Below are 55376 nucleotides of genomic sequence, written 5' to 3'. Positions count from 1 at the left end.
TGTCTTACGAACGATCAAGTAAACGTTGGAAAGGGTATTTAAATCGTTCGTTAGCGTTATTCGAATAATCTGATAGAATAAACTTAAGTAAGAGTCGAAGGAAGGTGAAGCGTTGGAAGATAATCTAGAGATACTTTATTTAAAATGTCCTCATTGCGGAGAGGTTAGCAAGACAGATCAGTGGATTACAATAGCATTGACTACTACCCCAACCTCTGCAACCTTTAGCTTTGGAAGCAAGCCCAAGAAATCCGAAAGTCTAATATGTCCAAAATGCAAAAAGGACTGTCATTACTTAGATATTGTCAGTGCCATGGTAAAAGAATCCTCTAAAATAAAATCATGATATAAGTTTCAAAGGCTCCGGCATATGCCCGGGCCTTTTCTATTATCCATATTAATTTTGTCGCAATACCATTAAGAATGTCGCACGAAAGGAAATAGCCTATGCGACACGAATTTTCTACATGATCTTCCTTAAACAAGAAATTATATTTAAAGGAAAAGGAGTTGGGATTATTTGAAAGCTTCATGGAACATGAAAATCGCAGGTATATTTATTGCACTATTATTGGCCGTTAGTGGATGCTCTAGCAATGCCGTACCAACAACAGCCGCCCCCACGAAAGTAGAGGATTCAAAACAAAGCCAGACTTCGGAACAACAAGCCACAACACCTGTAAAAGATGCTGCACCTACCTCAAACGTTTCGGCTACGCCAGCCTCAGCACCTGTCGTTTCCGCTGCGCCTGCCCAAACTCCTGCCACGCCAGCTGTTGTAACGCCTTCTCCGGCGCCCAAACAAACTGGCCAGACGTTAACTGTATACATCACTAAAACTGGAAAGAAATATCATCGGGATGGATGTCGGTATTTATCGAAGAGTAGAATTCCAATTAGCTTATCAGATGCAGAAAGCGAAGGCTATGAGCCATGCAGCGTCTGCAATCCCCCTCAGTAGGAATGAAAGGATGATCCTATGAATGACATGGTCGTCCCAGATTACACCCTCATTTCCGCGATTATATTACCGATCCTGGGTCTAGTTATCATCTATTTTGTAATCAAATTAGCCGTCAAAAACGGAGTCCGAGAGGCCAATAGAAAAATGTACGATACAACTGAGCGGATTGAAGATTTACTTAGGGCCTTAAACTTGCAGTTAACAAAAAAGGAGAGCGATTAGGCTCTCCTTTCTCAATTTTCGGCGACGCAAAGGTGAATCCCAATATTTACTTCTTTATCTAGAATGCTTGTTTTGATAAAATAGAACATACATTCTAGATTTTGCTTTTGGAGGGAAATTTAAATGAAAATACTTATGGCTCCCATCGAAATGATAGCTTGGTTCGATATCCCGGGCACCCCGCGGCCCATCCGATTTCGCCATGATGGGAATATTGTTAAGGTTGAGATGATTACCAAGATATCAGAGGAAGGACCCGTCATAAAACAAACGAAGATTTATGATTGTCAGAGCGAGATCCACGGGCAGATGCGGCAGTTTCAGCTTAAATATGAACTGAGCACATGCCGGTGGTTTCTATGGAAGATGTAAGGATTCGGCAACGCAAAAAGCCCTCTCTTAAGTGGAGAGGACTTTGACTTTTTTACTTACTTGCTTGGCGGTTGCACAAGTTCGAAATCATCTAAATTAATTTTTTTTATTTTTGAAATTAGGTTGTTGGCAATTTATTTTTGTTCTCCCGTAAGTAGGGCTCTACTGAAACCAATCTCGATACAATACTTTATCAAGTCTTTTTCCTCATTACTTAAGTCCATGCTATTTCCTCCTTTTTATTTTACTTTTAATCACAATACCAGAACCTGAGCTATTTAGCTAGTCCTCTGATCTTTGGCAAGTAAAAAATCCCCAATCGCATTGACGAGGGATTCAGAAAATACCCATGGCTCACTAGCAACATACATATTATGTCCAAGCTGGTGAATGTGTTACCTGTTTGGCCTATGGCTAGGGCCAGGCGAGGACGTCAATGGAAGTCAAAAATTAATCACCTCATGGTGAGAGTAAGAATTTTAGAATAAAATCAATGGGAATTGAGAGTGATTTAATCAGATTCATGGTTAGATTTATTTTGCTGCGCGGGATGATCAGAAATATGTTTTAAAAAATCAGTATCAGTTCTTAGTCCGCTTATTTTTGCCTGTATTATATTGATAAATGATTTCCCTTGGGCGACTAGCCTAAAATCTAAAATATTAAAGTCGATAATGTAAATCCTATGTGAGAAATCTTCCTTAGAAATATGTAGTTTTTTAACAAGCCCAGAACTGGCATTCCAGCCTTTACCAGAAAGCCCGTAAAAGGAAAAAATCACTCCAAGCCTGCATGTTGGTTGCAATAAGGAGTAAAATTTTCCAACCCAAGTAACACCTATCTTTTTGTTATAATTTTTACACTCACCTAAGAAGGTATCACCCAAGATATCGATATGTTCTTTGAACTCTTTGCCCCTAAAGTTAAGTTCAATAATTTGATCAATTTCATTTGTGCTTGTACGCAAATTCCTTTGGACTTTAAAAACATTTGATTTCTCAAGTAAAAATGAAACAATATCCTCTAATGATTTACCTTTAACCTCTTGTTTTACTTTTTTATTATTATTTACTAATATTAGATTATCGAGCAGTAAGTTATAACGCTCTTTTTCTTCCTGATTGAGACGAGTAATTTCATTAAAAAATTCCTCTTTATTATCGAGAAATTTAATCAAATACTGCTTTGTAGTCATTTCTCCAGCCATTATATTCACCTATTAATCAGATATCATTTTATAAATTACGATGGAATTATCCAAAGGATCTAATCTTTCCCCGCAATATTCACAGTCTAATTCATCAGGGATTCCCCCAAAAGTTTCAAATATTGGCCCTTTGAACTGACCACATTCATGGCAATATAACTCATAATTTACTTCCAGGAGTCCCAACCTTTTTAGTGCATCAAGAACTTTGTATGCTTGAGATTGAGATATTCCTAATTTTCTTATAAGTACCCCTGGATACACCCATTCCCCCTTGTTATAGCTTTGAATAAGCTCTATAAACTTGGCCAAATTATTCTCAGATAGCATCTGGCTGTTTATCAAGTTTATCTTTAAGTTCAATAAGGTGTTTTGTAACATTATCCATCCTCTCCAATTCCTTAAGAACTCCTGTATATTGAAGCAAGGTGTACTCTTCTTTATAATAATTATGTTGGAATTTCACTATAACATCCTTGGTTTTGACTTTGTTTTTCCAACATAATGACATCCAAGGCAAATCGGAAGTTTCTTCTGTATTTGTAATAAAATCAATTAGTAGCTGGTTGATTACTGGGCTTTTTATGAATTCGTCTTCATGCTCTTTCATGAGTTCTTTCAGCTCTCCAAGTAATGGCAAAACATAATCTTTATTACTTTCCAGTGTTACCTTTCCACCTTTTTTTAAATCCATTCTTTTTGCACTTACTGTTAAATCAGGTAATTCGGATCTATCTACATAATCTAATATTGGCTGTAAATTAAAATTTTCAAGGTTTAATGCTAGATTAACTTCAGCCCAAGTTGTAGCCAATTTGATCTTATCCCTATAAAACGTTTCTCCGTCTTTGTAATATGTGTTGATTCTATCAAACCGAACCTCTAGAACGGGCATATCTTTATGTATTACTATCAGGATAGGATATTTTAGTTTAGTCTGCGTATTAGTGCCAGGTAGATATCCCTTATATTTCAAGTTAAACTTAAAATAAAGCTTCGAGTCATCTTCAAAAAATGTGGGGGTTTGAAATCTTGGAGCTGCTACACTGTCTGGATCGATAGCCAAAAGAACATCGAAAACCTCAGGGTCCGCTACGAAGGGAATTATTTCCCCGACTGTTTTTAGTCTTTCTAAGGCTCCCTGGTTAAACCCCGAATAAATAAATAGAACAGCGTGTTTATAAGGTCGAATAAATTCCCATTCTTCTATGAATTTTATTGCCTCCTGGTGCTCCTCCAAGCTTTTAGAAAGACTTGCTTCTATTGTTAGATCTTCATCCTTTTGTTCTAACTCATCAACAATTATTCCTTTATCTTTCAGGATTTTAACAATTATCTCTCTGATATATTTTGGATAGGAATTAGTCACTGTTTGTGAAACATAATCTTTATACAATTCATACTCCACCTAAAAGACCCTCCAAACTATATGAACTTTTTAAAAATTAACCAATTTACTTCTATAAGAACAATACAAAACCCTGCATAATACTAAAATTTCTTCTATTTCTTAAATCACTTTGAATTTGTACCATGCATAAAATCCCTCCCCTGCCTAAGCGAGAGAGGGATTCGTATAATTTTTTAGTTAATTAACTCTTACATAAATATAATAAGTCTTGCCGTTTAACTCTCCCTGAACGATGCACAAACCATTCGCCACTGCGGTGACTTTTCCGGTGTTGTCTATAGTAGCGACACTAGGGTCCATCGTCGTCCATGAAACAGTTGAGCTGTTATCGGATATCCACAAGCGCTTAGACTCCCCTGCTTTAAGATTCAGGGCAAGCCTAAAATTTTCGGCACCTTTCATCACCTTAACCGGGATATAGTCCGTAAATGTCCCATCGCTATTAGTAGCCGTAATTTTGCATTCACCCTCTTTTATCGCTGTCACTTCTCCGTTAGCATCAACCGTTGCTACTGTCGGATCGGAAGACATCCAAGTCAGGGTCGCATTATCACTAAGATTATCGCTGACGCTGAGTTGTGCTTGCTCATTTATGTCCAGAAGTACATAAAGGCGGTCATCGGCTGGAGCCGGAACGGTAGCCGAAGCTTCGTTTGAATTAGCGCTCTCGCCTCCGCTGGTAATCGCCGTCACGACATAATAATAAGCTGTTCCGGCAGTTACCGAAGTATCACTATAACTTGTCCCCGAAACGTTTTGGGCTATAGAAGTATAAGGTCCGCCGGCCGTTGTCGATCTCTTCATATTATAGCTTGTAGCGCCAGTGACCCCATCCCACGCTAGACTTATTTGTCCATTACCCACAGTAGCCGACAAGTTCGTTGGGCTACTCTGTAAAAGAGATGAATCGTATGGTTGATATCCTGAAGGTATAGTATACTTGAATGAAGTCGCGCCAAAATTAGTTGTTGCTGTTGCGTTTATACAGTAAAAACTAATCATTGGGTACCACGTTGTCCCTGATATGCTTCCCGAAAACTGCAATGTGCCATTTTTCTGAAATGCAATGGTGTGCGCGTCTAAGTCTAACAAAACACCAATAACATCACCTGTCGTAAAGGTAGAATAAACACCTGTAGGTCCATCAGCACCGAATCCTCTTTTCATTCCTGCATTACCATATGCAGCCACATTAATACTACCTGCACTTTGTCCATTTATGTTAAAATTTTTGTTAGCAATACCGATATCAAAAAAATCTCCACCTGCAGTTGTGCCAACATTATTAACTGTAACTTCCCAATAATACTTTCCAGATTCCCTTCCCACTGTTGCACGAATACCGCACCAACTGTTTGCGCTCTTTGAAACATCTAATAAGCTACCATCAGACAAGACAATGCTACTGCCTTTGTCATCTGGGTTCCATGTTACATTTCCCTCAGCAAATGATACAGTTGGCAAGCTAAGTAGCATTACAATTAAAATAAATAAACATATTAGTTTCTTTTTAAACACATTAAGCCTCCATATAAAATAAAGTATTCCTTTTTTATCTTGAATGATAATTGCAAACATTTCTTCATGGCTGTCGATTTCTAATTTTAAATAAATCACTTTAACAATATTGAGGGTTCACCACACGTTGTTGATTTTTTTAATTATTGTTTTGCCATTATAGCCTTTTATCCCCAATTCCTCCTTCCTCCTACTTCATAAAAATCCATAAATATTTCTTAATTGTCTTTCTGTTCTTGGTGATTTAATTTTATCACAACTCTCTCGCGAAATAAGGTGAAACTTGTCACAGTAACGCAAAAAAGCCCACTCCCTTGATTGGAGGTGGGCTTTCATTTTAGCGTCCGGCAACGCTGTTTATTTATTGTGCAGGAATAACGTTTTCGGCAGGGGCTGGCGCAGGGATTACCTCGGGCTGTGATGCAGCTGCAACCGGCGCAACATTCACCGTCAAAGCCATCTTGCCAAGTTGCTCTTTAACCGTATCGGTAATCAAATCAACCGGTACGCTTGGAGCTGTTTTCTGGACTTCTTCCTTAAACTTTTGCACTTCTCCCTGGATCATGGCCGTGATTTCATCTTGCGTATACGGCGTGGCGGTTCCAACTAATTGCGCTAATTCATCCTTGGCTTTTTTGTACTCACTCTCGATTAGACCCTCCCACTCAGAGTCCGTCATTTTAATTCCAGCTTTAGCAGCCAGTTCTTTTGCCTTACCAAGCGCAGCATTGTATTTACCCAAATCGGCAGTAATGCCATGCTTTTTGGCAGCTTGCACCGCGAAGTTTACGGCATACTGAGCGATACCGGCAGCAGTAGCAAGCTGTTTCGCTGTAAAGTGTTTCTTAAGATAGACTCCGGCCAGCGCAATAAGAGCGCTTACAAGTGCCATTGCAATGTCAGTGAGTGAACCGGAAATAATTGATTGAACATCCATATAAATGTACCTCCTTAAATTTCGGCATAGAAAAGCAACCTGTAAGAATTACTTACAAGTTGCCCTGGTGAATCCTCGTCTGCCGGGGCGAGGAAGAATTACTTATTAAAAATTATTAAGCTAATTTCCCTGCTACATAAGCCTGGGCAACAGCGTTAACAGTATCCAAAGCTTTATCCCCCGACAAGTAAACCTCATTAGGCCAGCCCAATGCGGGACCACCCACCGTATAGATTTTACCTGCCTTCTTCGCGTCCGGATGAACTGCTGCACTCCCATTTCGGCAGAACATTGCACAGCCACCATGTAGGTCTGCAATAGCTTTTGCGATTGAATAATCATTAGCCGTGAAATAAACGACTGCGAAATCCATCTCAAATTCGCTCTCCTTTACATCATCTATTTGATACAGTTCATTAGGTCCCCATAGCCCAGCGTCATCATTGACATAATCCCGATCCACCGCGATCCCGGCTAAGCTGGTATCATTTTGATACTGATAAATATGATTTGGCTCCGTCTGTCCTCCTGACCATGCATAAGTCTGGAAGTATCGATCCGCCACAACAGACTTCATGACTAAGTAAGGTCCATAAACCCCCATGAGATATTTACCGCCCAGGCCATCCTTTACACCCTGGAAATAATCCTTGATAGCCAACATGTCGGCAGCCGGAGCGTCATAATCAACCGTGAAGTAGATTGCCACACCATCAGGAGCCCCAAGGTATTCGGCTTCAGATATCGCGGCCGCGGCGTCGGAAATACCTTTAGCATAAGTAAAATAACTCTTGTTCGTTGGAGCTGACTCCCAAATCAAAAAAATAGATAGCCCGGCAGCATGGATCGCCTTGGCTTCGTCCGGAGTAAGTGATTTCGCCCAACCGCGCTGATAGCCAAGATAACGACCTACCGCTAATATTCCTGCTTGCCTTAAGGCCTGGACGCTAGTTGTAGTCAGTCTAGTCGCGCAATCAATACCGTTCATTTCGAATCTCCTTTCTTATTAAAAATCCAAAAATAAAAGAGCCGCCCGTTTAGGTGACTCTTTATAGATCACATTGCCGTATTACGTCAGGTATCTTTACATGTAAATGTGCCAAAAGCATCTTAAGTTCCTCGCGCTCATTTCTGGCGAGGGCCAACTCTTCTTTTACAAATGCTAATTCTTGCATAACTGCATCATGCGTCTCTTGATCTCTCTTTTCTCCTGCGCGGCCAAGAACATTTTGGCCAACCATAAGCAGAGGCAGCGCCCAGAGTTGTACCCAACCTGACCAATAAAAAATTTGACTTTGATAGCGAGCTAATATGGGAATCAGAGGTAATAGGCCGTAGATAAAGAAGGCGTAAAACATCCACATCGTCCCGAATACAAGCGTTGCCTTCTCGGCAAGAAAATCATTGAGTTTCCTCATTACAATTCATCATCTCCTATTGCCTATTATAGTAGCATAATGTGGACCTCACTCAAAATTTGTCCACCTTCTCCTCAACAGCATTAATTCGAAGATGGGCAGATTTGGTGCTTTCTTCTACCCTCGTTACCCGTTCGGACAAAGCATTTAAGCTCTTATTGGTATCTTTTTGTTCCAATAAAACATCATCGGTTCGATGCTTGATATAGGCTATGTCTGATTCTAGGGTGCCTCTTACTGTTCCGGCTGAATAGGAGTCCTTCTTAATCCCCCTTGAGTATCCTATATAACTAAAGATGATCGCGCTCACAGAGCCTACTGCCACTATCAGCGAAATTGCTGTTGTTTGATCCAAGAATGTCCCCTCCTCGGTAGCCTACCTTAATTAGCTCGTCCTATCTTTCTGTATAAGATATGTAGTCAGGCTTCTCGTGGTTCCTTAGTTTACAACTCCCACAAATTATGATTCTCGATAATCCTAATTCTCGGCGAATAACTCAGGCCTGCCGGTGTAACGTCCCCCGGCTTCCGGTCTGGCCGAGCAATGATTCCTTGGCTCCGGGCGCAAAGGTCAACGAACGCAGAGCAAACAATTTTCTTTTTCTCTGCCAAGAGTCCTGGTATACGCTCTAAGCCCATTTCCTCTAAAATACCGTTAATCACAAAACCTGCGTCCTGGCGGAAGCTATATCCTTCGCCTAAGCGACTCCGGCCAAAATCGACCATTCCTTTGAGCTGTTCGTCAGTGACATCAATGAATTCGAATACTGCATATCGTTCATATTCAATAGGATTCTCCTGTATTCCGTTGGGAGTCGCCTCAAGTATTATGTTTTCTCCAGAGACAAGCGCAGCGTGGGTAAATCCGCTGCGCTCGAAGAATGCTATTCCGTCCGATATGGGGCCTGAGCCTTGGACGAGTATGAAATTTCCGGGTTTCATGGGCAGACCTCCTTTTGGGGCATAAAAATAGCCGTCAAATGACAGTTAAAGATAACGATGACCCCGAGTATAAAATCAATAAATTTTGCAATAATAGAAACAAACTACGGATAAGGAGGACTTTCTAAAATGAATTGGTTGGCAAAAACCGCTTTAATACTTGTAATTATCGGTGCTATTAATTGGTTATTAGTCGGTGTGTTTCAATGGGACCTTGTGGCTGCTATTTTTGGCGGAAACGCGTTGAGGTCCTCATCTTCATTAAGCCGGATAATTTATGCAATAGTTGGGCTTGCAGGTCTTTACTCTATCTCCTTTCTTTTTACTGATAATGGAATTAAGTCTAATCAATAATTTCAAAAAATGTTAATCGCGTCAAGATGGTAAAGCCCTGATGACTTTATCTCCTATTTATATACTTAACCTCCTCTATGAGCAAAGACACCAGTTAATGTGCCTTTGCTCTTTTTTGGCAATAAAATAACGCCCTCTCGGCGCTTAGATTAAAACTGAACTGTTATTGCGTTAACTTGGTCAACCGTTGTGCAGGCGTTAACCTGAGTAATATAACTATGCTGCTGAGCATCTAGGGGTTTTGCAAATGCGGCTATATCAGCTACCAACTGATTATACTGCGTTTGATCCAAGGTAACGCTCGAGCCGTTTTTTGGATGCACCGTAACCGGGAAAGCCGTCGTAGGACTCAAAAGGACCTCAAGTGCTACTTGCATAAATTTCATTTGATCGGTTGCAGCATAGCCATAAGTCAGGGCTGTCCCGCTTGCCGAAGAAGTAAAACCTACTGCAAGCTTTTGATTATAAAGATCATTAATTTGAGCTAACTTAGACGTCTGAACATCTGATAATACATCGCCATTTATTTTTTGGTCAGAAAATACTAAATAGTTACCATCAATGAGATTTCTAATTTCAATTAAAATTTTATCTGTATTTTCAGTAATGATAGCCTGTTTATTAGCATCATCTGTATATTGAATTGTTGTAAGCATCAATAAACCTCCAATTAAGTAATTGTCATTACTGTTGGCAATGTTCCGCATAGGTAATAATTTTTAATTTGTGGCCCATACATTGTACTCGTAGTACTAGCATATATCTGAATATAATCACCAGAACTAAATGATATATCTTCAGTATATGTTACAAAAGTAGTTGAACTCGTTGTACGCAACGTTCCTACAGCGACGCCGTTTTTATATACCTGAGCAGAAGTAGTAGTCCCTGCATTCCCTGATCCGAAATCAAACTTAACTCTAATAATACCGCGAGGGCCAGTTACCCGGAATTGTTTTACCTGTGCCATTGACGTACTAGACGTACTCACGGTCGTCGTACTTGATGCTAAAGTTGCATCACTTGCTGTCATCAACTGATAATCAGGATACGACCCTGACACTCCAAATATAGATTTGCCTGACAAAATATTAGCCGCTATTAAATTGGCATCGCCCGATATTGTTTGTGCTCCCGAAAGATACTGTCCTGCTGAAATTGTCTGGGCAGATGTTCCGGGTGTATAAGTTTGTGCTGTTTTAGACGGTATGGTCCCAGTTAATTTAACCCCGTTTACATATGCATATAATCCGCTGAGAATTTGGCTTGCAACAGCATTGGCATCTGAGGTATCCACCACACTACTTTTGCCGGCCACACCAAATATGCTGGCCCCGGCCTTGATGTTGCCAGTGACAAGATTAGCGTCACCTTTTACATAGCCGCTTCCATTGTGGTACCCTGTAGCAATTGCTTGATTAGCTGTTCCCGGAGTCATTACGACAGCTCCGTTGTTGGCCATAGCCCCGGACGTACCTGCTATAGTTGTCCCACTTAACACATTTCCTGCCGGTACTGAAACGGCCGAAACAATTCCAGACCCATTATGATATCCCGCTGGTATGGCCACGTTTGAAGGCCCCGGGGTAAGCGTAACAGCTCCGTTGTTGGCCATTGTGCCCGTAGATCCATTTGGATAAGTTGCACTACTAAATGTAGTTCCACTCAGAACCTGAGTGGGCGTTGCATTACCTGTGGGGTTAATAGTACCTGCGGAATAACTCCCTGCTACCCCAAATATGCTGATTCCGCTTCTAATATTGTTAGCTACTAGATTACTGTCTGTTGTTGCCGTTACTGTTCCACCCGTTGTGTATCCGGATGGAATGGTCTTTGTGCCGCCGTTTGATGCTACTGCGCCACTTACCGCCCCATTGTTTGGCATGGTACCTTGTCCATTATAGACGGTCCCCGCGCAAAACTTTTTACCCGCGAGAACATCACCAGGACCTGCATCACCCGGTAAAATTAATTGAGACATCCCTTACACCCCCAGAATCGACGAGGATATATAAACTTGATTTGCTATTCCTGCAGTCACATTCACACTTATCGCAGCTGCATTAGCATTGATAATTAAAGGCACCAAATTATAGCTTCCGACTGGAACCATCTGGCTTATCATTGTATTCGTCTGTGCTCCAGTAGCGTCCGTGTATGTTACGGTAATTGTAACCATTGTAGGAGCTGTAACAACTCTAAAATAACAATCTATTTGATAATTGCCGCGCGCAGGAGGGGTATATGTGGCAATAGTTTGCTGAGAAGTACCAGTTATAGATACCTCGCTTACACTTGCCTTAAGAAGGTTTGATCCACTTACATCAAACGTATTAGTTATAGCTGTAACTAAAGCGTTAACGTTATCATCGCTTACCGTCTGACCTTGATTCGCCATAAACTGAGCTAACGCCGCGACCATAACTGATGTCTGACGGTAAAACTTGTTATGCATTCTAGTTTTTGCGATACCATTTTGAAGACCGCTAGTTCTCTGAGTCTCGGCCAAATATTCAATATCAGTGTCTGTATTGGATGTATCAGTCGGATTAAAAACAAGGAAATTCGTACTTCCAGCCAATCAAGACAACTCCTTTCCTTTAGAAAATTGAACTCCATGTGCCTTCATCAAATCCTTTTAGATCTGTGCTTTCAACTCCAAAGGCGAACAGAGCAGTATCAGAATATGAACAATAAATTTGAACTCCTTGGGGTTTGGGGATCAGATAACCGTTTGTTGTAAGATCTTTCTGAAGCTGAGAGGACAAGCCTATGATGAAAGCATCCATCGTCATGTTCTGATTGTCTCTCACAATTAAATAGGCATCGGTAAAAAGAATATCCCACATTGTATATAGGCTAGGAAGAGTTCCGTCCCACATATTCCGTAGGATTTTGGCATGTAAAACTAATCTATAGGTCGTATCGTCAAGAACCGGACTAGACCCATCAGTAGGCTGAAAGTTTACAGTCCTTTTGATGCCCACGATGTCGCCTAACATATCGAGTTGAACACCGACCGCCGTGTCAATATCAAAGTACGTACTGAGATTATTTGCTAAACTCGTTCCGTCATCAAGGATACTCAGAGGAGCTGCCAGCCAAGCCGCAAGCTTAGGCTTATTCTGGTGCTCTGAAGTAATAAGATTGAGGTATCTTTGAATATCCGGGAACTTATCCTGTGCGAACTCAACCTCTGTGCCATATTTGAAAGCTCCATATTTCGCTTGCCCATACTTCATTTCATCACCCGATTATCCATAAGTTGGCTCATAGGTGGCGGCCGTTGAACCGGTATTTAACTGGATATCTGCTAATACCACATCAACACCGGACCCCGAATCCCTTAATAAATATACTCCGACACTTGTGCATCCGGCCGGAGTGGTAAAAGGAACAGAAACCCTAGTAAAATCAGAGGTGTTAAGTTGACTTAGGTAGGATGTTGAAGGAATAATATCCACACTGTTTGTATTGTCATAAACGCTATAGCTCGCCGCAGTACCGCCCGTTTTGTTTTTAGCGTAAAAGCTAAAACAGTATTGAGTATTGGGTGAAACAGCGACGCTCTGCTTAAGCATATGACTACTTGATGTAACGGTGACTTCGTCTGCAGTTTGTTGGCCATCAGGCGCCGTATCAACGTTTGGGGTAATTGTGGCTCCTGAGGCTAGCCATACCGTATTGTCTAGCTGACTACTATATTTAAGCAAATTCACTTGTGCTGCATATTCTTTTATTTCATTGTTTCCGCAATTACCCATTACTTCATAGTTAGTAACAGTGGACACATCTATTCCAATAGGGTTATCGGCGTTGTAGCCTTCAAAATGATTACCCATGATAGTTACTTCATTTACTTGTTTCAAATATACACAGTGCCTTACGTTTACATTTTCTGCTTTAAACTGATTGTTTGATATGATAATACCTTTGCTAAGATCTGTTCCGTTCACTAGGCCTTCGACATGGATAAAATCATGCCCAGCTTCACTCCAGCCCGGGTTACTAAACATACTACCTTTAATAGTTAAATGAAGCGCTCCAGAACTAATATAAATGCAGCCTTGCTGCCCCATTTCATAAATGTTATCACTAAGCAAAATATTTTGAGCGCTATCAGCCATGAGTACATTATACTGAGGGGACCCGCCATCAAAATGATTTCCGATAAAACGAGCGACAGATCCCTGTACCTTAAGATTAGCTTCAACTGACCCTACATTATTAAAGCAAAACCAAGAATTTGTCATTCTCCATCCCCAACAAATTCCTTCTTGATCGCTATCTTCAAAATTACAAAATAATACTTTATTCAAGAATCCGGTGTCCTCTGTAACAAAATTATCAAAATTTAATGCTAAACTATTTTTTGCTACATTTCTTGTTCGAACTTTCATTATGGTGCCTTGATCTAACCATAAGTGAAGAGCCGTTCCTCCATTAACAAACGAATTATTTTGCTTATTCACGTCAACCGCAAATTCTTTTAAGGTAAGACCTGTGACTTTAGTTAGATTTTCAAAAGCATTTATATCTGTACTGGGATTAATCTTGAAAATAGTCGCCAAATCTCCTGATCCTGCCAAAGTTATAGGTATTGATGGACGAATAGGCATTTCAAGGTTAACCGTACCGTCCAATATCTTGACTTCATCGCCACTTGCTAAAGACCCTATAATTTCATTAATCGTAGCCGCATCGTTTGTCCCATCTAATACATATCGGGCATTTAACTTCTGCTGAGAATCGGAAGGTGCTATGGTAATTACTCCACCCTTACCAAAACCATTACTAACCGCAGTTTCGATAGCAACTATCTCCGCATATGCCTGGTTGATATCAGCAGCCAGCACATCATTGATATTATCTTGCTTGTCTGTCCAAGGAACAATTGAACTAGGAAATTTAGGGATCATAGTACATCCTCCTACGAAACATTGATTGTAATATAGTCCACATTACCGCGTACCGCCTCATTAAAGGCTGTGGTAATATCTGCGGTCCCTGGAGTCTCCCCATGCCTACATGCGGTTATGGAAGTCACTGAGTAGGTTGGGTTTAAAATATCTTGAGCTGATAAGGCAGACCCGAAAAAGTTATTAACCGGGATATCAGTAGCTCCCATTGCCATCCCATTTAAAAAAGCAGCTATTGCCGCTTGAATCGCTGTCGTCATTGCCGACGTATATCCAGTTAATTGTTTAACGTTTATAACTACGTCTACATCTACATACGTTGGTCGATAAAAACCAATTGGCATGACTTGCCCATATTGGTCTGTGATATTTACTACAGTAGTTCCATTAGCCAGGCAACCCGGGCCTTTTTTGTTATAGATAGTTTTTGCTATGTCGGCATCGCTCCCACCTTCAACCAAAACCGTTATGCTGTGTGCCGGCAGGCCGTTTGAATCTGGTGCTGAGGTATCGTTTTCGTAAACCTTAAACCTTGTTACACCCGGCAGCGCCGCGATTGCCCCTTTAGTTCCTTCGAGTACTGTCAGGCTGGGTTGTGCTGTACTGATAGCTTGACGAGCCTTGAGCTGGGAGTCGGTTTCTATAGCTGTTCCAAGGGTAGCAGCGGCATTGTTTACAACTGTAGTCCAGCCATAAGTAGGCGTTGCGATAATGTTAATTTCTCCCGCACTAGCTACTATTGGCCCAACAGTTTGACAGGTTACTGTAGAATCAACCGTTCCGTTTGTTCCAATTATAACTGTGGCAGGTAAACTCCATTTATAACCACTTTGGTCTTGGATTACACCGTTGTATATGACAGTGTTAGATATTCCTGTTAACGTAACTGGACAAGTTGAATAGGTAGGAACGCTACGTTTAATGCCGTTAAGTTTAATTAATCCATCAAGGGACGGACCAATTGCTGTTCCTGGTCCTCTACTGTTGTAGGCAAGTTGAATTGCTTGCATGGTATCATTCATCTTATAGGCAAACGTCGAAATAAATTGATAGTCTTGCGAATCTATTCCTAAATAAATACCCTGTCCAAAGATATTTTTAGCTTGCTGAATTAGGTCATTAAGTATGTCTTGATAAGATGGCAGATGCAATCCTGCAGCATCAATATATGGGGCTACGTATGCCATTTATAAACTCACCCCCGATACTGTAACAGTTCCATAAATTGTATTAACTGAGCAACTTACCACTGTATATTTCCTATTCTCATAAGAACTTTGGAAATTGATAATGTCCAAAACTCCTTGTGTTGCTAAGATACGTTCTTTAATCAGTAAGTCTGCAGCGGATATTTTCTCAGATGTTCCTGGTTGACCTAAAATATTCTGGAATAACGGTAATCCTTCACTTGTATCCTCCCACCACTCTCCTTTGAGGAGTAAGAGGTTTGTTTTTATCGCTTGCACTACGGCATCGATATCGCTAAGAAAGGCTTGCATATTGCCCATTGTGTAGTCTCCGTTCGAATCTAAAGATCGATATTTCATAGATCCTCCTAACTCGGGCCGCTGGTCGTCCCGCCATCAGCAGGAGCAGTGTGAGTGTGAGTGGTCATATTTATTCCGCTTGCTGTTAAAGTTCCTTCAATTGATACATTTCCTTTAATCGCTATACCGTTTGGCGATAAGTCAATGTATTGATTTCCGTCGTCTGATCGAATTTGCGTTGAAATTGTGCTGTAATTCGAAAGTCTTCTTGGTTGACTTCTTAAGCCGACAACCGCAAATGCATCAGATAAATCATGCCTGCGTTGTTCAATGGGGGCCTGCACGCCGCCATTAGACCACCATGAATCAATACATTGGTCGCCAAAAATCACCAAACATTCATCACCCTTTTGGATCGGGAAAGTCATTGTATATCCACCGCCGCCGATAAAGCAGACTGGTACATCTAAGAGCAAAGGCAAGTTGACCATATTCACATTACCAGAATCGTCAATTATTCGCTCTTGTATTGCTGGTTGAACCGTTACTGTCTGCTCAACGGGATCAAAGCTTTGCACAATACCTGGCATAGCTGACCTAAGATCTACTCCCCATTTATCGCCCATGCGATTATACATTTCGAATTGACTATTCGATCTCTCTGCGTACGTAAGCAAGTTTTATCATCCCCCTACTGCGCTGATTGCGTAGAATTAGTAATCATTGCAGGAATAGCTCCAGCTTGCGTCACGGTCTCAAGTTCTGTATACCAATCATTCCCTCTTGTATCACCCATATAAGTTATTTGGATAACCCTATAAATACCATCTTGATCTAGAGTATATATTTGTTGCCCTTGGTCAAATTGCTGAGCATGGACCAAAGTATTATCCACATGAACTAAAGAGTTCAATTTAATTTGCGGGTTCATAAGACAACTGATTGTTACTCCATAATCTTGTTGCTCGGGAACGCCGATTAATCCTGAATCTGGAGATAGATCCAAAATCTCTCCATCCGGAATGTCACTGGCCTTTACAAAATTGATTTTTCCACCCTCAATATATGCCGCTGCATTTTCAGACTTGGCGATCTGCCGAATGTAATCGCGGGTAAGCCCAAAGATAACTTTGCCTCTCGTTAACTGAGAGGTCGACAAAGAGTCTGATATACTGCCAAGTTGCGTGGGTATTGTCGCTTTACTGGCTAATCCTTCGATTACGCTTCGATTGTTTTGCCCTCTGACCAGAGAGAAATTAGATTGACTGTAACTCATCCATCGGTCTGAGTCAGCTGCAACCAGAGTTAGAGTATATGTCGTTCCATCTTCTTTGTTCCTTATGGCCTGTACTACGTCACCGTCAAAGATAAGTCCATATTGACTTCCTTCGTAGCCAGCTTCTAAAGTAACGCGGTTCCCCTCCTGAATAATTGTATTTTCGGATTCAGGGCTCAAATTATAGATTACAATCGTTGAGAATTGAGGCTGTAATTGTGCCGCTGTTTTAACGCAGCTAAATACAACTCGAAGATCAGATACGTCAAGGGCTGTTTGCCCATCAGAGCTACTAACAATAACCCTGCACCGGCGCCCATAAAGTATGTCAGGAGAGGTCCACGTACTATCTGAGACTATACTGTATTGAGTCGTCGGAACATCAGAACCTGGATTTGTGGAATCTATTGATCTGCCAGTATAACTTCCAATATCATATTGAGTCAGATTATTGGCTTTAATTGTACTAATTAGCGAGCTAGCATAGGTTGCCGAATCCCCGGCATACCCATCAGATTGCAGGTTATTAGCTACTGATCTGTAGTCGGTATTTCCAATTACATTCGCATACCGAGAATTATTTGCAAGGAAAAAGCCGTGGTCGATCATTGAATCTCCCCACGACTGATATCTTCGATAATATCCACCATCATCCGTGGCGTAAGATCCTTGTACAATATTCATTCCCGGAGACTTTGCGCCAGCCATTTTAATTCCAAAAAGGTTTTTGTCATAGTTTGCTGAATATGATGTTCCCCAATTGCTCTCAATAATAGCCTGAGCAATCGTTATAGAGGGTAAAACACCATACAAGGAATACCCTTGTTGAGCACCAGGGACTAGGTTTGCTATAAAATCAGCGTTAGACAACTGCATCATCACCCTTTTACGGCATATTTAATCCGCCGATCCCCACGCAAGCAGGAAATCACTGCCCAAGGTCGTCGCATCAGGACTATCCATAGAGCTATTACCTACATTAACAATACATGCACTGCCAAGCCCTAGGTAAGAGTATTGCTCCAGGAGATCAGCTGCCGGGTACCCACCGGCCAACAGAGGAATGTTATCAAGAATTAGCGCGTTGGTATTCGGATCTGAAATTGACATGACCCAATAACCAGCCACATTATTATATCGGATTCGGAGTCTTAGCTTTAGGTTCTTGCCATCAACAGGTATGGTTGTTACAAACGATTGATCCGGATCTGATGTGGTTGGAATTATCATCATGCTCATAGCGAATCCTCCTTTTTGGAGCATAAAAATAACCGTCGATTGGACGGCTTAATAATATTTCACTTTAAAGAAAATTCTTCTTAAGAAAAGGATAATCCCTCCTTTTGTCAAAATTAGTATTTGTCACAGCTAATTTGCAGAGAGGAGGGATTAATATGACAGATAAGAATAAACCAATAACTAAAGCAACAAGAGATTCATGTGATAAACCGCTAAAGGTTGCTACTCAACCCCCACCGCCGCCTCCGAAGAAGAAAGACCAGTAATCTCTACAAAGGGCATTGCCCCATCAACTGAATTCTTATCTAAAATTTTAATGTATAAACCTGTCTTTGTATCAATGAATATATTAGTTATAGGAATTTCATATTCATCAATTATCTTTCTTACATTTGCCGTCTTATCTAGAAATAGATTGCGTTCTGGCTCAAAAGGCCGGGACGCTTTTGTTATTCTACCTACTATTGCTTTTTCTGGGATATCCAATCTGCCAAATTCAATGTATTGATCGTCATTATTTAAAAATACGGTCTCCCAAACTGAGGTTCCTTTCGAAAAAGCAGCTACACCCCTCCACTTTCTGATGGTATTAATTAATACCAAGAGTATTCTATATCCCCATTTAGCCCAGATCGCGCTAATAAAAAAGCTAACAACAAGACTTAACATAAAAAAGGCAGTCAGGAATACCAAGCTCCCAGATGCATTTAGCAAATCCTTGATGATCCAAATTGGTTTTACTCCACTAAAATAATGGACATTAACAACTGCCCAATTATATAAGAGCAATGTCCCAAAGGATACTGGGAGCCATAATAAAGCTGCTACCGCTGTAAATTCACCGGGTGTATGTTTTACGACTGGATTAATTCCAAAAGCCTGTAGCCAGAAGTAGGCTAAAACACCTGGAAGTAGGAATACTAGGGTTCCGAGAAAATTATCCACTTTTCCCTCACCTCTCCTTGTACTCTTTCGGCGATAAGTTCCTTTTCCCTTCTTTTTATCAATTAATTAGGGTTAATCATTAAACGATCTTTTGGGCAAAAGAAAAACACCCGAAGGGTGTTAGGGACTATACACGCTCCTCTTTGGGAGGCGACATCATCTGTTTATCGGAATAAGAGTTCTCATGACTGGTATTACACTTTCAAAGTATCTAAAGGTTTCGACTTCCTTATTGCTATGTCTTGATTTATCGTGGAAGAGCTTTCCATACTCTTCAGTCTTAAGATTGTGCCTGTTCGCAAGTATTCCTACCATATTTGAAGATATGCCTAACTCTTTGCCTATTTCTGTTGCGGAATATGTCTTAGGTCCTGCCTCAGGAAGAGGAAGTAGGAATTCCCCGGTGATAATTCTTGTAGCATGACTTTCGAGAACTTGTCGATATGTCCCATTGTATCCACCGGCGATTTTCAGGAGTATTCCCGCCTCGCGTGCTCGGGCATTCGCCTCCTTTGCTTTGATTACGCTTTTTTGATATTCGGTCATGTCGACCGCTTTAGATTGCTTAGTTATAAAAGCTTCCGCTAAGACATCTTTAGCTTTGAGTTGATATTCGACTAAGCGTTCTTGGATTTCTGGATTATCAATGATATTTGCGTTAATTTTGGCTAACCAGAGGGGGAGAAAGTCGATTTTTAAGCAAGTTACTTCTTGATTTCCGCCTTCGGTAGGGAGTCCGATTTTTCGGATACCTTTTTGCAGGACTATATCTGCGTTCATTCGCTCAACCTCATACCGTTGTTTACGTTCGTCCATGCCTAAACCTTTACAAAACCATTTAACACCGGCGTAAATTTCGCCGTCGTTGCACTTGGCGGCCATAATCTCCGTGCCATTAAAATCAACTAACTTTTGCTCAACGGGTACTAAATTCATGTCTCTTTCACTCCTTATACTTAAAAAATTCAAAAAGAAAAACACCCGAAGGTGTTAGAGACTATCCACGCTTCCTTACGGGAAGCGACTCGTCGGTGACAAATTCAACATCGATGTGGAATTTATTTCAATCCACGCTTCCAATAAGGAAGCGACATCGACCCTCTTGCTAGATATAATACCATATATTTCATTTTTAAACTTATCTTTTCGACAATATTCTGTGGAATCTCTTTCGTCATAAAACGTATAATTATTTCAATAAATAATGCAAGGAGCGATTAAAATGTATTTCTTAGCAATTATCTGTCCACCATTGGCTGTACTACTTTGCGGAAAACCTATCCAGGCAATTTTGAATTTAGTTTTGTCGTTGCTCTTTTATTTTCCTGGATTAATACATGCACTAATGGTAGTTAGCGAAAAGAAGTCCAATGAAAGAATGCAGATACAAACTCAGGCTATAATTAGATCATCAACAAGTAATGATTAACAAAAAAGGCTGACTCAAGAGAGTTGGCCTTTTTGCTAGTCATTATCCCAAAACACCCAAAGGTGTTAGACTAGCGTTTCTTATCAAATTTTATAAATACTACTTCAGTTATATGGCTTAGGCCATGCGAGATTTGGACTAATTGCGTTTATCGCAAAATCAATACTCTTGGTATCTAGACCAGTTTCCACCTGTAATACAAATTGCTGTTCGGTAGTGGGAACTGCAAAAGCTATTTCTCCGCGCCTCATATTATCTGAACCATTAAGTATTTCACCGGATATATCGCCTACTGTCCCTTCTATTGAAACGGGGCGAAAGGTATATCCGTTAGAATCCTTTAAAACAAAATTGCTTAAACTACTTAAGTATGACTTATTTTGAAGGTTTAGTATTGAAAAATCAATAACAGCATAATATCTACCTGGTGGCAACATCATATCAGGATTAGCGGTGCGATTACCTTCTACGCAAAAAAGAACACTTTTATCTGCAACAATCGCTTTCCTAATAGGATACACTTCTCCCTCTTTTGCTTCAATAATTTCCCCACTTGCAATTAGTTTATTAAGATTATCTTCTTGTTGGTTTTTGCCATTTGATGCCGCGTCATCCGACTGGGTCAATTGTACTTTTTTGCCCTTAGTATCTGGTGCAGGAGTTGACACGGTGATTTTGTCATCGGGAGTTATTGAACTTTGAGTATCAGGAACAGATACGGAGGTATTTTGTTTTTGAGTTGCGGATTTTAATACATTTGCCGCTATTCCTGTTCTATAAATCCCAAAAGTCAATCCACCAATAAAACACAATCCTACTAGAGATAATAATATCTTTTTATTCATCACGTTAAGTCACCTTCCCTTGATAAAATAATAACATATATTAACAAAGGAAAGATGTATTCATAAAATAAAAAATTTTTAAGCATTTTGTAGGGTTCCTAGCGGAGCATTTTCTAATTTATCCTTTATTGACTTTACAACACTTTTATTTGGTGTCTGCGGCACCACTACGCCCCTGTTCGTTGAATCTGTCACATGCGGATTGGCACTAACCTTAACCGTCTTAACACTAGCCACAAATACCTCTCTCAATGTTACAGTAGCTTTTAACCCGTACAAGGTCGTATAATCGTCGGGAACAGCTATTTCGGAAATGAGCATGTTCTTAAATAATCCCAAGTGTGTCATGACGTTCATCGGAATTCTTTGTTCCTGCAATTTAGTTAATACCTGAAAAGCAGTTAAGGACCTCGATGAACCCTGTGAAAATTGCCCTGGTACTATACTTGTCGCAACGTCCGACATACCGATTTGCATGACCAATTCAACGGGATTTACATAAGCATGGTCAGTAATCGCCGCCCCGGTTTCAACCGGATGGTCGGTAATAGTTAAGCTGCGAGTATAATTAGTCTGCAATACGGCATCAAAAAAATAGCCAGCAATGTTCGTTTTAACATATACGAGCTGTTGCGCGATAGGACTTACATTCGGATCACCTGTCGTATCTGCTAAGGTTGTAAATTGAGGAGATTTAGAGAGTGCGCTTTCCCCGGTACCTTGTTGATCGAGTTTAGTGTGTATAAAAGCAACATACGTTTTACTTGGCTTTAACCCGGTAATTTGTGAGCTATAATATTGCGTATTTGGAGTGTAGATATTTTGGTTGGAAAATACCGGCGTACTAAGGTTATCCGTTGCATAGCAAAGTATATCAGCATAATTAGTATCAGCGCCGGTCGAAAACCACTGGAGAAACGCCGAGTTTTCTGTGATACCGTAAATTGATAAGTCCTGGGGTACTGTTGACATTATCTATTCACCCCTTGAAAATGCCTTGTTAGCGACGTTGTTGTTACTCCGCTTACTGTTTTAGCTACGGATTGAGGATCGTTTGCGCCGTAGATATAATAGTTTTGCTTCATGGACACCTGGGAAATACTTGATGAAGTTGTTTGCGGGTAAAGATAGCTGATAGGAGTCCCGCCCACGCTAAACTGGTTATTCCCGTATCCTTTTGCCATTTGGAATAATCCTTTTGTAATATCACCAAATTCTTGTGGAATAGAATTTATGAACGCCGTAAATCCTTTTTTAAGCGCTGCCCAATCAACACTTGCTGGAGCCATTTCTGAGCCAGGAATATTTTCTTTAAAAGAGTTCCATGAAGGAGCATTGTCCTTTTGAGCTTGATTTATGTTCGTGGTCTGGTTCGAAGTATTATTGTAGTTATGGTTTGTTTCATATTTAATGGTCGAGTTGTTAGCTGTTGCGTCATTACCATTAGATCCCGATATCCCGTTTTTGCTTGGATTCCAGATCGTTTGCTTGATTCCCGATTGACTTTCTTGGTCTTCCTCGAATGACGATTTCTTTTCCGGCTTGGGATTAGATTTCTTTTCTCCGCTAAAAGATCCTTTCACAGCATCGGCAATTCCTTTGGGGATTCCATCCATAAATAACTTGAATCCCTTCTCAAGGCCGCTATAATCCCCGGTAAATAAACCCTTTAATTCGCCAGCAACAATTGTAATTAATCCGGCTATAGACGTTAACGTGTCTCTTACAATGCCTAAAGCTGATACGAGAGCCGTTGATAATAAATCACCTGCTCCAGCATCTCCCATAAAGTTAAACATATCGCCAAAGGCGCTTACTAAATCAACAACGCTTCCATACAGATCTCCTAGGGCTTGAGCTAAGCCGCCAAAAGTATCATTTTCAGATAACTTATTCCATAGTTTTACAATCCAATTCCATAGAGTTTCTATTCCATGCCAAAGAATAGTAACATATCTCTCATTATTACTCAGGAAAGTTTTGAACGTCTGCGATCTTCCAACACTTTCAATCCATGTCCATATTTTTTCAAGTCCTTTTATTAGGAAATTAAGTTTATCTTGAAATTCTTTTGAGTTAAGGAATTCTTCGAGTTTTTGCCCAAAATATTTAATATCTTCAGCAATTGTTTTAATATCTTTGATGAAAGCTTTTACGGTCTCATTATTTTTTAAGCTATCTTTGAATTTAATCACCCATGCCCAAAGTTTAGGGAACGCCGATTCTCCACCGTTGACGTAAGTATTGAAATCGTCAACTAAGAGCAGTAAAGCCGTTAAACCTGCTACAAATAGTCCTAGTGGAGTTGCTAACATGGTTAGTATCTTAAACCCTGTAAATATGCTTATTATCGTTCCTATGGCTCCTCTAATACTCCAAGCAGCCTCCGCTAACCTAACGAACCAACTAGCTACCTCGGCAATCTTAGCCGTCCATTCTGGCATATGCTGTTGTATTTTAGTATTAAGATCTGAAAGACCCTTTTTGAAATCTCCCATTGGACTGGCTAAATATTTTGTAAGATAGTATCCAATCCATTGCAGGGCATACATACCTTCCAATTTAAGCTTTTGAAATTCGAAGGTAATATCGCGAACACCCCTCATAGCGTCTTCATAATCCGCCGTTGGTACAGCTAACTGATGGGCAAGATTATTAAGCTCTTGGAATCTCTCCATGAGTTCGGGGCTTAAGTACAAGTCGTTTATGCTTGCTCCAAGCGCCTTAAGAGAGGATTGATAGGCTCTAGCTGCGTCCGTGCTCATCCACATTCTGCGGGCAAACATATTTGTTTGCAAATCAGATTGTGCCAGACCTGAAACGAATTTACCCAAGGCAAGTGTAGCTGTGGCAACAAAACTTACTACTCCAGTTGTAGCTTTGGCAAAATCTTTAACGGCGGAATTCGAAAAGCTATCGACTGAGTCCCCGGCTTTTTTCATGGCGTTTTGAGCTGCGCTCAGGGAGGAATCGTCAGTTTTAAATCCTATTGAGACTAAGTATTCTTTGATGACATCCAACATTTATTTTTCCTCCCTTGCAGCTTCTTGCGCTCTGAGCTCATTTTCACGCTTTACGTTTAAAATTTCGTGAGCATCGCATAAATCATCAAACGTATAGGTCCCGTCCCATACTTCGTGCTGCTGCCACATCCCAGCGATAACAGGTCCGTACAAAAACTCTTCGACGTTCTCGCAATGAACTACTTCGTACCTAGGAGTCCCCCTAGGATTCCAGCTAAGGGGCTTTCGGAGAAAAAACTCATCACATTAAAGATTAAGGCATGGGCGACAAGTGGGAATGTTGTTGCCGAATCATTTTCCAAGCCAACAACTCCGAAATTACCATCTGAATTCATGACTCTTGCGGGGCCTGCTGGCAGAACCTCAAAGCAAACTTGCAAACATTTATCATGAATATAATTAAAATCTTGCTCAGACAAAGAAGTTAATCCAGATACAACCTTAATAACGTCGATATCATTAAGATTAACTTCTTCCTTATTTTTTTCTGTTATTTTATTTAAGTCCAATCCTTTAAGCATCGGGGCAACAATGCCCATTACTTTGATCAACATAAAAGAGCCGGTTCGTGCATCAAATTTCTTCACCACGAATTTCCGGCCCTTAATCTCGACTATTTTTTCTTCCATATAAAATTACTCCTTAAGCTGGCCCTTAAGCCGGATTTCTCTGAATATCTGCAGCTATTAACGACCATGTTAAATTTTGACCTTGTTGCTGGCGTGGACTGCTTGGTAATTTAGTAAATGATACCCCAGTACAAGTCTCTAATTCTGCCATTGCCGGAGTCCTAATAGAGACTATAATTCCTGCCCATTGATCGGTGCTGGCTGACTCTAAATAATTATATAATTTCGTTAACCATTGATGGAGTGAGGATGTTTGTTGGATAGCAATTGAGATTGTCCCATTCCGAGCCCTTACTTTTGTGACCATCACATTGCCGTCAGCAGCAATATCATGGATCGTCCTGTCGGTCGTCATATCTGTCGTTATTGATCCCAGTCCTGCCCCAGTTGCAATGTATTGGCCAAAGCTCGGATGAATAATTACCGCAGATACATCCGAAAAGCTATAAGTGTTATACATTTAGCCTCCTCCTTTCTTATCGATTAACATTAATTTGGATAGCCACAAATTCGATAGCCCCTGCGAGCTTGAGACATACGTAAATAGGCGGAGCAATACGGTTAGCTCTATCCTCTTCGCTTTGATTTGCAATCGACTCTGACAATATTATATAACCCTTAGAGAGACTATCTCCCGTACTTAAGCTCATAATTGGTGGAGCATTCCAAACTCCAGGAGCAAGAAATCCTCTCGTTAACGCTGACTCACAAGGACCGGTAATACTTGTGATTAAAAGCGTTACGCCTCCTTCTGTTTGAGGAACTTTTGAAATGCCTACAAGAAGATCCATAACTGCAGTACGAATGTCATTAACAAGCATGTCGAGGTTAAGTACTTCATCGAAGTGCATTCCATTAGCCATAATACCTTGCTCGAATAGGTTATAGTTGTTGCCCCTATTGATATAGACATTCCCGTTCTGCCCCTTTATAAGCATGACTTGATTTTCCGTCAAGACTTCCGGAATTACGCCAACTTCCTGCTTGTAGGCCAAAGTATATGCCGTGTTAGCCAATCCAGTATTGGCTCCCATTGCATATCCCATGATCGATGCAGCTGCATCGGGGTAGGTCGAATATTGTCCGATAGAACGCTTGAAACCTAATGCTTGTAGACTTTTCATTACATTACCATCTGTCCCCGCCAGAACATCGGCATCTGAAGTTGTATAAAACTGGGTTGATGCTGGTTCAACAGCTTCAAAATAAGGGGACAGGGCTTCAATATCATCTTTAACTGCTCCACACAAGTAACAAGCATACCAATCCGAGTTCTTTTCTCTGCATGAGGTAATTGCCTCCAATGCCGTTTCTTCTCCTGTATTATCCCATCGGCCTATTGCTAGCTTAGATGGCTTTGGATTTTGAGAAAAATACAGCGTCGCGGCCTTATATTCTGGCATGGATGTGGTAAAACCACCATCGGTCATATCATTTATGCTGGTAAAGATTTTTAGGCGGTCACTGACCGGAATAACCGCGCTCGTACCAACGATTAGCCCAAGATTGAAACCTTTACGCATTGTTGCTACTGGCGAAATAACCACGCTTATGTTGACAATATCACTAAGAGGTAATGTTGACATTCTCTGTTACCCCCTCCTCTGTTTTGATTTGAATATTGACACCTTGGATAACCGGCACGGTTCCTTGAAGAATCGCTTTCTCGTTAAATCTAACTGAAAAGTCGCTTCTTTCCCACCATCTACCATTAAACAATTCTGGAGAACGAATGGGTACTGGAACATCTAAAACAAGAAAAAGATTGTTTAGGCTTAGATCTGATTTAAATAGTCCATTTCTCAAAAGATTAGCATTTTCATAACTATTAGGACCATAGATAATCCATTGTATTGAATGAACTCTCGTATACGATGTAATTACGTTCGATTCCCCTGAATTTCCGCCAGTGTAAACAGTGTCTCTTTGTTGTGTGTAGGGATCATTCAAAGTTGATATCCGAAGAAAGGCAATATCGTCAGTAATAGCCCAACCCGGGGTGCCGTCTTTTTGCCATGATACGCGGACTTTACCAAAGTTGTTTGGGTCCTCAGGGTTAAGGCCGAGGAGCTGGCATGTGAGGTTATAGAAGATACTTTCAAGTTGATCTAAGGTTAGGATAGTATCAGCCATCATTCACCCTCCATCAGTACACCATAGGCCTTGTAAAAGCCAAAATCACCGAATTGGTTTACATTAAGAATCTTGTAATTATTACCATTCCAATAGATTTCATCGGATGTCCCAGGATTGCCTTGTCCATCATTGATATGAGTCACCAATATTTCCTTCTCTGAGTAGAAAACCATCATTGAAGTAGAACGATCACCTTCAGGGAATTGAAGAATTTCCTTAGCTGAAGCAGGCAGTACAACTCCCGTAAGAATTGGTGCAGGGATTAAGCAGGATGCCACGAATTTACCATGATCCCACGACCCTACTTTCCTGCAAACAAGAAAGGACTGACTAAATCTTTTGTTGTAGAGCAATCTCGACATGTTCAGCATTTAATCAGTCCTTCTCTCTTACTACGTAGGTAACGGCCTTTCGAAGTTGCTCGGTATCAATTAAGGGATGCGTCATGCCTTCTATGCCCGAAATATCCGACAAGCTTCCGCCTTCGTCAACATATCGAACTATCCCCTTAGCTATTGAGCTCTTATCTTTTCTGAGTTTATTTAAGACGGTCAATGGAGAATCGGGCGGCCAACCATTTTTCGGATTTTTAAACCAATCGCGCACGACGTTTTGGGCAACCATGCCAGCACTCTCAAGCGCTTTGCTTAAGGCCTCAATATCTCCACTCATAACAGCTTCGACTGCCTTACTCAATTCCGCCATAATTTGTTCTTTGTTTTCCTTGTCTTCAATGGCTGGCTCAACAAACGGTCTAGCGGGAATGTTTTGTAAAGGAGATCCCTTCGAATGAATAAATGCAAGCTCGGCGTTTGTGATTGTTTCACCTTCGCGCGAGCTCGTTTCTTCCGGAATGCCTACAAGGACATCAACCTTTGAAAGACTTTTTAAACTCTCTAAAAATTGTTTTGTCCTATCGTCGACGCCAACTGAAACATTTCCATTCATCTTATATACATCCCGGCTTTACCTACCAATTTCCCGATAGAGGCTAGCTGTTGCCCGTATAACGTGAGTTTAAATTGCGCCCATCCATTAAGATCATTGGCAATTGCGCTATAATCAGTGCCGGCAGATACATCCCCCACAGACTCAGAGGTAACAAGTCCCTGGGCTTTACCTGCTTCTAGGACTGCTCCCGCTGGACTTCCCGGGTTTGCGGCACCTTGAAGCCACAGCGTTGCGAAATGTGCAATGAAGAATCCCATGCAAGCCTTCCAATAACTACGGTAACGCGTTGCGTTGACACAGACCGAGGCGAGATCGATATACATCTGCAGGATGGGTTCTGGCACAATGTAATTATTGTTAGCATCTGGTCCAAATTGCGGATACATCGAGATAAAATCACTTAATGCATAATCGGGATTCGCACTTTGAATCACGTTTGATGCAGCTGCTATGGTTTGATTAACTATCGCATCGACATCTCGACCGTAGGCGTTGTTTGAGTTATCCCATGGCATGAGGGATCACCTACTTATCTTTGGATTTTTTATCTGTGGCGAGATCTGGATCAGAAGGAGGCGCATCAATAGTCGTTCCAGCTGTATTTTCCTTCGCCAGTAAATCTCTCTTCTCTTCCATGGCCTTTACTTCAGCCTTGAGTGCTTCGAGCCTCTCCATCTCTTTCAGCACACTTTCGCTTTCGCTGGAAGCCCCTACGGACAAGATCGATTTATCGGTAATAGCTGCCTGAAAGTATGGATCTTTTTCAACCCAATCAGGTAGCTCGCAAAAACCAACTTTAGTACAGTGACGAATTATATTTCCTTTAGCGTCTTTCTCACCGCAATTAAAGGCAAGAACTTTGTTTGCTAAAACCTTAATCATGGTTTTCCCTCCAAAATTAAAGGTAATCGCCTGTTATGGTGATTACCTTTGCATATTTATTCCGAGCTGGATTGGATTTAAATGCCGTCCACGTATTCTGCGCAACTATAGTATAGGAACTTAACTTGCGAGAACTGAGAGGCGAATACTGTCTCAAAACTAACGGTCCCTGTGTTCGGCGCGGTTAATACGCGGCTAAGTGGTACAGGATGGTCAATGTTTACTTTTTCTTCTTCTTTGCGATAAACTACCATGCGCTGAGTACTGCCAACGCCTGCACCCGTACACCATGACAGCGGGAATATCTTTAGCTCTTGGCCCTGGTTTTTAGCAATATTGTTTTCAAGCAGGTAGTTCAAGATAGACTGAGTACCTGCGGAAGTTACCGGAGTATTGGAAATGTAAGCGTAGTTAGCCCAGTCGATCAAGACACGGTTTGCTATACCCTCTAATGACCAGCCAGAGTTGATAACGGTTTGGGTAAGTGCTTGGTTAATGTCATTCATGATCTCAACAGGAGTTTTCTTGGACCATAATGTTGACCCAGCTGCCCCAGTTGCGGCACTTGACGCAGTAATAAGTGGAGAGTTAACCAAACCATAGGTTCCTGTTTTGCTTATACCGACATACACGTTTCGATCGATCATTTTGGCATGGTGCAAACGAATGCCGCTATCAAGTATACTTGACAAACTCTTGCCGATTTGTTGCAGTTTTTGCTCATCGAACAGTGGGGCACGGAGAATCTCACTAAAAGTATGCACTTTGAACACGTCTTTGGATAGGTTTGCCTGACTGACCGGTATGTTCGTTGTCTCACTGCCCATAATACTATCTTCATCTGAACCAGAAGTACCATAATCAACAAACACGTTACTGGTAATTGATGTCCAACCGCCGCCGGGTTTCATATCGATATCGCGAGGTGCAGTGATTGTTGTTAATGGTTCAAGCAAGCGAGGATCTTGTTTCTCAAGTTCGCCCGCGAGGAACACTAATCCTGTTGATGTTCCACCGGAGTCCATTCCGGGTCCATATACAGCTCCTGGCGCATGAGGAAATACTGCCCCAGCTTGCCCGGAGGCCATAATTGCATCCATAGTTTGCTTATACACCGAAGGCGTGGCAAAAGTCATTTTATCCAATCTTAATCCCTCCTTAAGCATTAGCCTGGCCGAGTAATACAATTTCAGTGATGCCAGACGGATCTTTTTTACCATTAGTAAACCGTGCATTTGTAACTTGAACTGCAGTGCCGCCAGCAGGAGTTGCCGTTGCGACGAATGAGCCAACAGGTGAGGTTGTGCCTGCAACTGTGACGATGTATACAAGGCCGTTCGCGGTTGGCGTGCCCTCAGTGCAGATGACGGTTGTTGTTCCCACCTGCAGAACATCGCATGGAGTTTTTGGCTCAAATTGACCATTACCACCTACATTTGAGCCATAGCCGTATGTCATGGATTGTTTAACCTCAGATACGGCAATACCGCCGAAGTTCGCCATTGTTGCAGCGGATACGTCTGTTCCGGTTGCTCCAAACAAAGAGTAAGTATTGTCTGTATTTGTTACAACAGCAGCGCCAAAAGGAATTGCAGGTTGGGTCTCATTACCATTACCATCGAGGATTGATTTGACCTGACGAGCGTTAATCTTTGTAAATGGATTACGTGATACTTTGCCAGCATAACCAAGGCTGAGGTTCCATCCTATTACTGATCCCGGCATAATTACTTACCACCTTTCATTGTTTCGCCTTGAGAATTCCAAGCTTTAGCGGCTAATTCTGCACGCTCGGCAAAGGTTTGAGTTTGTCCCCTCGCCGCATCCATAGCTAATTTACGGTTTGTATTGACGACACCTAAGATATCAGCATAGCCGTTAGCTCGATAAACTGCCCTTGTGTCCTGAACGATTGCCCGGAACTTCTTGGCCGCCGCAAGGCGCACTTTTTCATCCGGAATGGCCATAATAATTGGTTTCATATCCTGTACGAATTTCTTAAGGGGTGCCGCATCTGCCACACCACTCTTCTCGGGGAGCGTGGGATCAACATCCTTAGCCTCGTCCTTCTTATCGTCGCTCTTCTCAGACTCTTCATCTTTAACCGGTTTTTCTAACTCTTCTTCTGTGGCATCCATGATAGACTCGGCGGTTTCCTTGTCCTCGCCAGATTTAGCGTCTTTGACCTCAGCGCGAAGTGCCTGGACCTCAGTTACCAAGGCTTGAGCCCAGGTTGGAATTGCATCTTGTGCATCTTTCTTCTCACCAACATCATTCTTCTTATCCTCAGGCTCCACATCCTTGACAGACTCTTTCTTTTCTTCATCTTCTTCGTTCATGGCATCCATTGCCTTAGCAATATCCTCGGGGTCAGCGTCTTGAGCAAACGCCTTAAATCCAAGGGCTGTTAAAAAATTCTTAGTGATTTTTCCCATCTTTTTCTTACCTCCCGTTGGTGTTTTTTCGTCCAATTTTACTTGGTCAGCATCATGAATAGCCACTTTTGGGCCAGCTCTTCCATTCGGAACTATTGCAACGTGGTTGCCAATAATCTCACGCTGCTCATATCTTCGCTTTCCGATTTTATGCCAAGAACAATCATATCCCGAGGATACTTCGCGCTTTAAATCGTTTTGTATCTCCGAGATTAACCCAGCATCTTTAACAAAAAGGTCGGCAACTAAAAAATCGCCTTCACGGCGAACATTTTGAGCATGACCTCTTTCGGTCATAGGGGTTGTCCCGAGATCAAGATTTGCACTTGGATGAGTATTGGTTACTGACTTACCTTCAAAGCTCGAAATTGTCGCTCCACTGAATAATTCGTCTGGGCTTCTATAAACCTTAACGATTGTTCCCAATTCTTCCCCGAACACTTCCGGTATTTCTCGTCCAAAGTATTCCATCCAGCCGGTGCGTCCAATAGGAACGTTTTTGCAAATCAGATATCCCTCGGGTGTTATTTCCATATTTGCGGATATTTTATCGCCGTAATAGTTCATCAATCCACCTCCCCTACGGCAATTCATTTATAATCAACCCTCATTTGCGGGGGTGATCTCGTCGGTTTTGTTATTACTTCCAACTCCTTTCGAGGTTACGCAATCTTTTCAAACTCAGCCCGTGTCATCATGCTTATGGTTCCATTCCAATAAACTTTATGGGGCCATTTAACATAGTTTAGGTTAATCAACGGCTGCGGATAACACCGGCAATTATAAATGTTTCCGGCGTGGTACGGTTCTGGGGGATTCTTCCCACCAATCAATCTTTCAGGGGAAGGCGGATATCTCCAAAAAACAATAACACCGTCCATATGACGGTGACTGCTTCTTACTCTTGAATCCTCTGAAGTTCTCCAGATATACGCCGGAATATCTATGTTCTCACACCTTGCCTGTGTTAATGCTGTGGAGGTTTTACTAACCTCTGTTCTGGCGATCAAGGCCGCTTTACTCTTTGAGATATCAGGAAACCTTGAAAGGATATCCTTGGCTATATCCTCCGATCTACGCCCTTTCATTGACTCCTCGCTGATAATCTTTGTTATCTGCTTGGATATGTCCAAAGGCAGGGATCTGATGATTTCAGCATTTCGGTCTATCTGAATTGCAACCGAGTTTCCAACTGGCCCCTGAAGCTCTTTTCTTAAAGCCTCGTAGATTAACCTTCCATTTGAGCTTTCCCTCGCCGCCTCTCGCCATGATCTAGCATTCGCATTCAATACCCCTTCAACCACTTTTTCGGCAAGTCCATTGGAATATCGATAAAACACCATATTTTCGAATAATGACTTTACTGAGGATAAAATCTCAAAGGGATCAGTTAGCCCTTCTATAGATCCCTGCATGCTTAGTCCTAGTTTATTGAGCTCTCTCTGAAATTGAAGTTCAAGACGACGCTTTGGGGACCAGTCGTTAAAATTCAATAAGGTTCACCGCCAAATAAAAAAGCACCCCAGAGCGAGATGCTTCGATTTAGTATTTATTAATTTTGCAAGTTCGAAAATAGATCACAGATTGTAATGGCGATTTTTCCTCGATTAGCTATTTCTTTACCTGTTTCATCAGCCTCTTGTATCTCTTCCACTTCTGTGTCCAAACAGTAATCAAAAATCTTATCAGCCTTGTCCTTATCAAGCTCATATTGTCGGTTTGGAAGTATACTTAAGTTCATCTCATTATTCAAAAATTCAGCTTGCTGTTCATTGAATATCAACATTATAAGCCATCACCCCTTTTAGCCACTGTGCAAATCTTACCGGTTTTAGGATTAAGTGCTACGACTATATCCTCTCGTATAAATCTGATAGACGGTCTGCCGTTTTTATCTATCCTTTCCGGATAAACTACTTGCGGATTTTCAAGGACTTTCTTTATGCTTTCGGCGCTAATTCCTCTTTGTGCTGCCCTATCAAACATGTGTCCCTCGACTATTTTAACAGTATGGCCAGTTGATGTTTTTATGCCTTTTAGAATTTTATTATATCTCTGTCTTTCCTTGGGATCAAGGGTAGTTTTTCCTTCGCCGCCCCCATCACTTCCGCCAATTTCTCCAGGTCTGCCTTCATGTCCAAAGTTACCACTCCCGGGCCCGCCGTCATGAACCGCTGATTTATTATCAAATCTCTCGCCCATCTCCGCTAGACTTTCTCCGGTATAAAACGAATCATCAGCCTTGGCTATATCCTCATCCGTAATGGACGTAAACATGCCCGTTGTATATGACAACTCATGTAACTCTGAAAGATACATCTTATGATTAATACCACCGTCATTAAAGGTTTTCGACAGCGAGTCAACTTTTTTACCAACAATATCTGCAATCTTATCCTCGCTCGGAGTTTGAACAGGGTTAAATTTAACACCTAAGTCATCCGGGATATATCCAAGCTCCGACATAAACATAACCGGCATAAGCTTATTAATTTTGGGCTTAAGGTCCTTCTCTTGCTGCTGACTGATCATGTCATAATAGTTCTGTAAATCTGCCTCTCCGGTCGCATTCATCCCTGCCGGAGAACGTCCAAAAAGTCTTGTAACCGGAATATCTGCAGCCCCGGCAACATCCATCATTTGAGTTTCGGAGATATCATTTAAGCCAGAGAATTGATAAGTAAGGGCTGATAATTCTTCATCCTTGCCAATGATCATCATGCCATTATTGCTACGCATTTGATTCTGCGCTGATTTAATATTGTAGAAATCAGCCTGAACCTGTGGATCGGTAGCCGCAAGCATTTGATCCATACCATCGATTTTGTCAACAAGGAGATTGGCCTGAAATACCAAGGAAGCTATATTCCAGCTTGTTGAATCTCGCTTTACCATCTCTTCGTAGACATGTTCCATAACGGAAGATCCCCAGTTTACCTCTGCGACTTCTTCCCAAAACGGAAGTTTTTTGCCGGTAAATCGAAGCACCCGAGAATGATGGACTTTGGAAATAAGCCTATCTGATGCAGTATCCCGTACTTCGTAATACATTGGCATTCCTAATTCAGGGTCCCTATGGTCTGTTATTAATTCCAAGCTTGGGTAAATCCCGGACCATCTATCAACAACCATGAGGCCACAAAATGAACCTGGCATTATGTCGTCATAATCAAGGGGTTCGTCCAACTTATCCTCATGACCATCAATGATCATAATTGCCCCAGCTCCACCATAGAGCCTTCCCCAATACAGACCTTCAAGAATCTTTTCCCTAACCAAGGTTCGTTGTTCTAACTTGCTTATGCGGTCTGTTTCTTCCGGTTTTAATTCTGCAGTAATGGACCAGCCATTCTTCATCATATCCTCAGGAATAATGTTAACGATCTTATTGCAGATCCACGAGTTACGGTAAAGGGAGTTTAAGAGCATATAATTTCGGCTTAAGCGAGTTAAGGGATAGCTTGCGGCGGAAATGATATTGGAGGATGCGCTACCCAATCTTGCCAGTTGATTTTCAAAGGTATCGAACGCTGATTTTCTAAGTGGCCGCTGTATATTACTTACCTGCTGTTTATTCTTTCTGCCGCGCTTACTCAAGTTATCACCATCCCCCTAAACCCTTTTAACGATTGTGAAGACAAAATAGCGTAAAGCATCCAAAGCATGGTCAAAGGCCTTAATTGGCTCCTCACTTCCACGCTCGGATGCTTTATCATTCCAGATATAACTAGAAAACTCAATAATCAAGTTAGGGCATTTATCCTTGTTGACCTTAAGCCTTTTCACACGTAACAAAGAGGATACAAGTCGTATCCCCTGTACTACTTCATGCTTAGCGTTTATCACATCATCAGTCATACGAGACTTAAGGCTTCTCTTTCTTAGTGCAACCTTAAATGATGCTGCCGAAGGGTCAATCACAATGGCTGTGTATCTTTTCGCAACCCCGTTTTCATCAAGTGTGAACTTCTCAACATCTTCGACATACTCGCTATCATCTTTCTGCCGGGGTGGGTTGCTTTTCTTCGAGTCGTAATAGTATTCGTTTTCCACGAAATATTCTTTCAGACCTGTTTGTGGGTTTGTTTGCTCTATGATTTCCAGCAAGGCAAAGGGATTTGTCGTCCCATAGTCGATGGTGTAATACCGAGTATAGTACAGGTCATAATTCGGTCCTTGGCCGTCTTTATACTGGTTGTCTGGACCAAACATATCGTAGATAATGCCTTCAGCATTGGTACGTTTCCCAAGTATATCTCGGATGTACCAAACTGTATTTTTGGCATAGGTTTTAATAATCTCTTTTATCTTTTCAGTGGTAAAGCTGAAGTTGTCGTGTAATGTGAAATGTTCGTAGTTAAATCCATAATCTTTGAATTTACTTTGATTGGCCTGATGCATATCTAAGATTTCTTTATAAAACCAATGGTTAGGTGATTTAGGGTTCAAGTCCAAAAACATTTTTCTATCTGTACTTGATAATGTTCTGTCAAATGTCTCCTTAACAAATGTTTGAGAGCATTCATTTACTTCAGTGATATAAACACTTCCGTACGTGTTCCCTTTGATATATCGTTCGTCGCCCTCTTTGCCTCCGCCGCTAATTAGGACTACCTTTTCACCTGTTGCCGTGGAAATATATAAAGCGTCCCGTTCCTGGTATTTACCAGATCGGCAACGCCCTTCAAACCAATTCCTTACCCCATATCCATTACTATCGATGATATTTAACTTTGCTGATGCCACTGATACGCCAGCTGCTAGGTGGAGTTTATCTTTGTGAGTCTCCAATGCTTCGCACCATGCCATGATGTTAAGCACGTTTTTCCCGGCACGCTTTCCGCCTTCGGCAACGTTTAGCCAGTTAGTATAGCAACGCTTTAGGTAATCTACTTGTTTAACGCAGAACGGAGAGTAATTAATCATCTTCCTCAAAATCCTCTACGTTACGATTAGGTACCGGATTATTGATTAACTTGGCAAGAGTTAATATTCGTTCGTTATTTGCTTCGATACCGCTACCGCCGTTTGCCTTAGCCTTATCTATGTCAAATTTGGCTTGTTCAATCTTGATACTAGGATGAAGCTCTTTCATCTCAAAAAAAAGTTTAATCGCTTGGATATTCCCACGCTTACATTGCATAATTAGAGATTTCCATATATCAGTCAATTCGCTGTTGGTGTATTGATCTAACTGGGAATTGACATAATCAACATATCTTTTATCCTTCATCCATTTCCATAGTGTTGTAAAAGCAATGCCAACTTCATTACATTTCTCTTGTTTTGTGCGTCTATCCTCAGGATTTAAAAGGAGTTCAGCCATTTTTATTTGTTTTGCGTGAGGTCGCCATTCCTTGCTTTTTCTTACCTTTTTGCTTGGTGTTTTCTTTTTCATTATCACCACCCGCCAATATGTCTGGCACCTCTTGGTCAAATCCATTCCATTCAATGCCAAATCTTTCTATGATGTCTTTGAAATCCTCAATATCATGAGGCTCAAGCCTTAAGCCCCTTTCGCCAATGCCAATATGTCTTAATTCATGAAGCATTAGGATCTTCTTCTGGTTCTCAGTCATGTAATACGTATTTGGCTCATAAAAAGTTACGATAAAGTCAAAAGGAAGATACGCAGTGTATATACTGTTAACCTTCCTGCAATCTGCATTTACTTGCCGGCCCTTGTCGCGTTTAGCTTCATAACTGCGGATAAAGCCAATTTTTATATCATAATCTCTTATGATGTAAAGTTCTGGCATGGAACTTATTATCTTTTCCCCAAGCTCCCTTAAATCATCTGCAACTTCATAATCAATAAGACTTAATTCTTTCCGAAGGCTTTTTATTATTTCTAACTTAGATTCAGTTTTAAGGTCTGAGTAAACTTTTGATAAGGTATCCAGGGCGGCACAAGGGAAATCGCATTCTCTGATGCATTTTTCACATATTAACCTCATGCGTTTATCCTCTTCTTGTCTGCCTAATCCCGCCGCGCCCACGTATAAAAGAATCGTGGCGCATCAATCTCTCAGCTTCACGATCATTAATCCTTACCTTATGTATTACGCTTTTCGTAGCTTCTTTTATCTCCATCAACTTACGGTATACATCCGGTTGCTTGTGCCGGATTATTTCCCCGATCTTCATACCGGATCACCTCTATTTTCTTTGTAAAACGGCAATAAAAAAGAGCCCAGAAAGGCCCAATAATTCAAAAATATTCAAAAAAGCCTATTGACTTACCACGTATTTACGTGGTATAATTAATACATAGAGAGGAGGTGAACAGTAGTGGGGACAATAAAAGACTTACTTGAGATCATAGTTTTGCTACTGACGATAGTAAAACTGATTAAAGACCCCAAGTAAGCCGCCTACAGGATGGAGGGTAAAACCTCCATCCACCCTTAAGTATATTATACCACATCCCCACGAAAATTATGAGTAACAAGTTTATAACAATCATTCTTATTGCCCTAGTCGTTTTGAACATTACCGACGGCAGCTTTTCCAATCTAAGCGCATTAAACATCATTAAGCTTATTCTGCTGGTAATAGCCATAGCTCTAAACCTGAAAAGAGGTAAACCGTTATGCAACTCAAAAAAATAAGATCTGAAAAAGGTCTTAGTATCGCTAAGGTATCTGAAATCTCCGGAGTACCCATACGAACTTTGGAGGACATAGAAAGGCGTGGAGACTGTCGAGTCTCCACCGCCCTAAAATTAGCGACCGCATTGAACGTTAGTATGGATGAACTATGTAAGCCAGGAGATTAATTAGCTCCTGGCTTCTTTGTGCTTAAAAAATGCCCCACTTGCATCAACATGCCTGATTCCAGACACTCCGCAAGTAGAGCAAAGAGGACGCTCCCATGGCAAAGGGAACGCCCTGATTAGGAGGAAATATGCCAATGAGCACAGGCTCAACTGGTTGGCCTTGCATACAAAAAAGGCCGGAACTCTATTTGTCCTAGAGTCCAGCCTCCAACTCTAATGATACAATCAATCATTTTACTTGTCAACACATTATGTTATGCTTAAAGTTTATATTCCTTCCCATACATCCGTATACACTTTGTTTCCTGTCTTGCTTTTCTTTGACTTATTCTTACTTCCTCCACCAGGAATTCCATTTCCTGCAGGCATTGGTTCCTTGAAGTGTAAATCAGGTGTCTTACGTTTGTAGAATTCACTTAGTGCATCTTCAGGGCTTAGGTTCATGAAATGTTCCGGCCATTCTCCATTCCATGCTCCTTTTATCTTTTCCGCGCTTTTCTTGACACCAACATCCACGACTTTCTCTGAGATTTCGGCGGCTTGCCTTAATATCTCTGGATCGGTCTGTTCTTCAGGCTCGTAGAGTTCTGCATAACACTGTTTGTTTTTGAAATAGGCACATAGTTCACAATCTGTCCAACCATTGGGACATTCTCTTATATCTTTGGGACATTTCATAGCTTAAACCTTCCGTAATCTTCCTTCCCACGATAAGCGCACCTTCGAAAAAATCCGCATCCTTTGCAATTCTTGTGAGTAAATACCACTGGATTAAGGCAAGATCGTTCATTATTAAGGCTTAAATTCACTTTGTCAAAGAACTCTTGCTGAAGATTAGCTATTTGGGATTTAAGCAATTGAGCTTTATTCAATGCTTCCTTGAGTTCCATTTCCTTATTGGAGATAATGCTCAGGATTTCATTTTCTGTTAAACTCTTATTTTGTTCTCGTTCCAGACTCTCCACTTTTCTACCAACTCCTCATATCTGGCTAGTGCCTTTTCATCCACAAATCTTCTAAGAGCCAAACGTTCCATTTCGTTCTGTTCAGCTTTGGTCATGTAGTAAGGGTAGGTTTTCTTCTGCCACTGCAGCCAATACTCCCGCCATTTAGCTGATTCGTGAGGACCTTCGTTTCCCTGGTGATTTTTATAACAGAGGGTTATGATGTTCTCTACGCAATCAACCCTATCCCGGGCTTGAGAACGAGCTTCGATATGATGATGACTTATTCTTTGAGTGCTTCCGCAACCAGGATGTTGACATATCCCATGGTCACGCTCATCTACCTTTTTATAGGCCCTGGAGAGGGAGGGGCTTGACATTTAGCCTTGCCCTTGACCTCTAAGATAAAGTTCCATGTCTTACTCCTTCATCTTATCCACAATTAATTCACAGCTTGTCCACTGTTTTATTCACAGGTTTTTATTCGGCATTTCATCCCATGTCCGGCCATCAAGAGTACGGCCTGCTTCCTTTTTGCCAACCCTAACCATCCAAGCCTTAAATGGTTCACCATCCACAAATGTTGCAGGAAGTTTAATGCTACTATGGCCTCCTTGGAACCATCCCCACTCGCCCCATTGCTTAAAAAAGAATTTTATTCCTGCCTCCAAGCATTGATCCCTCAGGCTCCGCACCCAATCCGGATGCATTGGCCTTGCTCCTGGACCGGACTCTCCGCCGACGATTACCCAGTTAAGTTTGTTTGTATCTTCCCACAGTCTCCCCATATCCGTTTGCTCACCGGTTAAGAAGTTGGTTTGCCAGTCATGGTTTATTTGAGTTAAATCTATTGAGCCTAACAATGGCTCTACACTAATAAACCTTATCGCTGCAGGAGTTTGCAAAAGCAATGGTATTCGTTCATCTGCCGTAGCTTGATTCTCAACAGAAACGCCCAGCCAAACGTTGGAAAGAGGCCAATGTAAATCACAATCAAAACTTCCAGCTCTGCTCTTGGTTAAATCAAAAACCTTTCTTGCTGTATACCTTTGGTTATCTGGAGAAAGGTATTCCAGCATTCTGCTAGGTCGTTTTGTTAGGATCATAAAAGTATGTTTACCTGCATCAAACATAGTGGCAAAAACTTTATCTATAAACTCAAATGGTACATCCGCATGAAACAAATCACTCATGGAGTTTACGAATATCCTTCATGGTTTTTTCCACTTCAGCGGTTGCTCCAATCGTTCGGGATGGCAGGCCACGTCATTAAAATTACGGTCCCAATAAGCAGGATTACCCATTGCTCTAACTCGTGGCCATAATCGTTCTGCATAGCAATTAGCGCAGCCAGCAGATACTTTTGAACAGCCAGTAACAGGATTCCAAACGGAGTCGCACCATTCAATCTTTGTTTCAGCCATTTTTTATCACTCCGATCTCAACTAGTCGGCAATCTCCCAAACGAACATATCCGCATTTATCCTTTTTGGGGCAATCTTTACAGACACAGGCTTGTCCCTGACACTTACGGCATTGGCACATCTTCAGAAACCTCCCAATTCCATAGCCTTTGCATCCCTTTCGCTGGCTTAGGCTCAGGCAACATAGTCATGTTAGCAAATTCCCACGCATAGCGCCCTGGTGTCCAGTCTCCAAACATCATTTCCTCGGCAGTCGGCACGATGTAGCGATGGAAGTCAGGATGATGTTTAGGAACGTCAAGCTCAGCTCCTATGGGAATAGTTTTAGCTTTGTCTATGTCGGTTCCAGGGTTATATACGATACGCCAACAGTTAACCAATTCTGCCGTGGCAATAATGCATCCAACGGGCATTTTATTCAATGCGCCCGACTGAATTCCGAATTGTGTATATATGCAGTCATAAATGCTTTTCGATATGTCATGCGGTAATGACACCATAATTGAATGCGGATCTTTTTTTGCTGCATGAATTGCTATCGGTCCTCGGTATTGAGTAGCCCAGCTTCTAGTTTCATACTTTTTGGCTCCGCAAGCCAACAATGATGCCCACGGTTGCCACATCGTTATAGCTTTCATACCATGTAACCCTTCTCTCTTAGCTTTTTTTCATGCTTATCAATCAACTTGTCCAGATTAATCTCATATACATCACAGAGAGTAAAAGCCATCGTTATTGCTGACTGAGCCGTGTCTAACGATTCCTCAATAGCTCTTACAGCCCAAATAAGGTCAACCACTTCCCTGGATTCTCCGCTTTTACTTTGCCCCTTGCCGATTAATTGCATGAGCTCTCCAACTTCCTCAAGGACCTTCATAGTGCAGGATTCTATAGTTGGGGTTAATCCGCTCAACTTTGGAAATGAAATTTCATTATTCATGGTTAATCCTCCATCTCCCAATAACTCATTTCGACTTCCATTGCCTCTATGAGCTGTTCAATGGTTTCAATTGGTTCCTCATATTCGCTGAAAGCCTTAAATTCTGTTTCGATGTTCCCATCCCCGGCATCGCAAAAGATTTTTAGTAAATTTATAAGCTTTAAGAGATCTTCTTTCATTTTTTCGCTCATAACTTCGGCGGGACCATCCCATGGGACCAAGTTTTTGATTTCAAATACGATACCTTTACACCAAACTTCTCCGTATTCCATGATGTCAAATGTTTCATAGGGAATATCGGTTTCGTAAGTCCAGGCCGGTCCATGCTCACCGTCATTCCATATAGCCTTAATTGTTTTGCATTTTTCCTTTGCTAAAACTGAATGAGAGCATTCACAATCACATTCCTCGAAGATTCCCTTTTCATCAAGGAAAATTGTTTTCCCCTCAAAGCAACCAACCTCTTCGTAAATAGCTCCTCTGAATTCTGTGTTATCATCCGAATATCCAAAGACAACTACGAATCCAAGTTCCTTAGCCTGTTGTTCTTCCATACTGCTAATTTCTCTCTCAATCTCTCTGCCATCCAACATATTGGCGAATCCTTTAATATTCATGGATCATCATTCCTCCATCTCACAAATCTCAATTTCCATCCGTTCTTCCTTGGCCCTACAGGGTACCTTTTCAACCGTGGCTTTCATGACCTGCCGATCATCGACCCAAACAACTTTATTGCAGCCATCCAAAGCACTTTTTAAATAATTGTCGACATCTCCATCTCTGCCCATTGGCGTAGATTTTCCGTGGAGATATACTTTGACTTTAACTACTATCGGTTTGATAATCGGCTTTTTGCTCTTATTGAGGGCCAACCATCCGATCTGGTGCTTGTAGTTAAGGTAATTAATAGCCTCAGGCTTGACATACTTTCCGCGGCCTGTCATTCTTACGGCCGGAACCGGCCGGCCGGGGATTATTATGAGCATGGTTGTTTCTCTACAAGTTCAGGGTTATCAAATTCGTTCCCGATCACAACGCCGCCCCAACTGAGCACGGCTATGAGAGATACAGCAAACCCTTGATTTTCGACAACGTACATGCAATCTCTAATTCTTACGATCCCATGGCGCTTTGTTTTTGTTATAGGCTCACTTTCCCATTCGATAATGTTAGATTCGTAGACTTCCGTTCCCTTGATATCACGCTTTCCAGAGAATCCCCCGACTGTTTCGGGGATAACTTCGTTAATTTCCATGTTGTAAACTACTCCACTGAATCCGACTGGGATGGCCTTATCTGTAATTCCGTATTGATCGTTATCTGAAGAATCATATTTTCCAAGTTTTATTAATGATCCATAAACCCATTCGCCCGTTCTTACACTTTTTCCACGAAACAGAATCTTTCTCATGGTTGCACCTCCAGAAGAGAATTATTTTCGTAGATATTGCCGATAACTTCAACTTTATCCGTTTCATAATCATAAGGATTAAAATAATAAAACGGATTAAAGCTCGCTTTATCCTCTTTCCATGTGATAGTAGTTTCCCGTTCTTCGTATTCACCCCACTGCCCTCTACGCTGATATCGAATGATATCTCCCTCATAGATTTCCTTGCCGTTCTTGTCCTTAAGCCCAGTAAACTGAAGCAAAACAACATCACTCGGAATATAAGACTCATCCTCACCATTAAGCCAAACATCCGTTGTGATCCCTTGCATTCCCCATGTTATCTTCTGAGATTTTTCGTAGAGGAAGTCTAATTCCGAAACAACTTTCATGCATTTGTTTGCCTTATCCCACGCCCTGAACTTAATAGGTCTATTCACTCAACTCGCCTCCTTGCGCTTTGATTAAGGCTTTGCGGATAATTTCAGGAGTCTTTGAAGCTGAATCACCTAATTTTGGGTCGGGCATCGTAATATAACCATACTTAATTCCGTTTGTTATAAAGAGATTTGCTTTTTTCAACGCTTCGTACATTTCGAGGGCAGCTGTAATTAAATACGCATTCGCTAATGCCTCCTCAGCTTGCTTAATCACCTCAGGGCTAAATACATCGCCTTCTTCGCCATCGAGAAAACATCCGTGTTCATAATTAATCTCACAATGCGAAGGAAATTGACTGCGATCTGAAATAGCTTCTCCCATTAAAATACTGTGCCCTTCGTCAGTTTCTTCGAGAATCCACGGTCCCGGCGTAAATTTAGCTTCACTCATCAATCTCTCTCCCCTCTATGTGCCCCATAATTGAAGGCTAAGAAAAAGAACATAAAAACTAACCATGCTATAAAGTATTTCATCGATCTTCGTCCGTACTAAGGGATAATTGCCTATTTTTGCTTACCATCTCGTCAAATCTCTTTTTCAAATACTCAATTGTTATTTTTGGGTTCGCAATATTAAAGACTTTATTGCCTTCTTCCTTAAACTTGGCAATCCACCACGCCTCAATGCTGTTTAGATATTCTTGATTAGATATTTCATTAAGGTTCTTGTTGCGGCTTACTTCAGTTAAAACGCTAAAAGTTAAATCCTTAATATCGCCTTTTCCTCCGCACTTAACATGCTCTTGCCATCTAAAGAACGGCATAAAACGTGTTTGACCAATGTAGTAAGTATCTTCTGCACGGTTATATATGAGATAGATGTATCCGTAAATATTTCCGTTTTCGCCCTCTTCTTTTTCTTGAAATTCACCTTCATTCCAAGGGTTCACACTATTGTCAAAATGCTGTTTGCATTCATAGGAACAGAAATGAACAAATTTATCCTGACTATCTTCTTCACCAATGTAGGATTTTGGAAACTCAGATATCTTTCCTTTAATCGGTTTATGGCAGTTATGCCAAAAGCAAAAGGTATCTAAGACGGTGTAAAACCGATCATAGAAAAACTGATTACTTTCCATAACGATTGCATACATACCATTTTTGTTCCTTGGTTTAGCAAAGGAAATAGATGCTGATGATTGACCGCTATATCGTTCTTTCACAAATTGTTTTACTGCATCTCTACCACCAATAACGTCTTTCAGATAGAATTCATCAAGCATTACACCTTTGCCATAAGATTCGCTTTCATAATTTGAATCACGGTTATGAATGTAATCAAAGACTCTAATCCAATAATAGTTACTCATATCTCAGTCCTTTCACTGGGTCAGAACGGAATGTCATCATCCAAATTAACTTCATGACCAAAAGAATGCTCTCCATTTTGCCCTCCGCTATCCTTCGGACTCAACAAATGAACATGTTCCGCAATGATCTCAGTAACCCAGCGCTTTTGGCCATCCTGAGCCGTATAGGAACGAACTTGAATTCTACCATCAACAGCTGCCATTTTCCCTTTAGCTAAATAGTTTGCTGTAAATTCGGCGGTCTGCCGGTAAGCAATGCAAGGTATAAAATCAGTTTCGCGCTCTCCTTGGGCATTCTTAAAGTTCCGATCAATAGCCAGAGTAAAATTTGTTACAGCAACTCCGGTTGGCGTATATCGTAATTCAGGATCTTTCGTAAGACGGCCAATCAATATGACTCTGTTAAGCAATTTCTTTTCCTCCCGTCAAGGTAAAGTCCGAATTGGTTCTAATTGACTTTACTATCGCTCTTACAACATCATTGAGAGTTATTGCTTGAGTATTTGGGTATTCGCAATACTTTTTGATATCTTCCTCACTGTATTTGATTGATACATCATTCAGAAATCGTGTGATCATCAAATACATTTCTTCTTTGGATAAACGTTTTACCTCATGAGCTAGGGAAAAACGTCTTCTCAGTGCAAGGTCGATCATATCTAGGCGATTAGTTGCTCCTACAATGACTGTGTCATTTTTTACGCAATCCAAAGCCTGCATAAGCCCTATTACAATCCTCGCCATTTCTCCAACATCTTCTTTGCCTCTTTTCATGCCAATTGTGTCAACCTCGTCAAGCATAAAGACACACTTTTGTTTTTCGATAAATTCAAAGGCTTTACTGATGTTTTTCCCGGTACCTCCCAAGTACTGATTAATAGCATTTGAAAAATTCATATAGGCAAATGGAAGTTCAAGTTTATAGGCTAGATACTTCCCGAAGAGTGTTTTGCCGGTTCCACTTTCCCCGTAGAGCATCAAAGAGTTTAGGTACTGAATACCCATTTCAGAAAGTTTTTTGCTTGTTTCATACATTCCCAAGACTTCGTTTGCGATTGCCTCTTCTCTCTCGGATAGGTAATATCTGTTTTCATTAAAGGAAATTGAAACATCTTCCATGAGAAGAATTCCTTTTATATCCTGCGGTAGTTCAATAAGATTTTGAGACGATACTTGGAGCTTATTTCTTATGGCCCTACAAAAATATTGATTCTTTTGGGTTTTATCCTCGTCGATAATAATCCTTATATATTGTTTAGCCTTTTGAATGTCGTTATCTGCCACAGACCTAATGAGTCCTTCTAAATTAGCATTCATAACAGCTTCTCCCTTCTATCTCGTCAAATCCTTCTCCAGCTTCGCACACCCCAGAGCTATCACTAGAGAATTGTGCTTGCCTCTCAAAATGTCCACGACTGCCTCCATGTAAAAATATCTTTCCTCGGCTATGTTTAAGGCGTTCTCGATGGTTAATTCTGACCCTTCGACCTTTCGCTTTCTCGCAAACTGGATAGATAAAGCCTCTCTCTCCTTTTGGGTACCTTCTTTTACGATGAGGTAAGATTCGGTCTTGGTATCCTTCCACAAACGGGTCATGCGCTCGAACGTAGTTTTGGCTCTTGAGAGGTCGAATCTGGCCTTTGCATATAATGTGTCGATCAAACTCTCTAATCTCGTGATATCCGTTTTGTCGGGCTCCGGTGGAATTTGAATCGCTGATACTTCTTGTTCGTAAGTTCTCATTTTGTCCGCCCAAGTCTCTGCCACTGCTTGTCCCCCTCTCGTTTAATTTGGCGCCACGGGATGGAGGAGGTTTAGTGTTGGGTAGTATGGTAACCTCTACTTTCTTTTTGCCAAACTCAAGACATTCTTCTTTGGTCGGCATCCAGATATCAATTCGGTGGCCCTTAATGAGCCTTCCGGTATCCAAGGCTACGAATTCTCCCAAACCCTCAATGTTTATTTTTGTACCCAAAGGGATTACCTTGGGGTCTACGGCTACTATACCTATACCTGCAGGTTCCCCGTGTCTTGTGGGACCATTTAGGCTGTATGCTGTAGCTGTAAATGTCTGCACAACAAGGTGCGTCGAAAGAATTGCAGTTAAGAGCATTTAGCCGCCTTTGTAATTTCTTTATCTTTGCTCCAATACGAGGCGTTCTTGCCGACTTGCCCCGATTTTGTAAAGGTCATAATCCGCCTAGTACTTGCTTCTTCCACACTCCAACCTCGGCTGGTTCTACTTAAAAAGGTTGAGTAACTTATTCCGTTTTTCTCTGCTAATTCAATTACGTGCTTTGGATAAACTCTATTTCCCTCGCTAACCTTTTTCATGTGTTTACTGGCATCAAATAGGGGCTGAGTTGCTGCTCGCTCAAGGTCCCAGCCATAAACATTTACTCTTCGCCGAAATGTTCCTGATTTAATTCCGTTTTCATTCGCTATTTTGGTCCATTTCCCAAACGATTTTCGTATGCGTGGTGGAGTTGCAATTGCTTTTTCAATTGGCCAGGCCCTGCCTCTAACCCGTTGTTCTAGAGTTTTTGGGCTAACACCATTCTTATTTGCTTCAGCGTATTGTTGGGGTGTGATGTAGTAAGTAAAACTCACTTCTCTTTTGCCTCCTTTTTCACTAAGCGTCAAGAGTTGCTCATTAGCTTGTCTTCCTCACTCTTCAATTCGATGATCGAAGTCATCACAGTTCAAAATAAAATTTTTGCTCATTCCTAGTAGCCGCGACATTGTAGGGCCTCCATAATCTCCAAGCATATCTTCAAGTTCTTTAGGATAATAATTTGAGCTAAATCCGGTTAAGAGATTATTGCGATATCTAAGGTCAATCAGTCGATAGTACATGGCTTGTACCCATTCCGTGATCTTTTCCTTGCCAATGTCGTCTAAAATTAAGGCTGGAGCTTTAGCCAGTGCATCAATTTTGGCCTCTATGTTGTCTCTGTCTTTTTCGAACTGTGCCTGCTTTAATTCGGCTATTAGGTCAGTTGATGGGACAAATACTACAGCAATGTTCTTGACAATCATGTCTTTGGCAATGATGCAACTTAACATGGTTTTGCCAACTCCTGGCGTTCCCACCAAGCAGAATCCTTTTGCCTGAGAGTTTGAGTTAATTAAGTCTGGCCATACTTTTAAGTATCGCTTTACGCCATCGAACATAGTTTTGTTATTCGAGTTGACTTTGTAATCCGTGAGTTTGTAATCCAGTTGAACTTCTGTTAGGCCAGAGGATTTTAACCGCCTTGCTGCGTTTTTCTTTGCCTTACAGTTGCACTCTCCGAAAATTGGCTGTTCGAATTGGTCTGTGCCTATTTGGATAATTTCTTGGTCGCGACATATTCCGCATTCGTAGGTTTGTTCTTTTGGGGAAAGACGGTATCCAGTGTGGAATAGTCCGAATTTATTCTTGTTCTCCGCGATTGAAGAGGTGTTTGTAGGGATCATTTTCGAGTCGGTCAGTATTGCCTTGATGCTGTCCAGGTTTGGTCACTCCTTTACGAGATGAATTTCCTTTTTGCTTGTCTTTATTTTCCCAAGTCCTAACTGCTGCCTTCCAATCTTTCATTTTGTTCTTGCCAACCATCCAGCCTTTCGATGAATAAAAGTTGTGCCATTTGTCAGCATCAACATTGTTGTTTCTTTCTAGGCAATAGGCTTGTACTTCTTCAATGGTGGGTGGGCTAAATATATTACTTATTACCTTCTTATCATTCTTTACATTATTATCATTATTGTTAGGTGTTAGCTGACTGTTAGTTGTCTGTTGGTCGTCTGTTAAGCAACTGTTAGGATCTTTGTTAGATCGTAGCTTCTTAACTTGGTAAAGCTCCCAATTTACTATAGTTACAAGCCTTCCTGTCTTTGTTGATTCGTCTGTTAGAAATTCGTATTTTTCAAATCTTTTTAACGCAGTCCTAACATTTTGCAAAGTGACACCCTTACCTGTTTTCAGTTGGATTTTTTCAAGACTTGTAACAAATTGACCAGGTTTAGCCTTGAATTTTTTCCCTTTCCATTCCCATTCTTTTTCTTGATGATTAGCCATTAGAAGTAAAGTGACCAAAATAGTTTTTTGTTCGGGTGTAGACTGCTGCCAAATAGGTTTATCAAGTAATTCACGAAACAATCCTATATAGCCGCTGCTTTCTTCTGACATTTAATCACCTGCTCCGTCAAAACAAACTAGCTGCGCGTATCCTGGCCATTTCTGTATTCATTCATCCACCCGGTTTAGCTTGGCAGCTTTCTTGAGAAGATGTCTTTCCACGATCTTTTGCCATTCCTGAGGGTGGGCATCTCTCCATTCTTTGTGTTGCCTATTCTTCTTTTCTCTTTTGGCTTGTATCTCTTCGGGAGTTAGGATCTTTTTTGTACGCATGATCTTCCCCCTTTCTTACTTTTAAGGATTAATAATACAAATTAACAAATTTTTAGAAAAAGTATTGCATCCTATCATATAAATGCGTATAATATACTTAAGTTAAAGATGAGTGCACTTAATAAGCCCCTTACATAAGGGATTTTGAAAAACTCATTTTTGCTTAGCCGTTAGTAGCGGCTTCAGTGTTCTGGAGAGGACACGAATTCGGGCATTCTCTTGATTTATCAATGAGTACCAGTCATTGATAATTTAGGAGAGTGCCAATTTTATTTTCATGGGTTCATCTCTTATCATCCGGAGCCCCCCTTGTTTAATGGGATAACTCAAGCTCAATTTCAGGATCAAACTCATTCTCTTCATCGATCAATGTATCATCATCCCAAACTAACTTGTCGATCCGATCAAAAATGCACGGCCTAATATCAAGCAGGGTATCGGCATCGTATACATCGAACAGTGATAATTGGCCGTTTCTTTTAGCAATCTGAAGTTTCTGGATCTCAGAAGCCATTCCTTTCTGCATAAATGTTGACCAAGGACCCGGATGGGTTCGCCGCAACATAGCCATATGATTATTTTGGTAAAGGAGGTCTGTTCCGCAACCCATACAACCATTGCGTTTTATTTTGTGGTATGTCCCGCTTTTATCGATCCATCCCATATCATAGAGTGATGCATATGGAACATTAAATCGCTTGATGTATTCCCAAATATCATCATCCGTCCAAATCGATAGTGGGTTACAATGGAAAAATGGATCTGATCCAAGGTGATCTCGATGAGATTTAAACAAATAACCCCTGCTAATAAAATTCGTCTGCCTGGATCTACTCTCTGAGGCCATTAGCCCTTTGAAAATCACATCAACATCCAATTCCACCTGTAACCGCTCGCTCGGCTCCTTCTTAAGAACGTCGCAACATGCCTGAGAGATTTTGACTTGCTTGAGTAGCTGATAATAGGACAATAACTTCTGATCTTCGCTGCCGCTTTTTGAAAACCTGAGGAAGCAGTCAATATTAATCCTGTGTGCCTTTAGTTTGGAAAAGGCCTTTCCTAACATCGGCCAACCATATTGATCTACACACCACCAATAATTTTTACGTGTCCCTGCTGGCCAGATCATTCTTTCTCGCTCGAAACGTTCGCGTAAATGACTTGGGCAAGCCCTTTCTAGCGTTGCGGTGGTTTTAAGCTTGCCATCGTCCTTGAGCACTTCATGGATTCTTCTGTTATCGATAAGATATTGAAGAACTTCCTGCTGCGCTTTATATTTCAGTCCTTCCGATTCTGTTTGTAATGGTCTGGCCTCGTAAAAGTTACCTTGACCCCAATCCTGCTTCAATCGATTAGCGAACTTGACGCATTCGGGATATTCCACTCCTGTATTGCCGTAGATGATCTTTACACGGCTTGCCCATTCTGGGAGGTAAGTCTTTATCAGATGCCAAAGTACTGTACTATCCTTTCCGGCCGAGAAGGCAAGTGCTGGTCTATGACGGCAAACTGCAAACGCCGAAGCAAGAGCATCAATTGACGTAGATATTTTGTAATCAAGATCGCGCTTTTGTTCATTCTCTAAATCGTGATAACTTATAAACAATTTCTCACCTCTATTCTTGAATGCTTGTCCCACTGTCAGATAAAAAATATGTGAAAACCTTAATTACCTTAACTAAAGGATGCCTCGGGCTCTTTATTGGGCTTAACCTCGTCACTTAAGTCCTCTTCATCAATCTCAATTTTTACGTCTGCTTGCTTAAGCTGAAGAAGGTAAATTTTAAAATCATCTAAATACCTTAACGACCTAATTGAGTCGTCAATTTCTACGGATAACGACCAAGGATATTCTCTATATTTACAAAGCCTAATTTCAAAATTTAGTTCATCGTCATTTTCGCACTCGAAAATTGCCTTCGCATATTTAAAAATCGAACTAGACCAAGAACGTTCCTCTTCGCGTTCAACATCCATTGTTACGGTTACACACTCGTAAGCAACTCCATCGTTATAATCAATTTCCAGTTTGCTGGTGTCAACTTTTCTGGCAACATGACGTTTCCATTCCTCAAAGATATCCGATAACTTAACGACTTTTGGTATGTCTCGATCAACCATTAATTCCTTGAAATTCTCAAGTATTTTTTTATTATCTAAGGCAGTTCTCTTGAGGATTTCGGTTAACATAGCATCGAGCCGTACAATATATTTTGAATAATCATAAGAAGATAATTGGCCAACCATGACTTCCTTGATTTTCTTCTCGATGATTTCCGTAATATCGCCATACTTTCCGAGAAGTTTTTCGAGAGAACTATTGATACCTTTTTCAAGATTCTCTGATACTAAGCGCTCAATAGTTCCGTCATTCATTTTCTCGTCGACCACGCTTTTAATGGCAGCTTCAATACTCATAGTGAACACTCCTTATTTCATATTTCGAGGTTTGAGAGGACCGTTTTTCTGCCGATCCTCTCTTGTCTGTAAGACTGTGATTTCATCAGCCCTAAACGCAAACCGGCAATCACCATGCTCAACTAAATAGATGCTGCCGCATCGTTCTTTGATAAAACCATGCCCTAACGATGTGCGGACGAAATCACCTGGTTGCGGAAGCCTCATGCTATCACCCTAGCCTTAGATCCTTCGTCTGTGCGGTAAATTTCAATCCTTTGATCAAATGCGTCTTGTACGTCCTCTTGGTGGCTAATGACCAGTATTAAGTCAAAGTCCTCTTTAAGTGTGTTAACTATTTGCAAGAATTGGCTCCTATTCTGTGCATCCAAAGCAGAGCTTGTTTCATCTAAAACCAGAGTCCGAATTGTAGCCCCTGCCCTTCTGGTCAATAACTTACTTAAGGAGATCCGTATCGCTAGGTCGATCATCATCTTTTCGGCGCCGGAATAGGTTTCGTAAGGCCTGATACCTAATCCAGAGTCAGAGATTTTAATATCAAGAGTTTCAGTGACTTTAGCCGTTTTACTAGGCTTTTGAGTTATAAGCTCTAAAGAGAATCTCCCGTTTGACATCCTGGCCAAGAGATTATTTGCCTCTCGTTCGATCTCTGGTATGGAGTTTTCAACAATCACTGCCTGGATACCATTTTTACCACAAGCCTTAGTAATATCAATCCAATCCCTAAGATCTGCAGCTAATTCATTCTGCTGAGTTCTCAACTCTTTTAACTTAATTTCTAATTGTGAAATTTCTTCAAGTGATTTTTTAGTGGCACCCATAGCAGACTGAATGATTCCTATTTTGTCTCTCAAGAAATGAATCACTGACTCGATATTCGTAATACTTTGCGAAACCTCAGTAGCTTCTTTGGCTTCATCTTCCAGAGAAATTCTGTTCAATTCCAACCCAGTTATAGAATCCTGTTTTTCCTTAATTGAATTGTTAAGCTGCCCAATTTGCTCTTTTAGAGAATCCTGCTTCTCTATAATAGTTTTGTGAATCTGATCAATTTGTTCCTGAGCTAGCCTCTTAGTTTCCTCTGCGGTTTCCAAAGATGGTACTAGTCGCTCATACCGCTCTAAATCAATCAGCTTTGCTTTTAGACTTTGGTGATCCTTGGGGTCGTAATCCAGAACTTCGATTTGTATATCTATCTCCATTAGTTTTGAAGTTAGATCATCTTTCTGTTTCCATAATTCCAGGGCGTAACTTTCGCTCTCCAATTTGGTTTTCTCTGCGGCTAACTGCTCGTTTAATTCGGGGAGTTTATCCCTGGCTTCCACAGCCCCTATAATTAATTGACAGGTAGGATTTTGGCAATTAAGTCCTTCAAGGGGTTGGGCTTGTTGAGTTGCATTCTTAATTTGAAGGTTAATATTTTGGATATTAGACTCAACTTTGCTTTTTTCTTGGCGGATCATACCTTCAATTTTTGTTGCTTCGTTTTGAACTTTACTTCGTTCCAGTTGTAATTCGGAATGGGAAGCAGCGGTATTATCCAGCTCCGAAATGCGATCGCGTATTCTCTTTGCCTCTTCTGCATTTTCGAGAATCTTGTCTTTGTTCGCTGTAAGTTTTTCCGCATCTGAAATTCGTTTTTCAAAGGCTGGTACCTGACTTTTAAGGTCGCCGGCCTCAGTGATTTTTTTCTCAAGGATTGATATTTGATTCCTGAAACCCTGAGTCTCCTTTTGAATCCCGACTATTTGATTGTCAATATCCTTAGCCCTAAGTTCACTTGTCTGAAGCCTAGCCCTTTTCTCAATGAGTTGATTAAGATCGTTTTCCTTTTCTTTAACAAGGCCTTCGATCTTTGAACACTCGGTAATATCTTCAGCCAATTTTTCTTCCAAGAGAGATTTGCCAAAAGTTCGTGATTCCAGATCTTGAACTTGGCTATTAACTAACTTCAAGTCAATATCTATACCCTTAGCCTTCTCTTTGGCTTGAGCTTCGAGGTCCGAATATGCATCCAATCCAAGGATATTAGCAAGAGTTTCCTTCCGTTCCGCCGGCTTCTGTTTGGAGAATTTATCTGCCTCACCTTGGACTACAAAAGCCGATGCTATAAAACCTTCATAATCCATCCGGAGTAGCTTCTTAATTCGATCTTCAGTTTCGGGAGCTGTGGCTCCGGATTTACTCACCCATTCTCCATCAATGAGTTGCTGCAATTCTAGATTGGACTTGCCTCGCCCATTTGTTGTCCTTCCCCTAATAACCCGATATGTATTTCCCCCAAGTTCAAAGCTCAATGTTGCCGACATATCGGTCCTTCCAAGAGTTACGTAATCATCAATTTTATCAGCAGATCCCCTACCAAACAGCGGGAAGGTTATTGCATCAATCAAGGTGGATTTTCCATATCCATTCCGCCCATTAATGAGGGCTACTTTCAGGGCTGTAAGTTCAATCGATTCACTTAAATAGGATCTGAAGTTACTTAGGTCCATCGTTAATGGCCTCATGCTACTACCTCCAGTTCTGCTACCTTCGCCATCAGCCGTTCTTTCCGTTCCGCCAGATCCGGTTGTTGTTCAAAATATCTTCCGATAGCTTCAGGAATAGACATGTGTTCGGTCATCTCTGCATCTCTGGCCCTGGTCTCCCGTTCGACTTCGATTTGTACCCCTGCCACAAAACTGGCTCCATTGGCATAGAGTTGTTTTGTTATTTGGGCCGCACTCAGCATTTTGGCTGTTTCGATATCCGTTTTAATTTTGGCCTTCACAACCTTACCCGAAACATCCGGTATTTCCTCAGGATTCAAATCTACTTCATCGAATAGTCGTGTATTTAAATCTACGAATTCCCAACTATGAGTTTCAAGGTCTGCGATCACTACACCCTTCGGTTCCATTTCCCCAAAGTCAACGCGTTCAATTGATCCAGAATAAACGACTGGCGGTTGACCTGGTAGTGTCGGAAGCACTTGGTGCCTGTGTACGTGCGCTAGAGCCACATAATCAAACTTTGGAAGTGCTACATCTTGAAGGGCGAAGATAGGTTCTTGTGCCATCATCATGGAACGCTCACTACCGTTAACAGAACCTGCAACCGTTCCATGTAGGGCTAAGATTGACTTTTCGTTAGGGTTTAATTGATCAGCGAGGTATCTGATCACATCTCCAGCTTTTTGGGCCATTAGAGCATTTAGTTCATCAATAGGGAGACTTTTAAATTCATCATTCTGAAGAAAGGTTGATTTACTAAAGGTTGGCATCGTGACAACTTGAAGAATGCCCGACTTGGTAGGTACATTAAGGATCTCTGGACTGTTGCTCACATATGCGAGCGATAAGCTTCCAATTAAATCTACCGGACCAATACTTCCGTCACCATTCAGATCATGATTTCCAACGATCATAACAACTGGTATTTGTTCAAATGATTTGAGCCAATCAATAAAATAGCTAAGTAATTGTGGAGTAGGTTTACGATCTTTAAAAGCATCCCCGGAGAAAGTAACTGCATCAACATTTTGCTTGAACGCTAATTCCTTAATTTTGACCATTGTTTCAAGCCAATCTCTGAGCCTGGTATTCATACCACTTTCATCATCTTTGCCATACTGGAGGCCAGAACCAAGGTGGACATCGCCTAAATGTAAAATCCTCATTGCCTAACCCCTTTCTTCGCCGCTTTTTTCTGGCAGTCAAGGCAAAGGATTTTCCCGTATTTCTTTTTAGAGAATCCCGCTATTGCTTCAGCCGTAAATTTCTCAGTGGATTCGATCACCCTTCCGCATTC

The 55376-nt window shown here is 41.2% G+C and carries 71 protein-coding genes and 2 pseudogenes (1 of these 73 only partly in view); 6 read left to right on the top strand and 67 right to left on the bottom strand.

The window, feature by feature from the left end; genetic code table 11:
• Positions 1–520 precede the first annotated feature (520 nt).
• From REC12_RS11495 to REC12_RS11485, 3 genes are all read left to right on the top strand, one after another.
• On the top strand, positions 521–961 hold the full coding sequence (locus tag REC12_RS11495) for a hypothetical protein (RefSeq protein ID WP_308894525.1): 441 nt from the start codon (positions 521–523) through the stop codon (positions 959–961).
• Between the two features lie 18 nt (positions 962–979).
• Complete coding sequence (locus REC12_RS11490) at positions 980–1186, top strand: DUF6019 family protein (RefSeq protein ID WP_308894523.1); 207 nt, start codon at positions 980–982, stop codon at positions 1184–1186.
• A gap of 123 nt (positions 1187–1309) precedes the next feature.
• Positions 1310–1558: a hypothetical protein gene (locus REC12_RS11485; protein ID WP_308894521.1), complete on the top strand. Its 249-nt coding sequence runs from the start codon at positions 1310–1312 to the stop codon at positions 1556–1558.
• Positions 1559–2069: 511 nt separating this feature from the next.
• Here the strand turns inward: REC12_RS11485 and REC12_RS11480 are convergent.
• The 9 genes from REC12_RS11480 to REC12_RS11440 all read right to left on the bottom strand — a co-directional run bounded on the left by REC12_RS11480 (position 2070) and on the right by REC12_RS11440 (position 8991).
• Entirely contained in the window at positions 2070–2765 is a 696-nt protein-coding gene (locus REC12_RS11480; RefSeq protein WP_308894519.1) for a restriction endonuclease, read from the bottom strand.
• Positions 2766–2777: 12 nt separating this feature from the next.
• Positions 2778–3029, bottom strand: a complete 252-nt coding sequence (locus tag REC12_RS11475; RefSeq protein WP_308894517.1) for a response regulator — start codon at positions 3027–3029, stop codon at positions 2778–2780.
• A gap of 55 nt (positions 3030–3084) precedes the next feature.
• On the bottom strand, positions 3085–4173 hold the full coding sequence (locus REC12_RS11470) for a hypothetical protein (protein ID WP_308894515.1): 1089 nt from the start codon (positions 4171–4173) through the stop codon (positions 3085–3087).
• Between the two features lie 180 nt (positions 4174–4353).
• Complete coding sequence (locus REC12_RS11465) at positions 4354–5793, bottom strand: Ig-like domain-containing protein (protein ID WP_308894513.1); 1440 nt, start codon at positions 5791–5793, stop codon at positions 4354–4356.
• A 262-nt stretch (positions 5794–6055) separates the two neighbouring features.
• Positions 6056–6631 (bottom strand): phage holin, LLH family, encoded by a 576-nt coding sequence (locus REC12_RS11460; RefSeq protein ID WP_308894511.1) that lies wholly within the window; start codon positions 6629–6631, stop codon positions 6056–6058.
• A 115-nt stretch (positions 6632–6746) separates the two neighbouring features.
• Entirely contained in the window at positions 6747–7619 is an 873-nt protein-coding gene (locus REC12_RS11455; RefSeq protein WP_308894509.1) for a DUF1906 domain-containing protein, read from the bottom strand.
• Positions 7620–7680: 61 nt separating this feature from the next.
• A complete protein-coding gene (locus REC12_RS11450; RefSeq protein ID WP_308894507.1) occupies positions 7681–8049 on the bottom strand; it encodes a hypothetical protein in 369 nt (122 codons plus the stop codon).
• 52 nt (positions 8050–8101) lie between these two features.
• Positions 8102–8404, bottom strand: a complete 303-nt coding sequence (locus REC12_RS11445) for a hypothetical protein (RefSeq protein ID WP_308894506.1) — start codon at positions 8402–8404, stop codon at positions 8102–8104.
• Between the two features lie 89 nt (positions 8405–8493).
• The gene (locus REC12_RS11440; RefSeq protein WP_308894504.1) at positions 8494–8991 is read right to left on the bottom strand and encodes a C40 family peptidase; all 498 of its coding nucleotides are present in this window, start codon (positions 8989–8991) and stop codon (positions 8494–8496) included.
• Positions 8992–9120: 129 nt separating this feature from the next.
• Between REC12_RS11440 and REC12_RS11435 the strand changes: the two genes are divergently transcribed.
• Positions 9121–9345: a DUF378 domain-containing protein gene (locus REC12_RS11435; RefSeq protein WP_308894502.1), complete on the top strand. Its 225-nt coding sequence runs from the start codon at positions 9121–9123 to the stop codon at positions 9343–9345.
• Between the two features lie 149 nt (positions 9346–9494).
• Here REC12_RS11435 and REC12_RS11430 read toward each other — a convergent pair whose 3' ends face one another.
• The 12 genes from REC12_RS11430 to REC12_RS11375 form a co-directional block, all read right to left on the bottom strand.
• Positions 9495–10001, bottom strand: coding sequence for a DUF4376 domain-containing protein (locus REC12_RS11430; RefSeq protein ID WP_308894500.1), 507 nt, complete (start codon positions 9999–10001; stop codon positions 9495–9497).
• Positions 10002–10015: 14 nt separating this feature from the next.
• A complete protein-coding gene (locus REC12_RS11425; RefSeq protein WP_308894498.1) occupies positions 10016–11326 on the bottom strand; it encodes a hypothetical protein in 1311 nt (436 codons plus the stop codon).
• A 3-nt stretch (positions 11327–11329) separates the two neighbouring features.
• Complete coding sequence (locus REC12_RS11420) at positions 11330–11926, bottom strand: hypothetical protein (RefSeq protein WP_308894497.1); 597 nt, start codon at positions 11924–11926, stop codon at positions 11330–11332.
• 19 nt (positions 11927–11945) lie between these two features.
• Complete coding sequence (locus REC12_RS11415) at positions 11946–12587, bottom strand: baseplate wedge 1 family protein (protein ID WP_308894495.1); 642 nt, start codon at positions 12585–12587, stop codon at positions 11946–11948.
• 12 nt (positions 12588–12599) lie between these two features.
• Entirely contained in the window at positions 12600–14264 is a 1665-nt protein-coding gene (locus tag REC12_RS11410; protein WP_308894493.1) for a phage head spike fiber domain-containing protein, read from the bottom strand.
• 11 nt (positions 14265–14275) lie between these two features.
• Positions 14276–15451 (bottom strand): baseplate J/gp47 family protein, encoded by a 1176-nt coding sequence (locus REC12_RS11405; RefSeq protein WP_308894492.1) that lies wholly within the window; start codon positions 15449–15451, stop codon positions 14276–14278.
• Positions 15452–15811, bottom strand: coding sequence for a contractile injection system sheath initiator (locus REC12_RS11400; RefSeq protein WP_308894490.1), 360 nt, complete (start codon positions 15809–15811; stop codon positions 15452–15454).
• 8 nt (positions 15812–15819) lie between these two features.
• Positions 15820–16428 carry a Gp138 family membrane-puncturing spike protein gene (locus tag REC12_RS11395; protein ID WP_308894488.1) on the bottom strand — a complete coding sequence of 203 codons (609 nt, stop codon included), beginning with the start codon at positions 16426–16428 and terminating at the stop codon, positions 15820–15822.
• Positions 16429–16442: 14 nt separating this feature from the next.
• Positions 16443–17897, bottom strand: coding sequence for a glycoside hydrolase family 73 protein (locus REC12_RS11390; RefSeq protein WP_308894486.1), 1455 nt, complete (start codon positions 17895–17897; stop codon positions 16443–16445).
• Positions 17898–17924: 27 nt separating this feature from the next.
• Complete coding sequence (locus tag REC12_RS11385) at positions 17925–18266, bottom strand: phage baseplate plug family protein (protein ID WP_308894484.1); 342 nt, start codon at positions 18264–18266, stop codon at positions 17925–17927.
• Between the two features lie 222 nt (positions 18267–18488).
• Positions 18489–19211, bottom strand: a complete 723-nt coding sequence (locus tag REC12_RS11380; protein WP_308894483.1) for a hypothetical protein — start codon at positions 19209–19211, stop codon at positions 18489–18491.
• A 156-nt stretch (positions 19212–19367) separates the two neighbouring features.
• A complete protein-coding gene (locus tag REC12_RS11375) occupies positions 19368–20147 on the bottom strand; it encodes a phage antirepressor N-terminal domain-containing protein (protein WP_308894482.1) in 780 nt (259 codons plus the stop codon).
• Positions 20148–20415: 268 nt separating this feature from the next.
• Here REC12_RS11375 and REC12_RS11370 point away from each other — a divergent pair, with 268 nt between their 5' ends.
• Positions 20416–20640 (top strand): YqaE/Pmp3 family membrane protein, encoded by a 225-nt coding sequence (locus REC12_RS11370; RefSeq protein WP_308894481.1) that lies wholly within the window; start codon positions 20416–20418, stop codon positions 20638–20640.
• 104 nt (positions 20641–20744) lie between these two features.
• Here REC12_RS11370 and REC12_RS11365 read toward each other — a convergent pair whose 3' ends face one another.
• From REC12_RS11365 to REC12_RS11270, 21 genes are all read right to left on the bottom strand, one after another.
• Entirely contained in the window at positions 20745–21485 is a 741-nt protein-coding gene (locus REC12_RS11365) for a DUF4352 domain-containing protein (RefSeq protein ID WP_308894479.1), read from the bottom strand.
• Between the two features lie 78 nt (positions 21486–21563).
• Positions 21564–22457, bottom strand: coding sequence for a fibronectin type III domain-containing protein (locus REC12_RS11360; RefSeq protein ID WP_308894477.1), 894 nt, complete (start codon positions 22455–22457; stop codon positions 21564–21566).
• Complete coding sequence (locus REC12_RS11355; RefSeq protein WP_308894475.1) at positions 22457–24508, bottom strand: phage tail family protein; 2052 nt, start codon at positions 24506–24508, stop codon at positions 22457–22459. Before REC12_RS11355 ends, REC12_RS11360 begins: the two co-directional genes overlap by 1 nt.
• The gene (locus REC12_RS26485) at positions 24509–24637 is read right to left on the bottom strand and encodes a DUF6889 family protein (protein ID WP_374214201.1); all 129 of its coding nucleotides are present in this window, start codon (positions 24635–24637) and stop codon (positions 24509–24511) included.
• A 50-nt stretch (positions 24638–24687) separates the two neighbouring features.
• Positions 24688–25137: a phage tail assembly chaperone gene (locus tag REC12_RS11350; RefSeq protein WP_308894474.1), complete on the bottom strand. Its 450-nt coding sequence runs from the start codon at positions 25135–25137 to the stop codon at positions 24688–24690.
• A gap of 25 nt (positions 25138–25162) precedes the next feature.
• The gene (locus REC12_RS11345) at positions 25163–25597 is read right to left on the bottom strand and encodes a tail tube family protein (protein ID WP_308894473.1); all 435 of its coding nucleotides are present in this window, start codon (positions 25595–25597) and stop codon (positions 25163–25165) included.
• 16 nt (positions 25598–25613) lie between these two features.
• Entirely contained in the window at positions 25614–26723 is a 1110-nt protein-coding gene (locus REC12_RS11340) for a DUF3383 family protein (protein ID WP_308894471.1), read from the bottom strand.
• Positions 26704–27273: a phage neck terminator protein gene (locus REC12_RS11335; RefSeq protein ID WP_308894469.1), complete on the bottom strand. Its 570-nt coding sequence runs from the start codon at positions 27271–27273 to the stop codon at positions 26704–26706. Before REC12_RS11335 ends, REC12_RS11340 begins: the two co-directional genes overlap by 20 nt.
• Entirely contained in the window at positions 27270–27644 is a 375-nt protein-coding gene (locus REC12_RS11330; protein WP_308894467.1) for a hypothetical protein, read from the bottom strand. The genes REC12_RS11335 and REC12_RS11330 overlap by 4 nt, the downstream gene beginning before the upstream one ends.
• Before the next feature lie 4 nt (positions 27645–27648).
• Positions 27649–28221: a plant Invertase/pectin methylesterase inhibitor family protein gene (locus REC12_RS11325; protein WP_308894465.1), complete on the bottom strand. Its 573-nt coding sequence runs from the start codon at positions 28219–28221 to the stop codon at positions 27649–27651.
• The gene (locus REC12_RS11320) at positions 28218–28739 is read right to left on the bottom strand and encodes a DUF4054 domain-containing protein (protein WP_308894463.1); all 522 of its coding nucleotides are present in this window, start codon (positions 28737–28739) and stop codon (positions 28218–28220) included. The genes REC12_RS11325 and REC12_RS11320 overlap by 4 nt, the downstream gene beginning before the upstream one ends.
• 10 nt (positions 28740–28749) lie before the next feature.
• On the bottom strand, positions 28750–29106 hold the full coding sequence (locus REC12_RS11315) for a hypothetical protein (RefSeq protein ID WP_308894461.1): 357 nt from the start codon (positions 29104–29106) through the stop codon (positions 28750–28752).
• Positions 29107–29183: 77 nt separating this feature from the next.
• A complete protein-coding gene (locus REC12_RS11310) occupies positions 29184–30242 on the bottom strand; it encodes a major capsid family protein (protein WP_308894570.1) in 1059 nt (352 codons plus the stop codon).
• Between the two features lie 22 nt (positions 30243–30264).
• On the bottom strand, positions 30265–30831 hold the full coding sequence (locus REC12_RS11305; RefSeq protein ID WP_308894459.1) for a gp53 minor capsid family protein: 567 nt from the start codon (positions 30829–30831) through the stop codon (positions 30265–30267).
• 2 nt (positions 30832–30833) lie between these two features.
• Positions 30834–32108, bottom strand: coding sequence for a DUF2213 domain-containing protein (locus REC12_RS11300; RefSeq protein ID WP_308894457.1), 1275 nt, complete (start codon positions 32106–32108; stop codon positions 30834–30836).
• A gap of 95 nt (positions 32109–32203) precedes the next feature.
• Positions 32204–33034: a phage head morphogenesis protein gene (locus tag REC12_RS11295; protein ID WP_308894455.1), complete on the bottom strand. Its 831-nt coding sequence runs from the start codon at positions 33032–33034 to the stop codon at positions 32204–32206.
• A gap of 59 nt (positions 33035–33093) precedes the next feature.
• The gene (locus REC12_RS11290) at positions 33094–33327 is read right to left on the bottom strand and encodes a hypothetical protein (protein WP_308894454.1); all 234 of its coding nucleotides are present in this window, start codon (positions 33325–33327) and stop codon (positions 33094–33096) included.
• A complete protein-coding gene (locus REC12_RS11285) occupies positions 33327–35039 on the bottom strand; it encodes an anti-CBASS protein Acb1 family protein (RefSeq protein WP_308894569.1) in 1713 nt (570 codons plus the stop codon). Before REC12_RS11285 ends, REC12_RS11290 begins: the two co-directional genes overlap by 1 nt.
• Before the next feature lie 114 nt (positions 35040–35153).
• Positions 35154–36467: a PBSX family phage terminase large subunit gene (locus REC12_RS11280; RefSeq protein WP_308894453.1), complete on the bottom strand. Its 1314-nt coding sequence runs from the start codon at positions 36465–36467 to the stop codon at positions 35154–35156.
• A complete protein-coding gene (locus REC12_RS11275) occupies positions 36460–36939 on the bottom strand; it encodes a phBC6A51 family helix-turn-helix protein (protein WP_308894452.1) in 480 nt (159 codons plus the stop codon). Before REC12_RS11275 ends, REC12_RS11280 begins: the two co-directional genes overlap by 8 nt.
• The gene (locus tag REC12_RS11270) at positions 36860–37498 is read right to left on the bottom strand and encodes a putative metallopeptidase (protein WP_308894450.1); all 639 of its coding nucleotides are present in this window, start codon (positions 37496–37498) and stop codon (positions 36860–36862) included. The genes REC12_RS11275 and REC12_RS11270 overlap by 80 nt, the downstream gene beginning before the upstream one ends.
• Before the next feature lie 635 nt (positions 37499–38133).
• Between REC12_RS11270 and REC12_RS11265 the strand changes: the two genes are divergently transcribed.
• A complete protein-coding gene (locus REC12_RS11265) occupies positions 38134–38319 on the top strand; it encodes a helix-turn-helix domain-containing protein (RefSeq protein WP_308894448.1) in 186 nt (61 codons plus the stop codon).
• Between the two features lie 267 nt (positions 38320–38586).
• Here REC12_RS11265 and REC12_RS11260 read toward each other — a convergent pair whose 3' ends face one another.
• From REC12_RS11260 to REC12_RS11145, 25 genes and pseudogenes are all read right to left on the bottom strand, one after another.
• A complete protein-coding gene (locus REC12_RS11260) occupies positions 38587–38997 on the bottom strand; it encodes a hypothetical protein (RefSeq protein ID WP_308894446.1) in 411 nt (136 codons plus the stop codon).
• Between the two features lie 250 nt (positions 38998–39247).
• A complete protein-coding gene (locus tag REC12_RS11255; protein ID WP_308894444.1) occupies positions 39248–39643 on the bottom strand; it encodes a hypothetical protein in 396 nt (131 codons plus the stop codon).
• Between the two features lie 90 nt (positions 39644–39733).
• Positions 39734–40687, bottom strand: a pseudogene (locus REC12_RS11250) (phage Gp37/Gp68 family protein).
• 104 nt (positions 40688–40791) lie between these two features.
• Positions 40792–41325 carry an ASCH domain-containing protein gene (locus tag REC12_RS11245; protein WP_308894443.1) on the bottom strand — a complete coding sequence of 178 codons (534 nt, stop codon included), beginning with the start codon at positions 41323–41325 and terminating at the stop codon, positions 40792–40794.
• On the bottom strand, positions 41322–41627 hold the full coding sequence (locus REC12_RS11240) for a nucleoside triphosphate pyrophosphohydrolase family protein (protein ID WP_308894442.1): 306 nt from the start codon (positions 41625–41627) through the stop codon (positions 41322–41324). Before REC12_RS11240 ends, REC12_RS11245 begins: the two co-directional genes overlap by 4 nt.
• 2 nt (positions 41628–41629) lie before the next feature.
• Complete coding sequence (locus tag REC12_RS11235) at positions 41630–42244, bottom strand: hypothetical protein (RefSeq protein ID WP_308894441.1); 615 nt, start codon at positions 42242–42244, stop codon at positions 41630–41632.
• Positions 42245–42250: 6 nt separating this feature from the next.
• A complete protein-coding gene (locus REC12_RS11230; RefSeq protein WP_308894440.1) occupies positions 42251–42616 on the bottom strand; it encodes a RusA family crossover junction endodeoxyribonuclease in 366 nt (121 codons plus the stop codon).
• Positions 42607–43041, bottom strand: coding sequence for a YopX family protein (locus REC12_RS11225; RefSeq protein ID WP_308894438.1), 435 nt, complete (start codon positions 43039–43041; stop codon positions 42607–42609). The genes REC12_RS11230 and REC12_RS11225 overlap by 10 nt, the downstream gene beginning before the upstream one ends.
• Positions 43038–43460, bottom strand: a complete 423-nt coding sequence (locus tag REC12_RS11220) for a YopX family phage-derived protein (RefSeq protein WP_308894436.1) — start codon at positions 43458–43460, stop codon at positions 43038–43040. Before REC12_RS11220 ends, REC12_RS11225 begins: the two co-directional genes overlap by 4 nt.
• Positions 43453–43851 carry an XkdD/Y8K6 family phage-associated protein gene (locus REC12_RS11215; RefSeq protein ID WP_308894434.1) on the bottom strand — a complete coding sequence of 133 codons (399 nt, stop codon included), beginning with the start codon at positions 43849–43851 and terminating at the stop codon, positions 43453–43455. The genes REC12_RS11220 and REC12_RS11215 overlap by 8 nt, the downstream gene beginning before the upstream one ends.
• Before the next feature lie 79 nt (positions 43852–43930).
• On the bottom strand, positions 43931–44773 hold the full coding sequence (locus tag REC12_RS11210; protein ID WP_308894432.1) for a GIY-YIG nuclease family protein: 843 nt from the start codon (positions 44771–44773) through the stop codon (positions 43931–43933).
• Positions 44774–44793: 20 nt separating this feature from the next.
• Positions 44794–45183: a single-stranded DNA-binding protein gene (locus tag REC12_RS11205; RefSeq protein WP_308894431.1), complete on the bottom strand. Its 390-nt coding sequence runs from the start codon at positions 45181–45183 to the stop codon at positions 44794–44796.
• Positions 45176–46090, bottom strand: coding sequence for an AAA family ATPase (locus tag REC12_RS11200; RefSeq protein ID WP_308894430.1), 915 nt, complete (start codon positions 46088–46090; stop codon positions 45176–45178). The genes REC12_RS11205 and REC12_RS11200 overlap by 8 nt, the downstream gene beginning before the upstream one ends.
• Before the next feature lie 15 nt (positions 46091–46105).
• Positions 46106–46540: a hypothetical protein gene (locus tag REC12_RS11195; RefSeq protein WP_308894428.1), complete on the bottom strand. Its 435-nt coding sequence runs from the start codon at positions 46538–46540 to the stop codon at positions 46106–46108.
• Positions 46541–46610: 70 nt separating this feature from the next.
• Positions 46611–46886, bottom strand: a pseudogene (locus REC12_RS26480) (3D domain-containing protein); the annotation flags it as partial.
• Positions 46877–47383 (bottom strand): hypothetical protein, encoded by a 507-nt coding sequence (locus REC12_RS11190; protein ID WP_308894427.1) that lies wholly within the window; start codon positions 47381–47383, stop codon positions 46877–46879. The gene REC12_RS11190 and the pseudogene REC12_RS26480, both read right to left, overlap by 10 nt.
• 57 nt (positions 47384–47440) lie before the next feature.
• A complete protein-coding gene (locus REC12_RS11185; protein ID WP_308894568.1) occupies positions 47441–47947 on the bottom strand; it encodes an ATP-binding protein in 507 nt (168 codons plus the stop codon).
• Positions 47948–48188: 241 nt separating this feature from the next.
• A complete protein-coding gene (locus REC12_RS11180; RefSeq protein ID WP_308894426.1) occupies positions 48189–48944 on the bottom strand; it encodes a hypothetical protein in 756 nt (251 codons plus the stop codon).
• Between the two features lie 57 nt (positions 48945–49001).
• Positions 49002–49166, bottom strand: coding sequence for a hypothetical protein (locus REC12_RS11175; RefSeq protein WP_308894424.1), 165 nt, complete (start codon positions 49164–49166; stop codon positions 49002–49004).
• A gap of 313 nt (positions 49167–49479) precedes the next feature.
• A complete protein-coding gene (locus REC12_RS11170; RefSeq protein ID WP_308894422.1) occupies positions 49480–50772 on the bottom strand; it encodes a phosphoadenosine phosphosulfate reductase family protein in 1293 nt (430 codons plus the stop codon).
• A 68-nt stretch (positions 50773–50840) separates the two neighbouring features.
• Complete coding sequence (locus REC12_RS11165) at positions 50841–51584, bottom strand: hypothetical protein (protein ID WP_308894421.1); 744 nt, start codon at positions 51582–51584, stop codon at positions 50841–50843.
• A 12-nt stretch (positions 51585–51596) separates the two neighbouring features.
• Positions 51597–51791, bottom strand: a complete 195-nt coding sequence (locus tag REC12_RS11160) for a hypothetical protein (protein WP_308894419.1) — start codon at positions 51789–51791, stop codon at positions 51597–51599.
• Positions 51788–54094, bottom strand: a complete 2307-nt coding sequence (locus REC12_RS11155) for an AAA family ATPase (RefSeq protein ID WP_308894417.1) — start codon at positions 54092–54094, stop codon at positions 51788–51790. Before REC12_RS11155 ends, REC12_RS11160 begins: the two co-directional genes overlap by 4 nt.
• The gene (locus REC12_RS11150; RefSeq protein WP_308894414.1) at positions 54091–55245 is read right to left on the bottom strand and encodes a metallophosphoesterase family protein; all 1155 of its coding nucleotides are present in this window, start codon (positions 55243–55245) and stop codon (positions 54091–54093) included. The genes REC12_RS11155 and REC12_RS11150 overlap by 4 nt, the downstream gene beginning before the upstream one ends.
• Positions 55242–55376, bottom strand: partial view of a hypothetical protein gene (locus tag REC12_RS11145; protein WP_308894413.1) — the 3' end only. It continues 927 nt past the right edge of the window; only the last 135 of its 1062 coding nucleotides appear in the window; its start codon lies off the right edge, out of view — the gene reads right to left on this strand; its stop codon occupies positions 55242–55244. The genes REC12_RS11150 and REC12_RS11145 overlap by 4 nt, the downstream gene beginning before the upstream one ends.

Origin of the sequence: Candidatus Desulfosporosinus nitrosoreducens, from assembly GCF_030954495.1 — a bacterium.
In the GTDB taxonomy this organism is placed as follows: domain Bacteria; phylum Bacillota; class Desulfitobacteriia; order Desulfitobacteriales; family Desulfitobacteriaceae; genus Desulfosporosinus; species Desulfosporosinus nitrosoreducens.
This window is presented reverse-complemented; position numbering and strand designations above follow the sequence as displayed.

Excerpts from the sequence above, each read along its gene's own strand:
- REC12_RS11490 (WP_308894523.1), top strand. The coding sequence starts at position 980 with ATGAATGACATGGTCGTCCCAGATTACACCCTCATTTCCGCGATTATA.
- REC12_RS11485 (WP_308894521.1), top strand. The coding sequence starts at position 1,310 with ATGAAAATACTTATGGCTCCCATCGAAATGATAGCTTGGTTCGATATC.
- REC12_RS11480 (WP_308894519.1), bottom strand. The coding sequence starts at position 2,765 with ATGGCTGGAGAAATGACTACAAAGCAGTATTTGATTAAATTTCTCGAT.
- REC12_RS11460 (WP_308894511.1), bottom strand. The coding sequence starts at position 6,631 with ATGGATGTTCAATCAATTATTTCCGGTTCACTCACTGACATTGCAATG.
- REC12_RS11455 (WP_308894509.1), bottom strand. The coding sequence starts at position 7,619 with ATGAACGGTATTGATTGCGCGACTAGACTGACTACAACTAGCGTCCAG.
- REC12_RS11450 (WP_308894507.1), bottom strand. The coding sequence starts at position 8,049 with ATGAGGAAACTCAATGATTTTCTTGCCGAGAAGGCAACGCTTGTATTC.
- REC12_RS11440 (WP_308894504.1), bottom strand. The coding sequence starts at position 8,991 with ATGAAACCCGGAAATTTCATACTCGTCCAAGGCTCAGGCCCCATATCG.
- REC12_RS11435 (WP_308894502.1), top strand. The coding sequence starts at position 9,121 with ATGAATTGGTTGGCAAAAACCGCTTTAATACTTGTAATTATCGGTGCT.
- REC12_RS11430 (WP_308894500.1), bottom strand. The coding sequence starts at position 10,001 with ATGCTTACAACAATTCAATATACAGATGATGCTAATAAACAGGCTATC.
- REC12_RS11425 (WP_308894498.1), bottom strand. The coding sequence starts at position 11,326 with ATGTCTCAATTAATTTTACCGGGTGATGCAGGTCCTGGTGATGTTCTC.
- REC12_RS11415 (WP_308894495.1), bottom strand. The coding sequence starts at position 12,587 with ATGAAGTATGGGCAAGCGAAATATGGAGCTTTCAAATATGGCACAGAG.
- REC12_RS11410 (WP_308894493.1), bottom strand. The coding sequence starts at position 14,264 with ATGATCCCTAAATTTCCTAGTTCAATTGTTCCTTGGACAGACAAGCAA.
- REC12_RS11405 (WP_308894492.1), bottom strand. The coding sequence starts at position 15,451 with ATGGCATACGTAGCCCCATATATTGATGCTGCAGGATTGCATCTGCCA.
- REC12_RS11400 (WP_308894490.1), bottom strand. The coding sequence starts at position 15,811 with ATGAAATATCGATCTTTAGATTCGAACGGAGACTACACAATGGGCAAT.
- REC12_RS11385 (WP_308894484.1), bottom strand. The coding sequence starts at position 18,266 with ATGAGCATGATGATAATTCCAACCACATCAGATCCGGATCAATCGTTT.
- REC12_RS11375 (WP_308894482.1), bottom strand. The coding sequence starts at position 20,147 with ATGAATTTAGTACCCGTTGAGCAAAAGTTAGTTGATTTTAATGGCACG.
- REC12_RS11370 (WP_308894481.1), top strand. The coding sequence starts at position 20,416 with ATGCAAGGAGCGATTAAAATGTATTTCTTAGCAATTATCTGTCCACCA.
- REC12_RS11365 (WP_308894479.1), bottom strand. The coding sequence starts at position 21,485 with ATGAATAAAAAGATATTATTATCTCTAGTAGGATTGTGTTTTATTGGT.
- REC12_RS11360 (WP_308894477.1), bottom strand. The coding sequence starts at position 22,457 with ATGTCAACAGTACCCCAGGACTTATCAATTTACGGTATCACAGAAAAC.
- REC12_RS11355 (WP_308894475.1), bottom strand. The coding sequence starts at position 24,508 with ATGTTGGATGTCATCAAAGAATACTTAGTCTCAATAGGATTTAAAACT.
- REC12_RS26485 (WP_374214201.1), bottom strand. The coding sequence starts at position 24,637 with ATGTGGCAGCAGCACGAAGTATGGGACGGGACCTATACGTTTGATGAT.
- REC12_RS11350 (WP_308894474.1), bottom strand. The coding sequence starts at position 25,137 with ATGGAAGAAAAAATAGTCGAGATTAAGGGCCGGAAATTCGTGGTGAAG.
- REC12_RS11345 (WP_308894473.1), bottom strand. The coding sequence starts at position 25,597 with ATGTATAACACTTATAGCTTTTCGGATGTATCTGCGGTAATTATTCAT.
- REC12_RS11340 (WP_308894471.1), bottom strand. The coding sequence starts at position 26,723 with ATGTCAACATTACCTCTTAGTGATATTGTCAACATAAGCGTGGTTATT.
- REC12_RS11335 (WP_308894469.1), bottom strand. The coding sequence starts at position 27,273 with ATGATGGCTGATACTATCCTAACCTTAGATCAACTTGAAAGTATCTTC.
- REC12_RS11330 (WP_308894467.1), bottom strand. The coding sequence starts at position 27,644 with ATGCTGAACATGTCGAGATTGCTCTACAACAAAAGATTTAGTCAGTCC.
- REC12_RS11325 (WP_308894465.1), bottom strand. The coding sequence starts at position 28,221 with ATGAATGGAAATGTTTCAGTTGGCGTCGACGATAGGACAAAACAATTT.
- REC12_RS11320 (WP_308894463.1), bottom strand. The coding sequence starts at position 28,739 with ATGCCATGGGATAACTCAAACAACGCCTACGGTCGAGATGTCGATGCG.
- REC12_RS11315 (WP_308894461.1), bottom strand. The coding sequence starts at position 29,106 with ATGATTAAGGTTTTAGCAAACAAAGTTCTTGCCTTTAATTGCGGTGAG.
- REC12_RS11310 (WP_308894570.1), bottom strand. The coding sequence starts at position 30,242 with ATGACTTTTGCCACGCCTTCGGTGTATAAGCAAACTATGGATGCAATT.
- REC12_RS11305 (WP_308894459.1), bottom strand. The coding sequence starts at position 30,831 with ATGCCGGGATCAGTAATAGGATGGAACCTCAGCCTTGGTTATGCTGGC.
- REC12_RS11300 (WP_308894457.1), bottom strand. The coding sequence starts at position 32,108 with ATGAACTATTACGGCGATAAAATATCCGCAAATATGGAAATAACACCC.
- REC12_RS11290 (WP_308894454.1), bottom strand. The coding sequence starts at position 33,327 with ATGTTGATATTCAATGAACAGCAAGCTGAATTTTTGAATAATGAGATG.
- REC12_RS11280 (WP_308894453.1), bottom strand. The coding sequence starts at position 36,467 with ATGATTAATTACTCTCCGTTCTGCGTTAAACAAGTAGATTACCTAAAG.
- REC12_RS11275 (WP_308894452.1), bottom strand. The coding sequence starts at position 36,939 with ATGAAAAAGAAAACACCAAGCAAAAAGGTAAGAAAAAGCAAGGAATGG.
- REC12_RS11270 (WP_308894450.1), bottom strand. The coding sequence starts at position 37,498 with ATGAGGTTAATATGTGAAAAATGCATCAGAGAATGCGATTTCCCTTGT.
- REC12_RS11265 (WP_308894448.1), top strand. The coding sequence starts at position 38,134 with ATGCAACTCAAAAAAATAAGATCTGAAAAAGGTCTTAGTATCGCTAAG.
- REC12_RS11260 (WP_308894446.1), bottom strand. The coding sequence starts at position 38,997 with ATGAAATGTCCCAAAGATATAAGAGAATGTCCCAATGGTTGGACAGAT.
- REC12_RS11255 (WP_308894444.1), bottom strand. The coding sequence starts at position 39,643 with ATGTCAAGCCCCTCCCTCTCCAGGGCCTATAAAAAGGTAGATGAGCGT.
- REC12_RS11245 (WP_308894443.1), bottom strand. The coding sequence starts at position 41,325 with ATGAAAGCTATAACGATGTGGCAACCGTGGGCATCATTGTTGGCTTGC.
- REC12_RS11240 (WP_308894442.1), bottom strand. The coding sequence starts at position 41,627 with ATGAATAATGAAATTTCATTTCCAAAGTTGAGCGGATTAACCCCAACT.
- REC12_RS11235 (WP_308894441.1), bottom strand. The coding sequence starts at position 42,244 with ATGAATATTAAAGGATTCGCCAATATGTTGGATGGCAGAGAGATTGAG.
- REC12_RS11230 (WP_308894440.1), bottom strand. The coding sequence starts at position 42,616 with ATGCTCATAATAATCCCCGGCCGGCCGGTTCCGGCCGTAAGAATGACA.
- REC12_RS11225 (WP_308894438.1), bottom strand. The coding sequence starts at position 43,041 with ATGAGAAAGATTCTGTTTCGTGGAAAAAGTGTAAGAACGGGCGAATGG.
- REC12_RS11215 (WP_308894434.1), bottom strand. The coding sequence starts at position 43,851 with ATGAGTGAAGCTAAATTTACGCCGGGACCGTGGATTCTCGAAGAAACT.
- REC12_RS11210 (WP_308894432.1), bottom strand. The coding sequence starts at position 44,773 with ATGAGTAACTATTATTGGATTAGAGTCTTTGATTACATTCATAACCGT.
- REC12_RS11200 (WP_308894430.1), bottom strand. The coding sequence starts at position 46,090 with ATGAATGCTAATTTAGAAGGACTCATTAGGTCTGTGGCAGATAACGAC.
- REC12_RS11185 (WP_308894568.1), bottom strand. The coding sequence starts at position 47,947 with ATGTTCGATGGCGTAAAGCGATACTTAAAAGTATGGCCAGACTTAATT.
- REC12_RS11180 (WP_308894426.1), bottom strand. The coding sequence starts at position 48,944 with ATGTCAGAAGAAAGCAGCGGCTATATAGGATTGTTTCGTGAATTACTT.
- REC12_RS11175 (WP_308894424.1), bottom strand. The coding sequence starts at position 49,166 with ATGCGTACAAAAAAGATCCTAACTCCCGAAGAGATACAAGCCAAAAGA.
- REC12_RS11165 (WP_308894421.1), bottom strand. The coding sequence starts at position 51,584 with ATGAGTATTGAAGCTGCCATTAAAAGCGTGGTCGACGAGAAAATGAAT.
- REC12_RS11160 (WP_308894419.1), bottom strand. The coding sequence starts at position 51,791 with ATGAGGCTTCCGCAACCAGGTGATTTCGTCCGCACATCGTTAGGGCAT.
- REC12_RS11155 (WP_308894417.1), bottom strand. The coding sequence starts at position 54,094 with ATGAGGCCATTAACGATGGACCTAAGTAACTTCAGATCCTATTTAAGT.
- REC12_RS11150 (WP_308894414.1), bottom strand. The coding sequence starts at position 55,245 with ATGAGGATTTTACATTTAGGCGATGTCCACCTTGGTTCTGGCCTCCAG.